At 59.3% G+C, this 55,318-nt stretch carries 61 protein-coding genes (1 of these 61 cut by a window edge); 19 read left to right on the top strand and 42 right to left on the bottom strand.

The window, feature by feature from the left end; translation table 11 throughout:
• Positions 1-304, bottom strand: partial view of a transcription initiation factor IIB gene (locus HHUB_RS14925; protein WP_059059089.1) — the 5' end (the start) only. The gene continues 623 nt to the left of window position 1, outside the view; the window shows 304 of its 927 coding nt (coding positions 1-304); it begins with the start codon at positions 302-304; its stop codon lies beyond the left edge, outside the window.
• Between the two features lie 501 nt (positions 305-805).
• Positions 806-1,549 carry an Lrp/AsnC family transcriptional regulator gene (locus tag HHUB_RS14920; RefSeq protein ID WP_059058908.1) on the bottom strand — a complete coding sequence of 248 codons (744 nt, stop codon included), beginning with the start codon at positions 1,547-1,549 and terminating at the stop codon, positions 806-808.
• Between the two features lie 261 nt (positions 1,550-1,810).
• Between HHUB_RS14920 and HHUB_RS14915 the strand changes: the two genes are divergently transcribed.
• The 9 genes from HHUB_RS14915 to HHUB_RS16285 all read left to right on the top strand — a co-directional run bounded on the left by HHUB_RS14915 (position 1,811) and on the right by HHUB_RS16285 (position 10,925).
• Positions 1,811-2,161: a hypothetical protein gene (locus HHUB_RS14915; protein ID WP_059058905.1), complete on the top strand. Its 351-nt coding sequence runs from the start codon at positions 1,811-1,813 to the stop codon at positions 2,159-2,161.
• Position 2,162: 1 nt separating this feature from the next.
• Entirely contained in the window at positions 2,163-2,606 is a 444-nt protein-coding gene (locus tag HHUB_RS14910) for a universal stress protein (protein ID WP_059058904.1), read from the top strand.
• A 53-nt stretch (positions 2,607-2,659) separates the two neighbouring features.
• Positions 2,660-3,346 carry a potassium channel family protein gene (locus tag HHUB_RS14905; protein WP_059058902.1) on the top strand — a complete coding sequence of 229 codons (687 nt, stop codon included), beginning with the start codon at positions 2,660-2,662 and terminating at the stop codon, positions 3,344-3,346.
• 136 nt (positions 3,347-3,482) lie between these two features.
• Positions 3,483-5,012 (top strand): TrkH family potassium uptake protein, encoded by a 1,530-nt coding sequence (locus HHUB_RS14900; RefSeq protein ID WP_059059088.1) that lies wholly within the window; start codon positions 3,483-3,485, stop codon positions 5,010-5,012.
• A 113-nt stretch (positions 5,013-5,125) separates the two neighbouring features.
• The gene (locus tag HHUB_RS14895) at positions 5,126-5,791 is read left to right on the top strand and encodes a potassium channel family protein (RefSeq protein ID WP_059058899.1); all 666 of its coding nucleotides are present in this window, start codon (positions 5,126-5,128) and stop codon (positions 5,789-5,791) included.
• Positions 5,788-6,936, top strand: coding sequence for a universal stress protein (locus HHUB_RS14890; RefSeq protein WP_059058897.1), 1,149 nt, complete (start codon positions 5,788-5,790; stop codon positions 6,934-6,936). Before HHUB_RS14895 ends, HHUB_RS14890 begins: the two co-directional genes overlap by 4 nt.
• Before the next feature lie 36 nt (positions 6,937-6,972).
• The gene (locus tag HHUB_RS14885) at positions 6,973-8,523 is read left to right on the top strand and encodes a TrkH family potassium uptake protein (protein ID WP_059058895.1); all 1,551 of its coding nucleotides are present in this window, start codon (positions 6,973-6,975) and stop codon (positions 8,521-8,523) included.
• A gap of 691 nt (positions 8,524-9,214) precedes the next feature.
• Positions 9,215-9,790 (top strand): hypothetical protein, encoded by a 576-nt coding sequence (locus HHUB_RS16890; protein ID WP_157534030.1) that lies wholly within the window; start codon positions 9,215-9,217, stop codon positions 9,788-9,790.
• On the top strand, positions 9,783-10,925 hold the full coding sequence (locus HHUB_RS16285; RefSeq protein WP_082687297.1) for a DUF4238 domain-containing protein: 1,143 nt from the start codon (positions 9,783-9,785) through the stop codon (positions 10,923-10,925). Before HHUB_RS16890 ends, HHUB_RS16285 begins: the two co-directional genes overlap by 8 nt.
• A 239-nt stretch (positions 10,926-11,164) precedes the next feature.
• Here HHUB_RS16285 and HHUB_RS14875 read toward each other — a convergent pair whose 3' ends face one another.
• The 9 genes from HHUB_RS14875 to HHUB_RS14845 all read right to left on the bottom strand — a co-directional run bounded on the left by HHUB_RS14875 (position 11,165) and on the right by HHUB_RS14845 (position 17,775).
• Positions 11,165-11,794, bottom strand: coding sequence for a hypothetical protein (locus tag HHUB_RS14875; protein ID WP_059058891.1), 630 nt, complete (start codon positions 11,792-11,794; stop codon positions 11,165-11,167).
• A 194-nt stretch (positions 11,795-11,988) separates the two neighbouring features.
• Positions 11,989-12,855 (bottom strand): hypothetical protein, encoded by an 867-nt coding sequence (locus tag HHUB_RS14870; RefSeq protein WP_059058889.1) that lies wholly within the window; start codon positions 12,853-12,855, stop codon positions 11,989-11,991.
• A gap of 471 nt (positions 12,856-13,326) precedes the next feature.
• Entirely contained in the window at positions 13,327-13,803 is a 477-nt protein-coding gene (locus HHUB_RS14865) for a hypothetical protein (protein ID WP_059058887.1), read from the bottom strand.
• A 156-nt stretch (positions 13,804-13,959) separates the two neighbouring features.
• Positions 13,960-15,201 (bottom strand): IS200/IS605 family transposase, encoded by a 1,242-nt coding sequence (locus tag HHUB_RS14860; protein WP_059058885.1) that lies wholly within the window; start codon positions 15,199-15,201, stop codon positions 13,960-13,962.
• Positions 15,198-15,374 carry a hypothetical protein gene (locus tag HHUB_RS17165; RefSeq protein ID WP_169793428.1) on the bottom strand — a complete coding sequence of 59 codons (177 nt, stop codon included), beginning with the start codon at positions 15,372-15,374 and terminating at the stop codon, positions 15,198-15,200. Before HHUB_RS17165 ends, HHUB_RS14860 begins: the two co-directional genes overlap by 4 nt.
• A gap of 140 nt (positions 15,375-15,514) precedes the next feature.
• Positions 15,515-15,904: a hypothetical protein gene (locus HHUB_RS14855; protein WP_059058883.1), complete on the bottom strand. Its 390-nt coding sequence runs from the start codon at positions 15,902-15,904 to the stop codon at positions 15,515-15,517.
• Positions 15,905-15,910: 6 nt separating this feature from the next.
• Positions 15,911-16,909: a hypothetical protein gene (locus HHUB_RS16885; protein WP_157534029.1), complete on the bottom strand. Its 999-nt coding sequence runs from the start codon at positions 16,907-16,909 to the stop codon at positions 15,911-15,913.
• A gap of 5 nt (positions 16,910-16,914) precedes the next feature.
• Positions 16,915-17,145, bottom strand: coding sequence for a hypothetical protein (locus HHUB_RS16880; protein ID WP_157534028.1), 231 nt, complete (start codon positions 17,143-17,145; stop codon positions 16,915-16,917).
• Between the two features lie 369 nt (positions 17,146-17,514).
• Positions 17,515-17,775 carry a HalOD1 output domain-containing protein gene (locus HHUB_RS14845; protein ID WP_059058880.1) on the bottom strand — a complete coding sequence of 87 codons (261 nt, stop codon included), beginning with the start codon at positions 17,773-17,775 and terminating at the stop codon, positions 17,515-17,517.
• A 121-nt stretch (positions 17,776-17,896) separates the two neighbouring features.
• Here HHUB_RS14845 and HHUB_RS14840 point away from each other — a divergent pair, with 121 nt between their 5' ends.
• Positions 17,897-18,157 carry a MarR family transcriptional regulator gene (locus HHUB_RS14840; RefSeq protein ID WP_059058878.1) on the top strand — a complete coding sequence of 87 codons (261 nt, stop codon included), beginning with the start codon at positions 17,897-17,899 and terminating at the stop codon, positions 18,155-18,157.
• A gap of 2 nt (positions 18,158-18,159) precedes the next feature.
• Here the strand turns inward: HHUB_RS14840 and HHUB_RS14835 are convergent, their stop codons facing one another.
• The 7 genes from HHUB_RS14835 to HHUB_RS16275 form a co-directional block, all read right to left on the bottom strand.
• Positions 18,160-18,669 (bottom strand): hypothetical protein, encoded by a 510-nt coding sequence (locus HHUB_RS14835; protein WP_059058876.1) that lies wholly within the window; start codon positions 18,667-18,669, stop codon positions 18,160-18,162.
• On the bottom strand, positions 18,666-19,262 hold the full coding sequence (locus HHUB_RS14830) for a DUF7437 domain-containing protein (RefSeq protein WP_059058874.1): 597 nt from the start codon (positions 19,260-19,262) through the stop codon (positions 18,666-18,668). The genes HHUB_RS14835 and HHUB_RS14830 overlap by 4 nt, the downstream gene beginning before the upstream one ends.
• A 49-nt stretch (positions 19,263-19,311) precedes the next feature.
• Entirely contained in the window at positions 19,312-19,647 is a 336-nt protein-coding gene (locus HHUB_RS14825; protein ID WP_059058872.1) for a DUF7558 family protein, read from the bottom strand.
• The gene (locus HHUB_RS14820) at positions 19,647-19,937 is read right to left on the bottom strand and encodes a hypothetical protein (protein WP_059058870.1); all 291 of its coding nucleotides are present in this window, start codon (positions 19,935-19,937) and stop codon (positions 19,647-19,649) included. The genes HHUB_RS14825 and HHUB_RS14820 overlap by 1 nt, the downstream gene beginning before the upstream one ends.
• A 73-nt stretch (positions 19,938-20,010) precedes the next feature.
• Positions 20,011-20,556, bottom strand: a complete 546-nt coding sequence (locus HHUB_RS14815; RefSeq protein WP_059058869.1) for a hypothetical protein — start codon at positions 20,554-20,556, stop codon at positions 20,011-20,013.
• A gap of 182 nt (positions 20,557-20,738) precedes the next feature.
• Positions 20,739-21,179 (bottom strand): hypothetical protein, encoded by a 441-nt coding sequence (locus tag HHUB_RS14810; protein ID WP_059058867.1) that lies wholly within the window; start codon positions 21,177-21,179, stop codon positions 20,739-20,741.
• Between the two features lie 899 nt (positions 21,180-22,078).
• The gene (locus HHUB_RS16275; RefSeq protein ID WP_082687296.1) at positions 22,079-22,438 is read right to left on the bottom strand and encodes a winged helix-turn-helix transcriptional regulator; all 360 of its coding nucleotides are present in this window, start codon (positions 22,436-22,438) and stop codon (positions 22,079-22,081) included.
• A 211-nt stretch (positions 22,439-22,649) separates the two neighbouring features.
• On the opposite strand from HHUB_RS16275, the gene HHUB_RS16270 reads away from it, so the two are divergent.
• Positions 22,650-23,423, top strand: coding sequence for an NAD(P)-binding domain-containing protein (locus tag HHUB_RS16270; protein WP_082687295.1), 774 nt, complete (start codon positions 22,650-22,652; stop codon positions 23,421-23,423).
• Between the two features lie 193 nt (positions 23,424-23,616).
• Here the strand turns inward: HHUB_RS16270 and HHUB_RS14800 are convergent, their stop codons facing one another.
• The 7 genes from HHUB_RS14800 to HHUB_RS16265 are packed head-to-tail and all read right to left on the bottom strand — an operon-like array spanning position 23,617 to position 35,139.
• Complete coding sequence (locus tag HHUB_RS14800) at positions 23,617-25,140, bottom strand: primase-associated protein (protein ID WP_059058864.1); 1,524 nt, start codon at positions 25,138-25,140, stop codon at positions 23,617-23,619.
• Positions 25,137-26,021, bottom strand: coding sequence for a bifunctional DNA primase/polymerase (locus HHUB_RS14795; protein WP_059058862.1), 885 nt, complete (start codon positions 26,019-26,021; stop codon positions 25,137-25,139). The genes HHUB_RS14800 and HHUB_RS14795 overlap by 4 nt, the downstream gene beginning before the upstream one ends.
• Positions 26,018-29,842, bottom strand: coding sequence for an ATP-binding protein (locus HHUB_RS14790; RefSeq protein WP_059058860.1), 3,825 nt, complete (start codon positions 29,840-29,842; stop codon positions 26,018-26,020). The genes HHUB_RS14795 and HHUB_RS14790 overlap by 4 nt, the downstream gene beginning before the upstream one ends.
• Positions 29,835-32,069 carry a VirB4 family type IV secretion system protein gene (locus tag HHUB_RS14785; protein ID WP_179204631.1) on the bottom strand — a complete coding sequence of 745 codons (2,235 nt, stop codon included), beginning with the start codon at positions 32,067-32,069 and terminating at the stop codon, positions 29,835-29,837. Before HHUB_RS14785 ends, HHUB_RS14790 begins: the two co-directional genes overlap by 8 nt.
• Positions 32,053-33,174, bottom strand: a complete 1,122-nt coding sequence (locus HHUB_RS14780; RefSeq protein ID WP_059058857.1) for a hypothetical protein — start codon at positions 33,172-33,174, stop codon at positions 32,053-32,055. The genes HHUB_RS14785 and HHUB_RS14780 overlap by 17 nt, the downstream gene beginning before the upstream one ends.
• A 2-nt stretch (positions 33,175-33,176) precedes the next feature.
• Positions 33,177-34,292 (bottom strand): hypothetical protein, encoded by a 1,116-nt coding sequence (locus HHUB_RS14775; RefSeq protein ID WP_058365041.1) that lies wholly within the window; start codon positions 34,290-34,292, stop codon positions 33,177-33,179.
• A complete protein-coding gene (locus HHUB_RS16265) occupies positions 34,276-35,139 on the bottom strand; it encodes a hypothetical protein (protein ID WP_256947127.1) in 864 nt (287 codons plus the stop codon). Before HHUB_RS16265 ends, HHUB_RS14775 begins: the two co-directional genes overlap by 17 nt.
• Positions 35,140-35,395: 256 nt before the next feature.
• Between HHUB_RS16265 and HHUB_RS14770 the strand changes: the two genes are divergently transcribed.
• Complete coding sequence (locus HHUB_RS14770) at positions 35,396-36,688, top strand: RNA-guided endonuclease TnpB family protein (RefSeq protein ID WP_059058855.1); 1,293 nt, start codon at positions 35,396-35,398, stop codon at positions 36,686-36,688.
• A gap of 5 nt (positions 36,689-36,693) precedes the next feature.
• Here HHUB_RS14770 and HHUB_RS14765 read toward each other — a convergent pair whose 3' ends face one another.
• From HHUB_RS14765 to HHUB_RS14740, 6 genes are all read right to left on the bottom strand, one after another.
• Entirely contained in the window at positions 36,694-38,427 is a 1,734-nt protein-coding gene (locus HHUB_RS14765) for a hypothetical protein (RefSeq protein WP_179204632.1), read from the bottom strand.
• 28 nt (positions 38,428-38,455) lie between these two features.
• Positions 38,456-38,875 carry a hypothetical protein gene (locus HHUB_RS14760; RefSeq protein WP_008364408.1) on the bottom strand — a complete coding sequence of 140 codons (420 nt, stop codon included), beginning with the start codon at positions 38,873-38,875 and terminating at the stop codon, positions 38,456-38,458.
• A gap of 6 nt (positions 38,876-38,881) precedes the next feature.
• Positions 38,882-39,160, bottom strand: a complete 279-nt coding sequence (locus HHUB_RS14755; RefSeq protein WP_008364407.1) for a hypothetical protein — start codon at positions 39,158-39,160, stop codon at positions 38,882-38,884.
• A 209-nt stretch (positions 39,161-39,369) separates the two neighbouring features.
• Positions 39,370-39,552 carry an exodeoxyribonuclease VII small subunit gene (xseB, locus tag HHUB_RS14750; protein ID WP_059058852.1) on the bottom strand — a complete coding sequence of 61 codons (183 nt, stop codon included), beginning with the start codon at positions 39,550-39,552 and terminating at the stop codon, positions 39,370-39,372.
• Positions 39,553-39,554: 2 nt separating this feature from the next.
• Complete coding sequence (gene xseA, locus HHUB_RS14745; protein WP_059058850.1) at positions 39,555-40,607, bottom strand: exodeoxyribonuclease VII large subunit; 1,053 nt, start codon at positions 40,605-40,607, stop codon at positions 39,555-39,557.
• Between the two features lie 74 nt (positions 40,608-40,681).
• Positions 40,682-40,849, bottom strand: a complete 168-nt coding sequence (locus tag HHUB_RS14740) for a DNA-binding protein (RefSeq protein ID WP_004048632.1) — start codon at positions 40,847-40,849, stop codon at positions 40,682-40,684.
• A gap of 134 nt (positions 40,850-40,983) precedes the next feature.
• Here HHUB_RS14740 and HHUB_RS14735 point away from each other — a divergent pair, with 134 nt between their 5' ends.
• Both HHUB_RS14735 and HHUB_RS14730 read left to right on the top strand, forming a co-directional pair.
• On the top strand, positions 40,984-41,280 hold the full coding sequence (locus HHUB_RS14735) for a PadR family transcriptional regulator (protein WP_006183479.1): 297 nt from the start codon (positions 40,984-40,986) through the stop codon (positions 41,278-41,280).
• A 53-nt stretch (positions 41,281-41,333) separates the two neighbouring features.
• A complete protein-coding gene (locus tag HHUB_RS14730) occupies positions 41,334-42,221 on the top strand; it encodes a hypothetical protein (RefSeq protein WP_058365179.1) in 888 nt (295 codons plus the stop codon).
• Between the two features lie 321 nt (positions 42,222-42,542).
• Here HHUB_RS14730 and HHUB_RS14725 read toward each other — a convergent pair whose 3' ends face one another.
• From HHUB_RS14725 to HHUB_RS14705, 6 genes are all read right to left on the bottom strand, one after another.
• Positions 42,543-44,558 carry a heavy metal translocating P-type ATPase gene (locus tag HHUB_RS14725; RefSeq protein ID WP_238324118.1) on the bottom strand — a complete coding sequence of 672 codons (2,016 nt, stop codon included), beginning with the start codon at positions 44,556-44,558 and terminating at the stop codon, positions 42,543-42,545.
• A 140-nt stretch (positions 44,559-44,698) separates the two neighbouring features.
• The gene (locus HHUB_RS17440; protein WP_231554340.1) at positions 44,699-44,899 is read right to left on the bottom strand and encodes a hypothetical protein; all 201 of its coding nucleotides are present in this window, start codon (positions 44,897-44,899) and stop codon (positions 44,699-44,701) included.
• Between the two features lie 70 nt (positions 44,900-44,969).
• Positions 44,970-45,167: a heavy-metal-associated domain-containing protein gene (locus HHUB_RS14720; protein WP_049987864.1), complete on the bottom strand. Its 198-nt coding sequence runs from the start codon at positions 45,165-45,167 to the stop codon at positions 44,970-44,972.
• Positions 45,168-45,313: 146 nt separating this feature from the next.
• A complete protein-coding gene (locus tag HHUB_RS14715) occupies positions 45,314-45,709 on the bottom strand; it encodes a hypothetical protein (RefSeq protein ID WP_058365393.1) in 396 nt (131 codons plus the stop codon).
• Between the two features lie 136 nt (positions 45,710-45,845).
• Entirely contained in the window at positions 45,846-46,121 is a 276-nt protein-coding gene (locus tag HHUB_RS14710; protein WP_049987862.1) for a DUF7521 family protein, read from the bottom strand.
• A gap of 3 nt (positions 46,122-46,124) precedes the next feature.
• Positions 46,125-46,475: an ArsR/SmtB family transcription factor gene (locus tag HHUB_RS14705; RefSeq protein ID WP_058365958.1), complete on the bottom strand. Its 351-nt coding sequence runs from the start codon at positions 46,473-46,475 to the stop codon at positions 46,125-46,127.
• 114 nt (positions 46,476-46,589) lie between these two features.
• Here HHUB_RS14705 and HHUB_RS14700 point away from each other — a divergent pair, with 114 nt between their 5' ends.
• Entirely contained in the window at positions 46,590-47,150 is a 561-nt protein-coding gene (locus HHUB_RS14700) for a DoxX family protein (protein WP_058365957.1), read from the top strand.
• A gap of 28 nt (positions 47,151-47,178) precedes the next feature.
• Positions 47,179-47,574 (top strand): SHOCT domain-containing protein, encoded by a 396-nt coding sequence (locus tag HHUB_RS14695; protein ID WP_049986821.1) that lies wholly within the window; start codon positions 47,179-47,181, stop codon positions 47,572-47,574.
• Positions 47,575-47,588: 14 nt separating this feature from the next.
• Here the strand turns inward: HHUB_RS14695 and HHUB_RS14690 are convergent, their stop codons facing one another.
• Both HHUB_RS14690 and HHUB_RS14685 read right to left on the bottom strand, forming a co-directional pair.
• On the bottom strand, positions 47,589-48,038 hold the full coding sequence (locus HHUB_RS14690) for a universal stress protein (protein WP_008364394.1): 450 nt from the start codon (positions 48,036-48,038) through the stop codon (positions 47,589-47,591).
• 155 nt (positions 48,039-48,193) lie between these two features.
• Complete coding sequence (locus HHUB_RS14685) at positions 48,194-49,579, bottom strand: permease (RefSeq protein WP_059058845.1); 1,386 nt, start codon at positions 49,577-49,579, stop codon at positions 48,194-48,196.
• Between the two features lie 181 nt (positions 49,580-49,760).
• On the opposite strand from HHUB_RS14685, the gene HHUB_RS14680 reads away from it, so the two are divergent.
• The 3 genes from HHUB_RS14680 (at position 49,761) to HHUB_RS16260 (ending at position 51,145) form a co-directional block, all read left to right on the top strand.
• Positions 49,761-50,132 (top strand): SHOCT domain-containing protein, encoded by a 372-nt coding sequence (locus HHUB_RS14680; protein WP_059058844.1) that lies wholly within the window; start codon positions 49,761-49,763, stop codon positions 50,130-50,132.
• A gap of 23 nt (positions 50,133-50,155) precedes the next feature.
• Complete coding sequence (locus HHUB_RS14675; RefSeq protein WP_059059086.1) at positions 50,156-50,797, top strand: hypothetical protein; 642 nt, start codon at positions 50,156-50,158, stop codon at positions 50,795-50,797.
• Positions 50,798-50,923: 126 nt separating this feature from the next.
• Positions 50,924-51,145 (top strand): hypothetical protein, encoded by a 222-nt coding sequence (locus tag HHUB_RS16260; RefSeq protein ID WP_082687294.1) that lies wholly within the window; start codon positions 50,924-50,926, stop codon positions 51,143-51,145.
• Between the two features lie 28 nt (positions 51,146-51,173).
• On the opposite strand, the gene HHUB_RS14670 is transcribed toward HHUB_RS16260, so the two are convergent.
• The 3 genes from HHUB_RS14670 to HHUB_RS14660 form a co-directional block, all read right to left on the bottom strand.
• On the bottom strand, positions 51,174-53,354 hold the full coding sequence (locus tag HHUB_RS14670) for a heavy metal translocating P-type ATPase (RefSeq protein ID WP_059058843.1): 2,181 nt from the start codon (positions 53,352-53,354) through the stop codon (positions 51,174-51,176).
• Between the two features lie 93 nt (positions 53,355-53,447).
• A complete protein-coding gene (locus HHUB_RS14665) occupies positions 53,448-53,876 on the bottom strand; it encodes a universal stress protein (protein WP_059058841.1) in 429 nt (142 codons plus the stop codon).
• 67 nt (positions 53,877-53,943) lie between these two features.
• Positions 53,944-55,170 (bottom strand): tyrosine-type recombinase/integrase, encoded by a 1,227-nt coding sequence (locus tag HHUB_RS14660; protein ID WP_059059084.1) that lies wholly within the window; start codon positions 55,168-55,170, stop codon positions 53,944-53,946.
• Positions 55,171-55,318 lie beyond the last annotated feature (148 nt).

The raw sequence follows: 55,318 nt of genomic DNA, 5'->3' as shown, positions 1-55,318 counted from the left end.
GCTTCTGCCCAGAGATCTCGTTCCCCTTCGCGTCGGTGCCGCGACCGATCTCCGTCGACAGGCCGCGATCGTGGCGGGCCGCAGTGAGTGGAGCGCCCGTTCGCTCGCGCTCCTCGTCGTCGTACGCCCGCCACTCCGGCCCGTGATCGATGCGCTGTTCGTCGATGACCAGGCCACAGTCCTCGCAGACCGTTTCGACCGCGTTCGTGGTGACTCGACCGTCGCACTCGGGACACTGGTTCGCACTCGATTCCGTTCGGACGTCCTCGTCGAATCCGCTCTCGTAGATGTCTCTAGTTGCCATCGTTCTCACCGTGTTTCGGGAACCCGCCAGTACAGCGAGTCCCTCACCCATCGAGGGGTCAATAAACGCTATCGAGTACGACCTCGATTCAGATGGATTGTGGCTCAGAATGAGGTGCTTGGGTCACCGTAGTGTCCCCGACTACAACAGAGTGGTAAAGAAAAGCACGTGGGCGTTCCAAACCGTATAGCTACTAGTAGAATCTCTATGGGCGTGTTGCGCTGATAAAGCGTTTAATACGGCATATTACTGGGTATTAGAACTATAGCTAACCCACCAGAAAATCTGTTCGTACTATCTACCGAGATAGACAGCCGCAGAGAATACTCGAAATCACTCCGACTGGATTCGATCCCACGTTTCGACACACTCTTCGCAGAGGTAGCCAGTGTATCCGTCCACTTCGTAGTGTTCGACCGTCGTATTTCTGCTACAGCGCCCGCATTTCATGCGTTCCACCCTGATACTGCTTGCATAGGCTGTGTTATAATCAGGACCCCGTTATTGGGTGCCGAATACTTCTAGCGCCTCTTTCTCCAGCCCGGATTTCGAGAATAGTGAAATGACATCGCCAGTTTCAATTTTGGTTTCGCCTTTCGGTGTTAGGATGTCGCCGTCGCGTTCGATGCCAACCACCAACATCTCATCAGCCAGCAGGCCCTCGTTGACTGCCTCCTCGATGGTGAGCCCCGTAACTTCCGCGCCTTCTGAGACCGTGAACTCGACGACCTCAGCGCCGCCAGCAAGACTCATGAAATCCGTGAGCGACGGCCCGACGGGGACATCATCTGGGCCAAATGGGTTGTACGGCTGATGGTACTCGCCTTCGACGACGCTCTCGTCTTCAATCTCTAACCCGATATCGGAGAGTTCGCCCGCGATACGGCTGATGTCGTCCGTATTCGACCCGACCGCGGTGACTGCAATATTCGTCTTTCCTGTCATCAGCTCTCGGACGGACACGATGCCAGAAATCTCTAGTGCGGCTTGAGCAAGTCGGTCGCGGTCGGGAATCGGGGCCGTACAGCTGAACTGGTAGGTGACGCGTCCCTCGATAGATTTGTAGTTGATGTCCGCCAGATATCCGCGCAGCACGCCCTCCGCTTCGAGTTGATGGATTCGGTTCCGGATCGTTGCCGCGGTCACCTCCATTTCCTCGGCAATCTCCGCGGCTGTCGTGTTCCGGGCGTCACGCGCTAGATGATAGAGGATCCGCTTGTCAATCTCATCGACCCGATATTCCATACTTGTACTAGGGTTAGAACGCATAACTAATCCCCGATTTGTGAGTGCACAATCCACTATTGTATCTCCGCACACTTGTCACCATACCTTATGCATATTTTGCAAATTAAAAAATTCACCCTAGATATTTCGCTTGCAAAAATATAATGCCAACTCTTATTGCGTGGCGGCAATCTATCTGGGGAATAGCCGACACCGAATCCGCAACAAATCGGTCTGACACCCAACTACGGGTTCCGAACTGAAGTGACCGGCTAACCCATGACACCATCACATATCGACCCTCCAGACAGCATCCCGACGGACGTCGCAACAACGCTCGAAGGCTGCAGTGATGCGGAACTCCGGGAGATTATTCACTACGCGCAACAGCTCCTCCGAGCGCATCCGCCGCTAACTGACGCCATCGAGTCACGCCCGGGGGAGGACCTTGTTCGCATCGAGGACCACGGCGCGTACACCATCGCCGTCGTGGAACGACCCGGTGAAACGGGCAAAGGTCGTGGCCCGTTCGCCTACCGAGTCAGCTGGGAGCCGGATGTCAACGGCGGGGAGGGCAAGTACAAGTGGCACTACCTTGGAAAGGTCTACAGCGACCCAGGAGGTGGCTGAGATGTCGAACTCGTTGTTCCGTCGCGTCGTTGCACCAGTCGCTACACCCGACGATGCGGCGACGACGGCCGACGCGCTCGTCCCGCACGTGACGGGCACGGATTCGACGGTCGTTGCCGTCCACGTCATCGAGAAAGCCGGCGGCGCGCCCGACAAAGCGTCCGTTGCGCAACGCGAGCAGTACGCGTCGGATGTCTTCGATGTCTTCGCCGACGGCTTCGAAGATACAGGATTGACGCTGGAAACGGACCTCCGGTACGGAACCGACGTCGCAGCGACGATTATCGACGCCGCCCACGACAACGACGCCAGCGCCATCGTCTTCACACCGCGCGGCGGGAGTCGCTGGCGCAAACTCCTGACGGGCGATGTCACCCACAAGCTCGTCACGGAGAGCAACGTCCCGATTCTAAGCCTTTCCGACCGCGAGGTGAACGAGGCGTGAGCGAACTGGAACCCCAGGTGGACGAGCGGACGAACATCTGGTAACCTACACCCATGTACATCATCATCGTTGGAGCGGGCGACATCGGGTCACCCCTTATTGACATCGCTACTCGGTCCGGAAACGAGGTCGTCGTTATCGAGCGGGATACACAGAAAGCCGACGAAATCGCCAGTCAGTACGACTGCTTGGTACTGAATGCGGACGCGACCTCGATGGAAACGCTGGAAGATGCCGGCGCTGAGCGCGCTGACGCCATCATTTCGACGACCGACCAGGACGCCACGAACGTCATGGTGTGCCTGCTCGCTACAGAGTTGGAGATACCAGCCATCACGTCGGTCGTTCACGATGCAGAGCACATGAACCTCTTCCGGCAAATCGGCGTGAATACGATTGAGAACCCGCAGCATCTCATCGCTGGCTACCTCTACCGAGCGGTCGCCAGACCAGCAATTGTCGATTACATGCGCATCGGCGAAGAAGCCGAAGTCTTCGAAATCACCGTCACCGGGGACGCGCCAATCGCTGGGAAAACACTCACCGAAGCGGGCGAGGAAGGACTGCTCTCAGACGATGTCCTAATCGTCGCCATCGAACGTGAGGGCGAAGACAAACCACTGACGCCCCGAGGAAGCACGCGAGTCAAGGCGAACGACCTGTTGACGGTCTATTCTGCGACCGGAGCAGATCCAGAGCTCACCGATATCTTCGGGCATTACGAAGACCGGGAAGTCTGACCCATGAATAGCAAAACAACCTACATAATGGTGAAGTAACATGTCCGACTCATCCATCGGTCGTCCCGGCTTCGTAACCGCCTCGAAAACGGTAATCAGAGACATCGGTGCCTTACAGGTCCTCATCGGTGGACTGATGCTGGTGCCGCTGCTGGTCTCGTTGCTCTATCGGGAGTGGTATAATGCAGTGGCGTTCCTCAGTGCTGCAGGAATTACTGTGCTTGCCGGTGCGGCCGCGTACAAGCTCTGTGAAGATGCGCCGGAACCGAAACGCTACCACGCGATGATCGTCGCGGCCCTTGGGTGGCTCGTCACGGCGGCGTTCGGTGCGCTGCCGTTCGTCATCGCGGCGTACCTTACGCCACCGGCCGTGCTCGAATCGTTCGTTCCAGCAGGGGCGAGCTATCAATCGAGTCTCCTCCACTTTCAGAACCCGCTGCACGCCCTCTTCGAGAGCATGAGCGGGTATACGACCACGGGCCTGACGATGAGTGTCCACGAACCCTCCGTGGGCCATGGATTCCTCTGGTACCGCTCACAGATGCAGTGGATCGGCGGTGCGGGGATGATCGTCCTTTCGTTGGCGATCCTTCGACAGCCTCACGGCACGGCGGGGATATCCCTGTACCAGTCCGAAGCACGCAGCGAGAAGCTCCGCCCGAGTATTGTGGGTACTGCGCGTGCGATCTGGAAGATCTACGTCGGTATCACCGCCCTCGTTGCCGTCTATCTCGCAGCGGCGACCTTCCTCGTCAATCCCGGCTACGGTATCGAAAACACGATCTTCGATGCGGTCAATCACGCGATGACTGGGCAGTCCACCGGCGGATTCAGTACCCTCGATGATTCCATCGCCGGCTACGGCTCCTACGCGATGGAGGTCATCCACATCCCGGCGATGATAACGGGCGCAATCTCGATTCCGGTCTACTACGGCGCGGTTTCCGAGCGCGACCTCCGTGAGTTCGCGCGAGACCCACAGGTCAGAGTGATGTTTGGCCTGTTCGTCGTCGGCGTCCTCGGCCTAGCGGCATTCCTCGCTCGCTGGGTCGGCGTTCCCTACGACGGTGACCCGCTCGCGTATATGGGGCGTGTTGCGACGAGCCAGGCGTTCCGTGACGGCCTCTTCCAGTACATTAGCGCGCAGACGACCACAGGCTGGCAGACATCTGCGATTGGTGACTGGAACAACGGTGCGGTCATGGTTATCGTCCTCGGAGCGATGCTACTCGGTGGGTCTGCGGGGGCGACCGTCGGCGGGATCAAGATTCTGCGCGGTTACATTATTGCGCGTGGGATTAGCTGGGAGGTCTCTCGGGTATTCCTACCCAGTCACGCCATCGACGACCTTCGGATTGGACAGCAGACGTTCAAGGCTGCCGAGGCCAACGACGAGATTCGCGCCGCGACGACCTTCGCGTTCACGTATCTCATCGTCCTCGCGCTGTCGCTGTTCGTACTGCTGGCAGTCCTCCCATCGAACTTCACACTCGCAGATGCGGTCTTCGAAGTAGCGACTGCACAGGGTACTGTCGGGCTCTCTTCAGGGATTACCGGTCCGGGGATGCCCGTCATCGCAGAACTACTGTTCATCGTACAGATGTGGATGGGGCGGCTCGAAATCATCCCCGTCCTCGTCCTGATTAACAGTATCTTCCGGAGCTAGCCCGTATGACTCACCATAGACGACCCAGCACTCCGGTACTCGATGTCCCAGGGCCGCCAGCAGACGACCTCTCCTGAGCGTATTGAATCCGACCATCACCACGATTCCAACTAATGTACGTAATCATCATCGGCGCAGGCCGTACCGGAAGTACCGTCATCGACCTCGCAACCCAGGACGACCACGAGGTCGTCGTAATCGAACGCGACACCGAACTAGCTGAGGAGGTGAGTGCGACTTACGACTGCATGGTCATCAACGCGGATGGGGCGTCGAAAGATATCCTGCTTGAAGCTGGAATCGAGGAGGCTGACGCGCTCATTTCGACGACTGAGAGCGATTCAGTGAACCTCATGATTACCATGTTCGGCAAGCAGTATGGGGTCGAGACGCTCGTGAGCTCAATCAACGATCCCGCCCACATGGAACTGTTCGAAGATCTGGGGGTGACAATCGTTGAGAGTCCGCATCGGCTTAACGGCCAATATCTCTACCGAGCTGTCCAACACCCCGCAATTCGTGACTTCATGCCGATTGCTGGTGACGCCGAAATCTTCGAAGCGACAGTCGATGAGGACGCTCCAATCGGTGGCCTCAGCTTGATCGACGCTGATAGGGAAGATCTGCTGCCCGAAGAGACGATAATCGTGGCCATCGTCCGCGACGACGACCTCATCATTCCGGAGGGCGAGACTGAAATCCGGGCCGGTGACGTTGTCACGATTTTTGCTAGAGACGGAGCGACTAACCAGATTACAGACGCCTTCACGACCTCATGACGCCGTCCGACGACACCGATCTATCAGACGTTCGGGTTGCCGTCTCACGCCCGTCTTCCAGCTCGGGAACGGATCCGTATCTCAGGGACGGACCGCGTATTCAAACACCAGACCCGATCGTAGTCGTGCCGGTTACCGACGAGTTGCTTGATACGCATACAGGACTCAACGTCAGGCGGTTCCTCCAGACGGCGGTTGCGATTGCGGCGGACAACGATGGTCGAGTACTGTTGCTCGGAATCGAGACGGTTCCGAACGAAGCAGCACTCGAAACCGTTCGCCGGTCCGTGAATACGGAGCAACCAATCGACGATGAGACGACGACCGCTGTCAAAACCGTCAGGGAACGGCAAACGCAGTTAGCGGAGGTTGCGAACGTGGCACGGGGACTTTCCCCGGGTGTTCGAATCAGTGCAGCTGTTCGGATTGTCCTAGATGTCACCGAAGGCATCATGGATGTTCTCGGCGAGGAGGATGAAACAGCCGTCTTGTTATTACGCGGAACCGGCCTCGACGAGGGCTGGTTACTGCAGCGAAGTACGATTGAGAGGATTCTAGCTGACGCTGAGTGTGACGTCTTCGTCGAAAATCTGGGGGTACGAGGCGGCGAAAATGCGTTGTATGTCCCGGACGTTGCGGAGCATACTGTTGCTTCGCTTGCCGAATCGGACGTGGGGACGATCGATTCGATATTGGTGCCTGTTGGTGCGGGTCCACACGCGGCTCTTGCTACAGAAGCAGCGCGCGCAATAGCACGTTATACCGATGCATCGGTTACTGTGCTTCACGTCATCTCGCCGGATGCATCTGTGGAGGTACGGGCTGAGAGTGAGGATCTGCTGGAGTTCGCTGACTACGTTCTCGGTTCGCGTGTGCGCACCGAAACGGTGCTCAGAGAAGCATCCAATACTACCGATACGATCGTCCAAGAAGCGAAAAAGCACGATTTCGTGGCCATTGGGGCTCCAGAGAAGAAATCCCGACTGGAGCAGTTAGTGTTCCAATCGGCACGGGAAACAATTTCAGATCTCAGTGAAGCGACGATTCTCATGGCACATGACTCTGATCAGACGATGCGTTCGCTCTACTACCGGTGGAAACGCGGCATCGAAGCTATTGACAACGAGAATGAGCCTAACAACTGATGCTCTCCAACTTGGAACGTCGAATAATCAGCCACGATGAGAGTTGAGACGGACACGGTCGCACGCGACGTTGGCCGCATCGTGCAGGCAGTCTCACTGATGATGGTCGCCTCTATCCTCGTGGCAGCTGTCAACCGAGAGTTCTACACCATTCCCGCGTTCCTCGCCTCTGCCGTTATCACGGGTGGAATTGGAACCGGGTTGGCCCGACGCTACCGAGATGCAGCGCCGCCGGAGAAACGCGATGCGATGGTCACTGCGGCGAGCTCGTGGGCGCTCGTCGGTATTCTTGGCGGACTTCCGTTCCTCTTCATCGCGTGGACGATTCAGGTTGACCCGTTCCCTGTTTGGGCGAATACGCCGCCGATGGATTCGACGACGGCAATCTTTCTCCATCCGCTCGACGCCGTCTTCGAGAGCATGAGCGGCTTCACTGGGACGGGCCTGACGATGGCTGCCGTCGAAGAGAAACTGCCACGGTCGCTGCACTGGTGGCGGTCGCTCATCGAGTGGATTGGTGGCGTCGGTGTCATCGTCTTGACTGTCGCCATTCTCCGGCGAAATGGTGGCGGCGGATCGTATACACTGTACGAGAGCGAAGCGCGCTCGGAGAAGATCCATCCGAGTATCGTCACGACGGTCCAAGAGATTTGGAAGATTTTCGTCGGTCTCACCGTCGGTTCGATTCTCCTCTTCCTGCTCGCTGGAATGCCGCTTTGGGACGCTATCAACCACGGAATGACTGGTATTGCGACGGGCGGGTTCTCGGTGCATGCGGAGTCTATCGGGTACTACGACAGCCCGCTCATCGAGTACGCGACGGTCCCGATTATGGTCGCGGGCAGCATCGCGTTCCCGATTCACTACCTGTTGTTCAAGGGCGAGCTACGGAACTTCTACGCGGACCTCCAGACGCGGTGGGTGTTCCTCTGGTTTGCTGGTGGCTCACTCGCGCTAACTGGCATTCTGTACGCCAACGGCCAGTACGCGACGCTGGAGGAGACGTTCCGTGTGAGCCTGTTCCAGTTCGTGTCGGCGACGTCGAACACCGGCTTCGGGAGCGCAGCAGTCGGTGGCGGGACTGAACAGGTGTGGAGTGCTGGCGCGACGCTACTGACGTGTCTGGGGATGCTGACCGGCGGCGCGGCGGGGTCCACGACGAGCGGGCTCAAACTGATTCGCGTCGCCACGCTCATCAAGGGTACTGTCTGGCAGATTCAGGAAGTGTTCCGGCCGGACACGGCGATTCGATACCTCCGCATCGGTGAGCGCAAGCTCGGCGAGCAGCACGCCGAACGCGAATATACTGAGGCAACGGTCGTATTCGTTCTCTGGATTACGTTCTTGGCAATCGGCGTCGCTGTCCTCCTCCGCGTACTGTCTCCAGCCTACCCGTTGGAGTACGTCATCTTTGACGTGATGAGCGCGCAGAGCAACGTTGGGTTGGACTCCGGCATCACTGGGCCGGGAATGCCCGACACCGCGAAAGCGATGCTGATAATCAACATGTGGGTCGGCCGCTTGGAAATAATCCCTGTCGCAGTCCTTCTCGGGACGATATTCCGGCGGTTCAACCTCTACCAATAGGGGGTGGATACGCTCTGCCTGCTCCCTTCTATTCCAACACAAAGTTAGTCGTCTGTACTTACCGAACCGACGCATGACATCAAGGCGGATTTTAATCCGGTGATTCGGAGTGAAACAGCCGCTCAGTAAGGGCGCTGTACTTAGCGATTGATCTATCTCGGTGCAGCGAAGAACTGCTAGTAGAATCTCGATATAGGTCGGCCGCCTCCTCGGAGGGAGGTTCGAGGAGGGGGCGTTCCAAATACAGTAACTACTAGTATATCTGTAGCAGGCGAGGTATGCCGGAATTTCGCGGTTTCAGGACTATATTCCGGTATTTTGTGAGTCAAATATGGTTCTGTGTTTGCATTCTATGCACCGAAGTGCCGAGTAGAATAGCCGATGAGTAGAGCTGGCTTGGCGGATGGGGGTAGTGGAGAATTTCTGATAATATCGTGGTGTTAATTGTGGCGCGAAAGCCATTACAACAGCCTGTTCAATAAATCGGTGGAGACCTGACTTCTGGAGGGAAATTCATCACTCCCCGCTACTCACTTGTTGTGTTTCTCAGAAGTATTGCAACCATGCTCGGTTTGTAAATTTGGCGTATTTTCGTTTCTCACCGAGAAAACAACCTCGAAGAGTTCAGTGCCGCTGGCATAGGAACGTGGTGAACAGTTATCACGGGCGACGGGCAAAATCAGAATAAGAGATGCCAGTTTCCCTGCTTCAAGCCGCAGGAGTACTTCTCAGTGTAGCTGTGCTCGGCGTCACTACATGGAACTTGTATCTCAGTCACTACAAGGAGAAACGTTCTGGTGTCGAAGTCTTACCGCAGGAGAACGATCCGACAGCCGGCTTCGGCGGCGGCAGCCACTCCATCGACGACAGTGCTCGATGGACTGGTCACTTCCACATCAAAATCGCGAACACCGGAGAGAAAGGAGCATACGTCGCAATATTCGACCATAATCTCAAAGGATTCCGGAAGGACGGAGAACTGGTTGACTCCGCCGGTACCGAATTAGAGGTAGAAAACTACCGAACCAACTGGACAGGAAAGGAGCTTGAACCGCACTCCTCCGCACGGTACCGGGGAAGTGCAGCAATTGAACCGGAGAAAAACATCGGACCGTTCGTTAGGAACGATTACGCAGTAATCGAACACGTCCTGACGGTGGAAGATAACCAGGGTTCGTACACGGTCACGTACGAGAACGAACTGGAGTTATCTGGCCCTGACCAAGCCGTCGAGAACTGGCGGAAACACAATCAGAGGAATGCCTGAGTACAAGAACCAGCACTACGTCCCAAAACACTACCTTCAGGGTTGGGCCAAAGACGAAAAAATCAGCGTTTACCACATCGAGGACGGACAAATCCCTGTCAAAACCTCTATTAGCAACGTTTGTTCTGAGGACTATCTGTACGGCAACGCGACTCACGTCGAACAAGAGCTACAAAAAATCGAGGGACTACATCAAGAACCGTTAGAGGCACTTCGAAGCGGCAATTACCTAACTGAGATGAATCGCCGTGAAAGACTGCTTCTTCTCTCCTTCATAGGCACTCAAAGAACACGGCACAAACGGGTACGAGCAGATATTGATGCCGGTGACGGAATCCTTCGGGAGGGATTCAGAATCGACATGGAAGACGGAGTATACGATGATCGAATCGAATGGAAAGACCACATCGACAGCGTAGACGATAAGCAAGATTCGCTCGTTGATGCCGCTGCTCTTGGAATACATCTAAACATGATTCTTCAAGGTATATTCGGATTCCTCGTTTTTGGTGATCTGGATGGAGTAATGCTTCGAAACCCAGGTGGTGGAGAATTTCTATTCTCTGACACTCCAATTGTCTTGGATAACCCAGCGTTCAAGTCAAGCGGTGGTGCAGGACTGGTGGAGGGAGGACTGCAGATTTACTGCCCGATTGACCCCAAGCGAGTGCTTTTCCTGTACGATCCAAGAGTTTACTCTGTCGATTCGAACTATCGAGGGCAGGTCTTGTTGAAGTCCCGGGAAGCAGTAGATGAAGTGAACCTGATGCAGTTCCACAACGCCGAAAACATCGTGTTACATGACTCCTGCAGCGAAGATTACCTAGACAGTTTAGCTGAGAGAATGGACGAGTACAGGTCAAGGGAAGGTCATGTAGCAGAGATTGAGGTTGATGGAGAGATCGAAGAAGTTCCAAGCATTCCGTCCCATCAAGTCCCCGCGAAATCGCCGAATATTCCCGGATGTACTCGGCGAAATACCCGGTATGTAGAAGAACGTAAACGAACGCAGAAAAAGAAGATGGAGCAAGTAGTGGGCAGCATCTATAGAGATGCGTTTGGTGCTGCGGATGTAGCCGTCCTCTTGGCTATACGAAAGATGAACGAGTATGTTGGTTCTTCTGAGAAGGTGTAGTACTGACCTATGATAGTTTGTGTCTGGGTTTCATCACAGGCCATCACTGGTGTCCTTCGCGTCAGCTGACTGTTGCCGGCCACGAATCGCTATACGTAGGCTAGTTCTGGCGTGGTTGGTTGACCGGTCTGTGTACGAGTTTTGTTATGCAGTGTAACGAACGCGTCTTGGCCGAGACTTCACAAAAAACGGTCTACTGACTCTCACTCTTCCTCTCGTGCGGCCACCGCGCGATATAGCTACTCGGGAGTGTATTTCATCCCCCAGAGATCCTCGAAATACTCGAGTGTGTATTTCCCTCGACTGCCACCTTTGTACGAGTTGAACCGGTCGACGTAGTACATCACCTCAAGAAAACCTTCTTTCTCGTGATGGACGCCCTGCTCCATCCGGGGCAGAATCTCGTCAAGGAGGAGATCGACCTGCTCGCGCTTGACGATGAACTGATCGCGGAGCGGGGTGAGGAGCGTCCGTGTATTGCTGATACCCTGCACGCCCCAAATGTACTGATCGCTCCGGTTCTCATTAGCTTCGAGACTGGACACATGACAGTTCACGCCGCGAGTATCACAGTACGCACAGAGCGCCTCCATCAGGTGGTCACGATATGTTTCGGTGACCTCGATCTGCGGCTGAAGTCGATGGTCGACTCGATACTCACTATTCTGGTCTACTTTCACGCCAATCCATCCTTCTGCGTCGAGAGTTCCAGTCAACTGTTCGTGGGTGATCCGGAGCATTGGTGCAAGTTCAAAGCCGGTGCTGTACCGCTCACGGTCGGCAATTGCGATGCGGATACAGCCTTCACCGTCGAAGAAGCCAGTAAACCACGCATCGAAATCGTGGGTCTCGGGTGAACTATTTGACATCGCGCTGCGCCCATCGGCGGCGCAGATAAACTCTCCTTGTTACATATTGGCTTTCCAGAGGAGGTCAACTTACCTCCCCATTCTACACCTCGGTCGTGGCTGCGCGCGCAGCGAAGCGAGCACGGAGCGGTGGGTGGGGCGGCGGGGTCCGGGTCGGTCCGGCTCATAAGAAAAAAGAAGGCTGCGTCAGCTGGCTATGCTTCCCACCAGCGGCCACGCTCTGGGAAATGGATATCCGACCACCCAGTCAGCGCGATTGAGCACCGACCTTCGTACCAGTTCTTGGCCGCCGCTCTGAACCTGACTGTCTGCCCTTCGCGGACAACCGTCTGCCCGGATTTCTCCCAGCAGGTGAACTTGATTTTCCCGCTGTCATCCGCTATTAGCCCGACTTGCTGAATCGCGCTACTGCTCGGTTCCCAAAGGGTCTGCACAGTTCCTTGAACTGTCACCTCACCGACCGGGACGTCCGGCACGTCCGCGATGGGCACGATCGCCCCCGGCGCCGCCTTCAACTCCTCGAGGGTCTCCAGCACCGCCTTCGTGACGTCCCGCCCGCGCTGCACCTTCTCAGCCAGCTGCTTCGCGACGACCGCTCTCGACCAGCCGCCCTGCACTTCGTCGCTGATCCGCATCGCCTGCTCATTGACCTCCGCGAGTTCCTCTTGCGTCAGCTTCTCTCGGGGATCCGTACGCTCCGCCGGCGCCGGCTCGTCACGACCACACTGCTCGCTGACGACCTCACGCGTGCGCTGCTCGCGACCGTCCTGCGTTCCCAGCTCGGCCTGGGCACTGATGCGCTCCAGTTCGGCTTCCCGCGCCCGAATGCGCTCTTCCTGTTCGAGGGTGACACCGTGAATCCGCTCGTTGCTCGTGTCCGCGATCCCGTCCGGGTGGTTTGCATCCACCTTCGCCTGCGTCTCCTGCTCGACCGCCGCCTCGAACTCCGGCGTCTCGTCGACGACTGGGAAGCCGTCTTCATCGACCGCCTGACCGCCCGCTTTCTCGAATGCCTGTTCATCGACCGAAACGACCTTTCCGCTAGCGTTGTTACTGGACATTGGTATCTCTCCAAGGTACCACTGAAGGCGCTCACGCGCCGACACCGCGATGCTACCACATCGCGGTTTTCCGACGACAACGACCGACAGAACCATCTGCGCGCTCTCGCTCGCGCCTTCGCGAGCGCCCTACCGGGGCGCGAGCGAGAGCGCGCCTGCATGAGGTGGCCCCAACCAGCACCGCGCGCCGACCCGCCCGGAGCGAGCGACCAGCGGAGAAAGCGTGGGGGGTGAGCAGCCACGCCGCGCAACCCCTCGCGCTTTCCCGCTGGCGTCGAGGGCACATTCATTTTAGCCCGGCAGTCCGCCCGCTACTGCAGGCAGACCGCCCGGAATGGTCGGTCGCGAGCGACGCGGAGGGCGGAATGCGGCGAGCGGTGCGAGCCGTATCATACACACCGGCCAGCCGATAGAGGGTCTTGTCAGCTCAATAAACGGCCCCTGACTCGAAATTGCTCTTCCGCCTTGTGGCTACCAGAACGGCCACCAATCGTTCCGCGCCGCCGAGTACTCCGTTTCGGACGGGATACTCTCAGATACTTTCGCCGTCAACTCCCACATTTCGTCTTCGAGGTCCGTCAGCTCCGACCAGTCCGTTGTTTCGTCAGCCTCTATTTCGGAGGCCATCCAGCGGTAGTTCATCCCGATATCTCTGAGAGCGGACCAGATCGACTCGTCCACCCCAAGATATCGACCCTCAGCTGCATGTTGCTGGAGCTCGTCAGCTCGTGCTCTGAGAACCTCCACCGTGTCGTTCCCGGTCGAGTTCTCACTGAGAACCTCATTCGAGTATTCCTTCCTGGCTAAATCCGCTTGCACACCCGCATCCACGTACAACCGCTCGATCTCACGCCCCCGTTCCTTGTCGATTCTACTGTTGACCGTATACATCGAAATTAGGAACGAGCCGATCAAACTGACCGCGACCACGAGAATGTCTACCCACATAACCCCCCATTCCACCGACAACAGTTAGAGCATTACTGAAAGCGCTAGCAGCTGGAAAAGCGAGCGACCAGCGGATCGACATCCACTCCGCGTACACGGAGCGCCCGCTCGCTGGTGTCCCGGCGACACCACGGCGGAACCTTGCGGGTCTGTGCGCTATTCGTTGGGTTCCACCGCGTCCCCCTCAACGGGGTACCACTGGTGGTCGTCCCACTGGAACCGCACGGGCCGTGCCGTCGGCCTGACCGCGGTGTTCGTCGCCTGTTCGACCAGCGTCCGCGACGCGACGAGGTCGGCGTGCCCCTCGAAGCCACACGGACACCGCAGCGTCTCGCGATGTCGGCGCGTCCGCTCGCGTTCGCCACACTCCGGACACGTCTGGGAGGTCCACGCCTCGGAGAGTGAAGCCACCTCGATGCCGTACTCCTCACAGACGTTCGCGAGCTGGTCGAGACACTGTCGATGCGCCCAGAAGGTACGCGCTTTGAGGTTCGCCTCGACGGACCAGTACTCGCCGAGAACGCCGGTGAGATCGCCGTGGTAGATGGTTTCGACGCCGTCGTCGTGGAGTCGCTCGACCAGATCACGAAGGAGCGCGTTTACGGCGTGGTCGCGCCGGCGGGACCGCTTCCGATAGAGCCGCTGAATTCGATTGCTGGTCTCCTGTCCATCCGGCAGCTTCGCTTTAGCGTCGGCGATGCGCTCGGTGGTTTCGCGGAACTGCCGGAACGGCTCCTGGCCGCTGTACCAGTACTGGTTACCTGCCGACGTCGTACACGCCACGAGGACATTCGCGCCGATATCGAGCGCGGCGACGTCCGTCCCCGTCGGCGTCGCCTGCTCAGTCTCGGGCACCGTCACCGGTTGGTGGGCCCGATACGTCTCGTCGACGTCGTCGTAGGTGAGGTGGAGACGGCCCTGCTCGCCCTGCCAGTGTGGCTCCCCCCGGACAGCAACCCGGAGCCGTTCAAACCGATCGAAGCCGTACTCGTCTTTGAGCTGGCTGCCGATGGGAACTTCGAGCCGGGAGCGCTCGCCCCAAGAGGTCGTGTAGGTGTCGTTGCGGATGTAGGTCCGCAGGTCGCGCCCGTCGTCTCGGTTTCCCCAGTAGCCCGGCGGGCTGACCTCCTGGTCGGCCTCCTCGACCGTCTCGAAGAACGACCGCCAAGCGGCGTCGTTGACGCGGGTGATCTGCTGTGTCGTTGCTGACCCCAAGATGTCGACGTACTCGTCGTAGTAGTTCTCACAATCCCAGACGCTCTCGCCGGCGAAGAACTGCTGTCGGCGCGCATACGTCAACTGGTTCCAGAGGCTCGCTGACGCATCGAGGAGGCGTCGAAGGACGGTGTCGGCCCGCTCCGATTGCGGGACGACCTCGAAGGTGTTGGTTCGCCTCATTGCTCTGACTCGCCCCACATTCGCGGCACGTAACCGAGGTGTTCGATGTCGTCCGCGTAGTCCCGAAGAAGCCCGATCAGGACGATTTCCGCAACACCGTTCTCGGCCTGTTCGACTAGCCACTCCTCCAGTTCAGCTTCGGCCTGCTTGATCTCGTCCAATTCAACCGACATCGGTCATCGCGCCTCCGGCTTCGGATTCACCTGTCGCTGTTGGTGGTATAGCATCTGGAATCACCTGTGTTGTGCAGGCATGACCGACTGCGCCTGCACCCTTTGCAGGCGCTCAAAAACACCTCTCTTGGGCCGTGATGTCAAATCACTCCAGAATAATCATCTAGCCTATCTTTGAGGATTTTATCACAAACGACTAGACTAATGAATGTCGTGGAGATGAAAACAAGAATCTCTGGGAAAACGAGATTGTGTTCAAATTCTAAGAAGAGCCTGCGGATGCTCTCGGCATAGAGAATAAGCCAGATTACGAAAATGGCTCTTACTCCATTTGTATAGTCATCATACGTTGGGTCCTGATCAATAAGCAAATAGAGAAATGCCGAGAGGAATGTTACAATAAGTCCTCCCACGAACACTTTCGTTTCGTATTCGAGAATGAGTAGATAGGTGACGTTGGCCACCGGCAGAAAGGCAAAGACCGGTGTATCGTCATTAATAATCTGAAGTGCATCTCGAAGATACGACATTATGTGTTAGAGCGTTTCCGGATCGAATTTGAATACAAGATCACGTTCTTCTTCTTCAAGGCTGTAATCCAGGTTCTCGTGATTATCCCTAAAATATCGGCAGGTCTCTCTAACAGTGGGATGTGTACTGGGCCCAGTACCTCGAATTTGCATGTACTCGAAGTCCCAAGTATACTCATCGATGTGTCGAGACTTCTGGAGGGCATCGTCGTAGACTTGTTCGTACGGTTCCAGTTCGTCATCTGTGTAATAGGCCCCTTGTTGGTCGCTTTTTACAAATACGACGAAAGGGGCCGCTCGGACAGTCTGGATGAAGGCATCACGATAATCGTCTTCTGTGTCCGAACCGTTGAGAACACGCTCTCGGTATTTTTCTTGGAACAGGCCGTTAAAGTCGAAGAATCCTGCTGAGCAGAATGAAGCAGCGTTTAAAGCTTCATCACCATATTTAGTCATCTCTGCCTTCCGCTCGCGGACGTCTAAGAGTGAGAGATTGTCGTAGGTCTCGGCATAGCGTAATAGCGCAGCGTCTTTGATCATTTCCACGAAGCGGGTAGGAACCTTTCGTTCGTAGAACTCCTCGAGTGAGTCCATATATTCTTCACCCCCTCCGTGATATGCCGCGATAAGTGGATGTGACTCCGGCGGCGATAGTCCACCCGTCTGTTCTTTACCATCTCGGATGGCAGCCTTGGCGTCGGATTGACGCGCCGCACCTGCGTTTTTGGGATCAATGAACAGGACTTCTCGCTCGTTTACTGTATCGATTTCAAAAATCCGACCGTCGTCTAGTGCTGCGATAGCGACGACATCATACTGCGATTGATCCGGAAGATCTTCCGGCCTTTCTGGCGATTGATCCGCGTCAAGTGTTTCTCCAGTTGAGTACTTGTACGGAGAGTCGTCATCGGCTATTGGGGATTGGTCCTCATCTCCATTCTCTGTGTCATTACTGTTATCGCTACCTGAGAAGAGATTCTCCAGAAAATTGTCCCAGCTGCACATTCAGATTAGTCCGATTCGTGGAGATATTCTCGAATTTGAGAGATATCGTCGCGAACGAAGTCGGTAGATCCGTGCCCGATATATCCAATATCCTCTGCTTTGATCGGTTCTCCGTCAGTGGCTAAAACTCGCTCTCCCTCGGAATCGACGACGAACCCTTCGTCATCAACACCTCTATTGAGTGCATCAAGGACGTATTCGCGCCTTTCTTCCTCAAAGACGATTTCTTGTGGCATTTTGACCCCTTTTTCGGCTTGTGAACGCAGTGGGAACGAGATGGGAATCTGCTCCCTGATTCTCCTTGCTAAGCAATTCAGCCTTCCCGGGTTAAAGTTATAACGATTGTATTTTGACACATCTCTGGTCGCGAGCGACGCGGAGGGCGGCAGCGGCGAGCGGGGCGGGCCGTCACGTACGCCCCTGTTCAGCCGGCTACGTCGCTCGGTGGGCTTTCCACTGTCCTGGTGGACTCAGAAAGGGCGAGGCCGTCTCGGCCGTCCCCCGACCCCGCAAGCACCGCAGGCACGAGGCGCGCAGCGGCGGTCGCGGGACGTCGAGCGGCCGAGGGCTTTCAGGAAGGAACTAGGTACTCAGAACGGGGACCGCTACTCTTCAGGGGTTCCAGAATGAGCCTCGACGAGGACGTCCACACCCTCTGGTGACACATCGAGCCGGATTCCTTCGACGGTGAACTGGACAGTGATATCCCCATCAGACGAAGCCACCAATTGTTCGAGCGCCCCGACATCGATGTACTCCTGAAGCTGATAGGAATCATCCTCGAGTCCACACGCCTCCAGTGTCTCGACGATCTCGAGGAGGAGATCATTTGGCCCGCCCGAACGGCCGGTTGATGGAGAATGCATCTGAACGCTTGTGACTAAGGATACCAGTCGTATAAAATGCGTGAAGTCAACCACAGAAGCTTATCGCTTTGCTAATTGACTTATCGCGTTCGGGATAGCGTCGGCGCAACCACAAGCGATTATGCGCTTTGACGCCGACTGGATGTCTCGCGCCGATGACCGTATTCTAGAGCATCTCGCTGAAGCCGGTCCCGATACCCCGAAGGAGATGGCGGACAGCGATCGGGTTCGCTTCTCCCGTCAACACATCAATGCCCGCTGCAAGACGCTGGTCGAATACGGCCTCCTCGTCCACCTCGGCAACGGCGTCTACGATATCACGCGAACGGGAGAGCAGTATCTCGCCGGCGACGTTGACGCCCGTGACCTCGACCCCGAGTAGCGTCAGCTGTCGCCGGCGACCAGGTCCTCGATGAACCGGAACCCGTTCACGTACGTCACCGAGTCCCCGTAGCCCTCACTCGCGAGCACGGTTTCAGCGCCTTCGCCGGCCGCGATATCCGTCGTGTAGATGTACACCTCGGTCGCCTTCCCCGCGTTGAGATGCTGGGCAGCGAGGGCGGCGAGGGCGGCGTCCGCACGCTCGACCTCGTCGGCGGGTCGGTCATCGGCGTTCGCGATGTACCGCTGGACCCCGTCCATCACCCGCGAGACGACAGGCTCGGAGAACTCCAGCGGCGCCGCAACCGTCGCCCAGCCCTCGTCGATCGCGGCGTCGACAGGTGGCGCTTCAACGTCGGGGTCCTCGATGGTCAACTCCTCGTACACCCGTTCGGGCAGGACGAAGGTGATGTCGTTCCGGCGAGCGAATCGGCGAACAGCCTGGTAGCGGCTGTTCGAGGGCTGTCCCATCGCGACGAACAGGCCGGTGTCGGCGATGTGGAGCCGGCTCACGCGTCGTCAGCGCCGTCGTCGTCGATATCCAACTCGTCGAGTCCTGCCCCTGCCTCCTCGATGTCGTAGTGCTCGTGGGCGACGGGGCGTAGCGCCTGCAGGATCATCTCCGCAGCTAGCGGCGAGATGTCCAGATCCTCGGCCATCAGCCGGTGGGTCACCTCGCCGCGTTCGCGGGCGACCGAGTAGGTGAGCGCCGTTGCGAGGCCGGCGACGCCGTGGCGGTCGATGTAGGTATCGATGTCGGCGTCCGTCTCGCGGCGGCCGACGGCGTCGATGAGCGACGGCGTGATCGTGTACTCGCGGTCGCCCGCAGCCGTCGTCACGGTCAGGTCGATCTCTCGGGCTGCGTACCGGCGCGGCTGCTCGTCGTCGGTGACGTCGACGACGCCGGCGTCGACGAGCCGGTTGACGTAGCTGTAAGCGGTTCCCTGTGCGAGCTCGAGGTCGTCCATTACGTCCTGGACGGTCGCTTCCCTCTCCCGGGCGAGGTACGCGTACAGCTGGGCGAGCTGTGGCTCCTCGAGGAGATCGGCGACCGAGAGGAAGTCCTGGACGATGTCGCCGTCGGCGCGGTTTGAGGTGCGTGACACGATTCGTTCTTGATTACAGTTTACAGCGAAACAGTAAAAAGTGTTTGGGTCACTCAGCCGGCGTCGCGACGAGATGCTCCTCGAGTTCGCGCGTCCAGTACGTCGCGAGCCCGCCCGGACTACAGCGGGCGCACAGCTGTACCGGGCCTTCTAGATGCCCGAGTTCGACCCGGAACCGCGTGAGCGCTGCGAGCGTGTCGACGACCAGTCCACAACCGTCACAGGCAACGTGATCGCGCTCGTCGGGATCCGGCTCCGTCTGAATGGCGCAGTCCACACAGATCGGGTGGGTGACCCGCTCGTCCTGCCCCCAGGTGTGGGCCTCGCCAGTCTCGGTACCGGGCGGCGCGTCGCAAAACGCACAGCCGACAAGGGTCTGCTGCATCACTCGCCCTCCGTGTCGGCGTCACGGCCGACCGTCCAGCCGCGATGGAAGACGGCCAGCTGCGTCGATGAGTCGAACGTGGTGCCGCTTGGCTCGTGAACCAGAACTTGGTCCTCGGGAACCGGAGTGACGACGTCCGCGTCGACGAGGTCGTTGATCAGGTTCTGGGCCGTCCTGTCGTCGACGTCCGCCGTGTCGCCGCCGGCGACGTCGCGGTCTTGGGCGAGCAGTTCTTTCTCGAACTGTTCGGAGTCGCGACTCGTGTCGTCGTGCGGATCGGGACCAGGCATGGTGAGTCACGCAGCGCACACTGTCGCGCGCTGCACGCCTCCCGGCGCCGACAAACAGTCAGGGCGGACAGCGTCAGTCCGGTCGCGGGTCGTGATAGCCGATGACGGCGACGTCGTCGATGAACAGGACGCCCTTCATGAAGTCGAGCTTGGTCAGGCTGTGCTGGTAGAGGTTATGCCGACCAAGGTAGTTCACCGGCACCACCAGACAGCCGAACTCGATTTTCGGACGGCCGTCCTTCTGGGTGCGGTACCCCTTCTGGAACTTGAGGAGATCGTCGCTGACGTTCTTCCGTTCGCTCTTCTCGACCTCGATGGCGATGCGGGCGTCGGCGTCGTAGAGATCGACGCTGTAGTTGAACCCCTGATGCGACCAGAGCTTGCAGTTCGGGTTGTAGCCGCCGGCGGCGTCCCCTTCGTACTCGTACTGCGAGAGCTCGTCGGCGATCGCGGCATCGAAGCCGCCGACCTCCGTGTGTTTCGTCGAGCCGTCGAAGATGCTTGATGGGACGGCCTCGACGGCTTCCCGAATCGACGCCAACGAATCATCCGGAAATACCTCGGACGAGGTTTGGGTACGGCGCTCGCTCAGTTTTGTGACCTCCTCGACGACGACCATACTCGCTCTCGACGAACAGTGGCCCGATAAAACCCGTCGCGACGGCCGTTCGGGCCCACCGGTCGCCAGGATACACTCACTCGAGGAGTCGGGCGGTGGGTGGGGGCAAGGGAGTGGATCTAACCCCTGCGTTAACCAACATCGTGTCGATATCGGCCGAAGATGTTGGTTAAGCCTAACCGCTACGGCGTTCGGAGCTCTCGAACTGGCTTCACGACGAAGGTGTCTGGCTCGCTGGTTGCTCCTTCACCTGATCGCTCCGCCGACGTCGAGGGCAACTGCGTGAGCTGAGTGATGAGCTCGTCGCGAACGGTTCGTCGAGGGACGGTGGTCTCGTGCCAGCCCAGTCGGTCGTCGAAGTGCCGTTTCTGGAACTGCTCGCCGACTTCGTCGGCGGCGACGTACTGCGTCCGCGTCGACCGCCCGACCTGCCGGGAGATGAAGACGGCGCCCACGGCCTCGTGCGTGAGTTCGACGAGGGCACACTCCACAAGGGCGACGACCGACGCGTGATCCCGTTCGGTCGGAACCGCCATCTCGAGGTCCGCCCACGGCGCCTCATCGTCGGGGGTAGTTCCTGCGTGATCCGCTGCTCGTGTCTTCCTGCGTTGTTCCGAAGCCATCGTCTATCGGGGGCACGTGATGCGCCCCGCCACCCCTCGCGGGGACGACAGACACCACCGAAACGCCCCCCGTCAACCTATGCGTTAATTCTGACACTTCCGTAGTTCCGCTACCCCTGTGACGGCCCCTCGGCCTGAGAGAGCCGGCGGCCTTCGCACACTGCATATCGCCTCTTTCTTTGGACGAAAACCGCGATATGCAAGGCGGAATAACGGACTCAAATTACAGAAGAACCTCGTCGGGCCGATTTGAGGGCATAGAAAGTACCTCGACGAGTCCCGGGATAATACTTCAACCTCAAAAATTGCTCGACGGCGGGGTAACGAAGGTGATTTCGGACGTATCTGGATACCCGGGAACCGCTACTTTACCTGTTGTATATCTCTCGAGGTTCTTCGGCTCGCCACCTCGAATCGTGAAATACTCCCTATTCCCTTCTATTCCGGCCGTGTTAGCCGCTGAAAATTGCTCGACGGGTGTTCAGAAGAACCTGATTCTAGTCCGCAGTATAATTTTCGACATTCTGAGGGGAGTGGCTCTGCTGAAACCCTCCCAACTCACACAACCGGTTTGCTGAATATAGGGGGTAAATGCAGAAAGCTGCCGATGTTTGTTTCACGCCTTCGATGAAGAATTGACCGTTAATTAGGTGTGCGAGCTTATCGATGTGATTCTATTTCGATGTGCGGGTTTCCATTCGCGTCTGAGATGATAGAACCGTCGAGGTGTCCGTGTCGAACTGGAGGGTCATGCCGAGGTTATGGTTTTGGAACAGTCCATTGAGTGGGTCTGTGCAATTGCGTTCACAACTTCTAATAGGATTTCAACAGAGCCGTCTCACTTAATTACGTAGAGTTCCGAACAGGCTTCAGCTCACGGCTCTATAAACTACTGAATCTCAGGAACACTCAAGTTGATCTGATCCGTGCCGTTCCATCCATGTCTCTAATCCTCGAAAAACAGGCGTGAGATCGTTCACCATCTCTGTTTCTTCGTATTCTACTCGTGGCGGAATTTCGTCGTACTGAGTACGTTCAAGAAACCCAACTTCGACAAGTTCATCGAGTCGTCGAGAGAGTGTATTCGGCGAAAGTTCGAGCGAATCTTGGAGTTCGCCGAAACGGATCGACTGCTTGTCTGTGGTGACAATCTCGTTGAGGATTTCTAAGGTATGTGCCTTCCCCAGAAGTGAGAAGAGCGTACTCTCATCAACCCCTTCACCCCGTTTTGACTCTTGACTTGCTTTGCTCTCGCTCATAGCACCACTACGAAATTCGTAGTAATAGACGTTCCGGAGCGAAGTATCCTCAGTTGAGGATACTATAAGAGGAGCGATCCACGTATTTCAGGTTTCAATTGAGACGAGTATGGATTGATAAGTTGATCCCCCTCACTTCCACTCTCGGTAGTAGCAACCAGACTACTAACTTGGTAGCTTTTCACGTACCCACTCATAGGGGGGACTATCGATGAAAATCGGAATGATTGGCGCAGGAGATATCGGAAGTACAGCTGCCCAACATTTTGCTGATGCAGGCCATGAGGTTATGATCAGTAATTCTCGGGGACCAGAAACACTCACGGACCTCGTTGACGAGCTCGGAAACAACGCTCATGCGGGGACCGTCTCTGAAGCAGCCGATTTCGGCGAGGTCGTCATGGAGGCAATTCCGTTCAATGCATACGAATCCCTCCCTGCGGACACCCTCAGTGATAAGATCGTTATCAGTGCATCAAATTACTACCCGATGCGGGATGGATTTATCGACATCGGAGAGACACATACGGACCTCATTGCAGATCATCTCGAAGATTCTAGAGTCGTTAAGGCATTCAATGCTACATATTGGAAGACCCTCCGGGACGGTCAACGGTCAGATGCCGATCCAGATGATCGTCTTGCGATATTTATCGCTGGGGATGATGATGAGGCGAAAAGTGTAGTTTCGAATCTTATCGAAGATATTGGATTCACTCCTGTGGATACAGGTCCACTAACTGAGGGGGGTCGTTTCATACAACCGGGGTCGCCGATCTATACCGCCTCATTGAGTGCGAGCGAGGCACGGACACGGTTAGCGGCACTCAAAACGACCGTGGCTGCATATGAACTTGGCTATTACGACACTTCGCGGGAAGTCACGATCCAAGAATTAGTCGATGAACTGGATATGAATGAAGAAACGATTTCAGAACATCTTCAGCAGGGGACGGAGCAATTCATTAGTCAATATCTTGATTGAGAACACCAGTTGCAGCTACCAACAGCCAGTGAATATCCAGATATAACGGATATAAAATATATGGGTGGTTGATCAGGTAACGCCTTCACCTGTACTTAGCGATTCAACGCGATGGTCGATCCGCTCTCTTATCAGCAGGGTCGCCAAACCAATCACTATCTAATACTTCCACAGATTCGGGGGAGTCTATGCTTCAGAATTGCTCAGCAGGACCGGCGGATTCCTCCTCGACCTGCTCGTACATCTCATCCGGGAACGGGAGGCTGCCCCAGATAGAGTAGGGACATTGGTCCTGGCCGATACAGTAGCGCTGTAGATCGTCGTTATCGCAGTTCATCGGCAACGGGGTGTCGCCGTCGATCGTGTTCGAGAACTCGTAACGGACCTGGTACTCGGTTTCCTGCTCGTCGTACCACGGCCACCGAGAGAAGACGTCCTTGAGATCCGTGACGATTTCGTCGAGGCTGCTGTCTTGGTACTGCGGCAGCCACATCACCATCCGCGCGAAGTTGTAGAGGTCCTTCCGCACCGGCTTCTTCTCGTGGAGCCGTTCCTCCATATTCGCCATACAGGGGAGTTCGAAGAGGTCTTCGATCTCTCGCACCTCGATCTGTTCGGCGCCGGTTCCAGCTCGCCCGATTCGGTACGTATTGACGCGTCCGTCGCGGTCGATCGTGACTGCCGAGTGAGACTCGTGGTCAGCCAGCGTCTTCGCGAGACTGCTCGGACTCGAGATCCAGTCCGTTACAGAGGATTCCCAGTCGTCCTCGGCATCGTACGCCGTAACAGCTCGATAGAGCTCTTTCGCCGTGTGGAACTCACCCTTTTGCGCCACGTCGTCGGGCGCGTCACTCAGGGCCCGCCGGAGGACGCGAATCGTCCGTTCCCCACGGTCCCAGTTCCGCCAGATTCGCTCGTGATGGCCGGTCTCAAGGAAGCGATCGATCCGCTCCGTAATCGCAGACTCGTTCGTGGTCAGCCACGTCAGCTGGTCGTCGGAAAGCCCGTCTTCTTGCACCCGCAGGAGCTTCTTGAACGCCCGCTCTGCGTAGTTCCGATACTTGCTGTCGAAATCACCGACCGGGACGTACAGCTTGTTGTCTTTCACTCGCGTCAGTATCTCCCCGCCATCGTCACTCCTCGTCGACGCCTCGTCCTCCCGAACAAGGCATTTGCGTGACGCCGCAGCCATCGGGATTTCGAGATAGAGGCCATCCCCGAACTCCGGCATCTCCGTGATGCCTGTACAGACCCGACCCGGATGCGGGCCATCCTCACCTGGCTCCTTGCTGTACAGTACGTCGGCGATGTCCTGCTGGAGCGACCCATCGCCGTGGGCGCGGATGAGGGAGGCGAGATTATTGACGTACAGCTCCCGGATATCGTAGAGCACCTGAATGTTCCGGGGCGACGCGTGCTCAAACTTCGGGTGCTCTTTCACACAGGTCGCACTCAATGTCGCGAGCACGGCAAGCGTCCCCGGCTCGTCGACGAACGGCTCCTCGGCGGCATCGGCACGAACCTGCTCTTTGAACGCCGCCGTCCCGAACCGCTCGACGTCGTTCACGAGGTCCTCGGGTTGGTCCTCGCCGTCGACGACGTATCGATTGTAGCCACGCGTAAACAGCTGGTTGATGCGGGTCTCACCGTACTCCAGCGGGAGTGACGCAACTCGATACGCCATGTCCTCGTCGTCGGTGGGCGTACTCGGACTCATTCGTCGATCACCTCGGGTGTCGCCGACCGAACGTCGAACGCTGGGCTCTCGATTGGTTGAACGATGCTACAGACGTCGGCGTGCAGCGAGTAGGGCAAGCGGGCGACCCGCCGGCGGTCAGCGGTCACGATGGGGTCGATCGGGATGTCGTACGTCTCGAGGAGAAGGTCGTTCAACACCTCGCGACTCTGCTCGTCGTATCGGTGCGCCGGATCGGTATCCAGTAGGTAGACGTGGACACCCTGCCCGCTGTAGACGACCATCGTTTCCTCGGCGTCGAAATCGTCCTCGAAGATATCCCTCAGCTCGAACCCGTACTCGATGGCGCGGTCGACATCTTCGAAGGCGTACGGATACCCCTCGGGAGCGGCGTCGAGGATGCCCGCAGCGTCGAGGAGCGCATCGTCGTCCCGATCGTCGACATCCGCTGAGACCATCTCGTCCGCTCGGGCCCGGGCGATCTCTTTCGCGTCGATGTCGACGAGGAGGACCCAGGGTCGTTCCCAGTGATCCAGCGCGTAGTAGACGGCGTCGGGACGTGGGTCCGGTTGTTCCAGCACCTCCGGATCAGCAAGCGCGAACTTGCTCCGCCCCAGCGGGTCGTTGCGAGCGGGGTGTCGAATGAAGTCGACGACGTCCTCGAAGTCGTTGAACTCGGATGTCGTTCGGTCCCCCGACGGATCTGTCTGCCACGTATCCCGCCGGATGAAGTCCCTGGCCGGCACCTCGTCTTTGCGAACCGGGTGGGACTCGCGGAAGGCGATGGCGTACTGTTTCGGACCGGTCGCCGTGATGAATTCCGGCAGGTCGTCCAGATAGCGGGGGAACTCCTCGGCGTAGTAGGCGTAAATCTCCTCGCGGGTCGCCTGTCGCCAGGTCATTGGTTGAGTTCTTGGTCGAGATTTTTGAAGCCTCGAACGGTGGTCAGGCCCCCAGCATCGAACTCGTCGACGGCGTCTCTGATGGTCGCGAACGACCGTGCCGCCCGCCCGCTGACCCGCTCGCCGATCCGATCGGCGTCGGCAAGGCTATCCAGGACGTCGAGCGCCGTCTCGCGATTGTTGAAGGCCCAGATTGCGTCGGCGTCCACCGCGCTGAGTTTGTCGTAATCCTCGACCGGGGCGTGCCGGTTGTTACTCGCGAGCTCTGCTTCGCCGGCCCAGACAAGCTCGCCGTCCTCGTCGAAGCCGGCCACGTCCAGTACCGTGCCGTCTTCGGTTTCGTAGTACGGCTCCACGCGACCGACGTCGTCACGCTGCTGGAGCCACAGCTCGAGGAGCCGGACGCCAACCTTGTGTGGCGTTTTCTCGCCGAGATCCCCCGCTCCTGGCCCCGCCTTCAATTCTTTCCCGAGGAGGTCTCGACCGTCCGGGAGGACGGTGTAGTACTTGCGCCCCGCCGCGGAGTCCGCTTCCAGGAGGTCCTGCTCCGTGAGCCGCTCCACATGGAGGTCGTCGTATTCGTCCCGGAGCTGGCTCATCCTGTCCAGTAGCGTGTACTCGTCGTCCTCTCTGTTCATCACGTCGAGGACCCGATTCAGGAACCGAACGTCGTCACGGCTGAGTTCGCGTTGTCGGAGTTCGTCATCGGGGACGGGCACGCTGCTTTCCTGGACGGGCGTTGCCCCGTTCCCCGGCTGCGTTGCTTGGTCACCAGCTGGTTCCTCGTCCGTCTCGGTGGCCTGCCCGAACAGGGGGCTCATCTCTGACTCGTCCGCATCTGGGTCGCTGTCCGTCTCGGACTGGGTGGTCGACGTCGATGTGTCCTCGGTCGTCGATTCGCTGATGAACGCGGATTGCGTCGGGTCGGTCGCTGCATCGCCGTCGGCACCCGAGCCCGTCGTCTCGGTCCCCGTACTCCCCCAGCCAGTCTCTTCCGGAGCAGTGCGCGACTCAGTCGGCTCTGTTAGCCCGTGCTGGGCCTGTGTCCGCTCGACCATCCGTGGTCGGGACACGGACTCGAAATGGTCTTCCTGGGGCTCTGTGAGCGGCTGGTCGCTTTCTGGATGCCCCGGCGCAATCGGGAGCGGCTTCAGCGAAAACGGCGGTGGACCAGTCTCCCCGAAGGATGGGCTCGGGAGCTGCGCAATCCACTCGCCGCTCGGAAGCGTGTTGATCCGGTTGCGGAGTTCGGTCGGGCTGAGGTCCTCGTGGGCAAGCGATTCCGCAAGATCGCGCTCGATCGAGATGTTGCCGATGAGCTTCGTCTTGATGTTGTTCAGCACCTCGTCGTAGGCCCGCTCGTTCCGGTTCCGCACCTGTTCGGGGAACTGCATCACGAGCCCCATACTTAGGCCGAACGACCGGCCCTGCGGCAGTAGCTGCTCGGAGACGAGCTTCGTCGACGCCACCGGCGCCGCCTCCTCGATGATGAGGTTCGTGAGCTTCTCGTAGTCGGTCTGACCGTCGCGACGGCGAACCTGCACGGCGTCCCAGAGGTTGCTCAACAGCAGGAGTGTGATCGCTCGCTGTGCCTCCGGCCGGAGGTCGCCCAGGTCGAAGATGATGGTGGCGTCTTCATCGAGGAACTCGCGGAAGTCGAAGCGGTTGTCGACGTATTCGCCGGCGTCGTTCTGTTCGGGGACGTGGCTGAAGATCCGCCGGAGATGCGCGTCCTCTTTGAGCTTGTCGAGACGGTTCCCGACCGCGTCCATCGACACCTGGAACTGGTGGTTGTCCTTCGCGAAGTGGCGCGTCAGCGATTCCTCGATGTTCTGGTTGTCCGCCGAGACCGGGGGAATCGTCTGGTCGCGCTGCATCCGGAGCGCGGCGGCGAAGAGGTCGTCCAGCCCGAACACGTCGCTCCCATACTCCTCGTCGAACAGCGCCTTGATCAGGTAGCTGAGGATCTCGTTCGCGACGAACGCCTGCCCGTACTGCTCGCGGCCCATAATCATCCGGAGGATGTCGTGGAAATGGTCGACCTTGTCCTGAATCGCGTCCTCACGGTTGCGACCAGCCTCGAGCGCGGGCCGGATGTCGAAGAAGGAGAACGCGGGGATTGTCTCCGGGACGCGGAAGTGGTAGACGTCGTCGAGGCCACCGAACCGCTCGTAGTGACAGCGCAGGTAGTTCTCACACATTCCGTCCCCTTTCGGGTCGACAAGGACGACGGGGCCACCAGTCGTCTCACGGAGCGAGAGCGCATCGTTGATGATGGCCTTCGACTTCCCGCCACCAGTCGACGCGAACCGCCCGTAATGCGTCGGCAACAGGTCCGGCGGGATCCGGATGGGGTCCGGCCGTGGCTCACCGTTTTCGTCGAGCGCGTAGCCGATGGCCATCCCGTCCTGGAACTGCTGGATCAGATCCGGGTTCGGCCACGGGAGCGGATTCCGACTCTGCTGTTCGGCCCTCGTTCCCCGCGTCCCTTCGACGGTCAACTGTTCGGAGGAGGGGACGAGGACGAAGTTCGCGAGCTCCGTCCCGCTGAGGACCAGCTCGGGGCGTGTCTTCCCCCGGCCCGTCGTCAACTCGCGATTGAGGAGGCGCTGGAGAGCGGCCCGTGGCTTCTTCTCCTTCGTTTTCTCACGGAAGCCGCTGTCTCGGAGGCGTTGCCCCTCGACCTCGTAGAACGGTCCATCAAGTGGGTCGAACACGGGGAGGAGCGAGTCCATCCGGGCATCGAGGTCGTCGCGGGTGTCGTCGGTGGGGACGCCGACGGCCCGGATGTTGACCGTGAACGACCGTTTGGCGTTCTTCGCGTCGATGTACTCGATGCGCTTCTCGACGGCCTCGCTGAGCTGCCGGTCGTCCTGGTCGCTCCGTTGCTCCTCGACCTCGAGCAACGACCCGACGACTTCCTGGAAGAACGTATCCCGGCCGTCGACGAGGTCCTCTTTCCGTACCTCCGAGTCGGACTGCCAGCTAGCACGCCGTTGGAAGACGACTTGGAACGCGGTCGGCGCTGTCGCCTCCATCAAGTGGTCGATCAGCGACGCCAGCGCCGCGCCGGGCTCGTCGACGGACGAGAGATCTCCGTTCGTTTCCTCTGCCGTGAACGGCGTCAGCGAGGTCATCCAGTCCTGCTTCCGCGACGCGGCGCCACACCACCGGACACCGAGCGGCGAGATAGCGTCTTGTGCCGGGCGAGCCAGAATCGTTCCCGTCGGTGTCATCGTCGGCTTCTCGATGGCCCGTCGCTCTTCCTCGTCGTCTGGAAGTGCATCGGGCGGCGCTAGTTCCAGGGCTGTGTCCCCAACAGTCACGTGATGATCGGGGACGCTCGTGGCTGCTGTACCGCCGTCGACAACGGGGTCCGCTTCGGCTGGCTCGGAGTCCGCTGATTCCTCGTCGACGATGTCGTACTGTTCTGCCGGGCCAAACTCGTACTGCAGCCGCCCGGCCTCGTAGTGGTCGACGAATTCCTGCGGTGTGAACTCGACTGGCTGAATGAGCCGAGAGGCGACGTCGACGTCGACGCGCTCGATGTCGAACGTGCTTGGATAGATGGAGCGGAGACGCTTCTCAAGCGTATCGAGGTGCGCATCGGCCCCGTAGAAGAACTCTACCGGGTCGTCCGGGCCATCACTGATCGCGAGGAACTCGAATCGGGGTGGTGTCTCACTGTGGAGTGGGTTCAGCTTCGCCCCGAGGCCCGACGAGCCGGGCGTGGTCAGTTTGTGGAGGCTGTCGAGGACTCGGGGGATGCTCTCCGGGTCAAGCCGCTCGGATGTCGGCGTGACGCGCAGGTACTCAGCCATCGTTGGTGTCCTCCGTTGACCCGCCGTCTGGCTCAGCTTCGACGGCGTCTGATTCCTCGTTCAGTTCGCTCGTTTCGTTCGTTCCGTTCGTTGCTCGGTGTTCGAGCTCTTCCTGGAACTCCTGCATCTCGGTCTCGACGGCGTCGTCGCCGGCGCCGGGCAGCGAGGACCGGATCTGTGAGGTCGGGTCGAAGTCGATGACCTGCTTCTCCTTGGGCATCGCTTTGACCTGGATACCGCGCCACTCGCCGTCGACGCCCACGAGGGCCTCGGAGAAGCCGGCGTCCTCGTTGCCCGGCACGGCGTCCTGGACGAACCGCATCTGCGCGTAGTTCAGCCCGAACTCGTCGGCCCACTCCTCGTCCATCCCGTCGAGGCGGTGGAACTGCTTGACTGCACACTGATCCAGGATCGCCTCGGATTCGGCGTGCTCGAAGAACTCGTCGACCGTCTGCGTGACCAGCCGGATCGAGAGGTCGTGGTGGCGGTGGTGACGGAACACCGTTTCAAGAAACGCCAGGCTCGCGGCGTCCTGCATGATGTACCGCGCCTCGTCGATGTAGAACACGACCTCCTTCTCCGAGACTTTTGCCCGCTCGTAGACGAGCGAGATGAGCAACTGCATCGTCAGCGCCGTGCTGCTGTCGACGCTGCCCTCCTGCTGGGCGAGATCGAGGTAGATAACCTTCTCGTCCCGAATGTCGAAGTCGGACTCTTGGCCGAGGTTGGCGTGCCGACCGTCGTCCTCGAAGGGGCGGAGCTGGTCGAGTAGCCACGTCGCGTCTTCCTTGATCTTCCCCGCCTCCTCGTCGGACCGGACGACGAACTCCTCGGGGTCGTCAACCATGTCCTCGAAGACGTCCATCATATCCTGAATCGTCGGGCTCGGGTTGCCGTGCGTCGAGATGTCGTCGGTAATTCCGTTTCGCTTGTACGCCCGCTTGAGCCCGAGTTCGAGTGTCGTCCGGCGGTCGCCCAGCGAGATGCCGCGGAGGGCGAAGAAGTTCGTCAGGAAGCTCATCGCGTCGTCGAGCTTCTCGTTGAACGGGCTGGCGTCCTCGCCCATCGCCCGCTGGACGTGCTCGGGCGTCTCCCGAATCTCCAAGGGGTTCAGCCCGAGTGTCCCGCCGACAGTGATGCGTTTGGCATCGAGCGCTTCGGCGACGCCGGCCCAGTTATTCAGCGGCTCGAGGATGATGCCGATACGGTCCTTACTCTGCTCGATCGACCGGATGAAGTTCTGCTTCGAACTGAACGACTTCCCCGAACCCGTGTCGCCGACGGTGAACATCGCGTACCCGTTGTCCCGCGCGAACGGGTCGATGACCACGGGACTCTGGTTGTCCTTGTGAATCCCGAACTCGACGCCACCCTCCTCGAGAATCGTCGCGTTGTGCGGCGAGGACAGCAGCGCGCCGACGGCGCCGCCGAGCGCAATCGACGTCCGGCCGAACTCGTTGTCGCCGATGGGCGCGGCGGACTGGAGGGCGAGATCCTGCCGACAGATCGCTGTCTTCGGCGTGAGGTTCGCCGGATCGTCGCGGAGTGCGCTCTTGACCTTCTGGACGGCGTCGCGGAGGTTCTCCTTCTCGTCGGCTCGTACTGTGATGAACATCCCCTGGTCGAAGACGTTCGCGCCGTTCTCGACGGCCTTGTACGTCGCTGCGGCCTCGTTGGCGCGTTCCTGTAGGTAGGCACTCCGCACGCTCTGTTCGAGGTCAGCGTCCACCTGAAGGTCGTCAGCGATATCCTGCAGTTCGTTCCGCGCCCGTTCCTGGTTCTTCGGCGTAATGTGGGCCGTCAGGTCGAACTGCACGTCGGTCATCTCGAAGAGCTCGGAGAGGTAGCCGTCGTTGGGGTAGTCCGGGTAGTCAGCGATGTACAGCGTCGTCGTCCACTGCTCGCCGACCCGTGCCGCGCGCGTTTCCCACTCGATCGCCGCCGGCGCCGTCACCGTCTTGTGTGACTCGGCGATGTCGTCGAGAAGTTGGCGTTCGGCCGCGCCCTGTTCGATGGTCTCCTCGTCGAGCAAATCCGAGAACTCGACCTCTTCCTCATCGTCGTCGGTGTACCAGTCCCAGAGGAGTTTCCCGCCGATACCGACCAGTACCGCGAGCAGGATGTAGAGGGCCGCCCCTTCAGCTGAGGTCGGATTCGTGAGCCACTCTGTGAGCTGGCCGACGGCTCCGCTGCCCGTCTGGAGGACGAGGTTACGCATCGTGGGCATCCTCCCGGCGCGAATGGCCGATGATCGGTTGTTCTCGAACGACGCTCTCTGCGTCGTCGTACTCGTGTTCGCGGCCGTTCCAGAAGTCCATATTCAACACGAAAAGCTCGACCGTGCTGAGCCGCCGAGCGGACCAGCCTGAGGCCTGCTGGATGAACTCCGACCGCACGTCGTTGACCCGGCTATCCAGCTTTTCGAACATCTGTGCGCGGCGCTCGACGTCGGTGAGGTCCTCTCGGCGGGTCACGAACGGGTTGAAGAGGAACCCGATGACGGGGAACTGCGTCAGCTTCTCGGCCGGCGTCCCCTCGTCTCGGAAGCGGTCATAGACCTCCAGCGGGGTGACTTGGACGCCGATGTAGTACCGCACCTGCTGGATTCCACGGTCGCGCATCTCCTTCGGCCGCGTCTCTCGATACTCCTCGAGGAGTTCCCGGAAGATCGGATTTTCTTTGACGTCCTCGTCGTTCAGGCGGTCTTCGATGTTTTCCGTGATCTGTTCGACCGGGAACGAGCGGGTCGTCGCGTGGAGTTTGAGTTTCGAGTCCAGTTCCTTGTTGGCGAATTCCTCGCCGGCGTCCTGGAGCTGCGCCCAATCGTCGGACATCGCGAAGTCCATGTTCCCAGGGTCGATCTCGATGAACGCCTCCATCGTGCCGTCGGCGCGCTGGATCGCGCCTGCCCCCGGCCACGCCCGCTCGATATTCGTGAGGTCCTGCGTCCGCTCGTCGGGCTTGAACGGTGTGTAGTTCGCGAGCCCGCCCTCGTTCCGCTCTGTCTCGTTGGTGCTACTGTCGGCGTCCTCCGGGGCACTGAACGTGATCTGGGGGCGCTTGACGTAGCGATAGACGTCTTTCGTCCACGTCCACGCGTTGAGGTGGTCGGGCGAGACGTAGACGATCGCGACGCCGAACCCGAACCCACCTGCGACGAACGGGAGGGCGAGTGATTCGATGCCGGTGAGGCCAGCGATGAACAGGCCGACGATCGGGAAGGCGATCAGGACGCCGACGTCGCCTTCCTCGATGTTGAGGTAGGGGATGCGACTCTCCTCACCGAACTGGTCCATGATGCGCCGAGCGGCTGCGTCTTTGTCGATGGACATGTTTAGTGGATACCTCTATCAAAGTCCATTCCGCGTTCCTCACCCGATGTTTCCGACGTAGTGCCACCTGGGTCGTTCTCGGTGCGTCGGTACGAGGGCGTACTATCTCCACCCTCGCCATGACCACCGCGGGCCGCAGCTTTCTGTGCGACGGCATGGCCGGCTGCGGCTTTCGGTCCCCACCGAGCGGCGGTGGTCGCGACGCCCGCGCCCCCGGCATACGCACCGGCAGCTACGCCACCGATAAGGGCCGCTCCCTTGGTGGCACCGCCGAGAACTTTCGCCGTCAGCGGGGTTGCGTATTTGAACGTCTTCCAAGTGAGATAGACCGCGATAAGCGGTAGTGAGGACGCAACTAGGTACTTCAGAAACGCACTATTTGGCGTGAGCGCTCCCTGCGAATAGAGCAGATCGTATCCTTTGAACACGACTGCTGCTGGAAGGGGTAGAACCGCCAAAGGAACAAACCGCTTAGAGAATCCCATCGCGATGTCCGAAAGGACTGGAACGTTACCATAGGCGAGAGCGAAAGCTATCGGCATCCCGTAGACATACACGTAAAGTAACACCTCCCGAATGTAGTAGAGAGCCTCAAGTGCCCACATCGAGAGACCGCCAACCATTGCGAACACGAACGCAAGCCCGGGATTGGTTAGGGACTCTTTCAGGAAATTCAGCATCGCATCACCTAGGGTCTCTAGACTCGGCATCAACGCTATCGTGAACCCATCGACGATGTAGAGTCCAAGAATACTGACCCAGTACCAGCTGATGATGAGGAATACACCAACCCACGCAGTCTTCTTCGTCCGCCTTGCCTCGTACGCACTTCCGATATTGAATATCCGAATTGTGTGTCGCCCTTGAACACACATCACCAGTAGAAGCAGTGAGATAAGCATAATCTCACCACCGACCAACGCATCCCGGATTGCAGGCCAAGGTCCGTTTGTTGGCGCACCAAAGACAAACGCGCCTTCCGTTTCAGGCGTTGGAGTCCCGAACATCTCCTCAGTGAGGGTTTCATAACCAGTGTTCAGTCCCTCCATGAAGAGTGAGATAACCCAATCGACGACATCTTTGAACCCCTCTAAGACGACATCAATCAGGTCCACCATAGTTAGCCCTCACTAATCGTAATCTCACAATTATCGAACTCTTCTGAAGCGGAGTATTGGAAACGCGGTTAGTCCCTACCCGTGTTTCTAGAATGACTTCGAAGCTCCCGGTTTGTTCTTCACTCTCACACGAAGTTCCCTCACCTCGAACGAATGCGAACGGTGAACGGTAACTGTACAGTGTAAGCTGCTCTCCCGGTTCTATGACTACCTCGTCAACTTCTATATCTTCTTCTGGATCGTATATGCCACTGACATCGTCGTTTTCATCGTAGTTCGTCCCTTCATCATCCGAGGGATATGGAACATCACCGATAAAGAGGAGCTGCGTGATTGCATCCGGACCATTCCCTTGATTTTCGACAGAAACGAAGGCCTCTTTTGAGATTTTGTCACTCGAGCTATCCCACATCTCTTCAGGCTGGTTCTTCCCGATCCCCATCTCCACAATGCTAAGATCCGGTTGAACGGAAAGAGCAGACTCTTGTACAGTCTCCTCGCCCTCTAGCGCGAGAACACGATACTCTCCTGGAGTGTATGAGGTTCCAATCTCGAACGAAACTTGCTGTGCTCCTGTTGCTACGTCACGCTGACCAAACGGTTCCCCATTCGGCTGGATGAGGTTGACTTGGCTAACATCGGTCTCTTCCGAGAGTTCCACTTTGATCGCTGTCCCATCGACTACAACGCGCTGAAGTGGACCCTGATCGTTCGAAGAGGGAGTTCCGTCACTGGGGGATTCGGAGTTCCCATTTGAATTCATGCACCCAGCTATGCTGGCTAGGGCGGCAGTAGATATTGTCTGGAGGGCGGTCCGTCTGCTGAGCTGTGAGTGTTTTTGAGTCATTGTTTTAGGGAACAGATCTCTGCGGGACGGAGCGGCTACGAACACGGGACCGTGTATTTACTATCCGAGTGGCCCTTCTTTGTCGAGCGCTCTTGCTCCTTGTAACACCAATCCTCGCCACGTAAGCCCATGAGCGTCTTTGACTTCGCTCAGTTGCTCGTACTCCTCCTCGCTGACCTCGATATTCAGGTTCGGCATCTACTCTGGAACTTAGTAATTCATTATCCTTAACTATCATCCCTTCGTTAACATTAGTGTGGGTACCACGGTCACGAAAACGCTTCAGGCAACGCTCGTACCTCCAACGACACACAAAGAGCGACGCCTTCAGCGAACCGTGGCCACGTATCGCCGTGCCCTTTCGGACGCGTTCAATAGTGGTGCGGAGACGCGCTCGGCAGTCAACAACATCGTCACGGACGACAACCTCACGTCCTACGCTAAGGACGCGCTCAAGTCCTACGTCCCGCAACTCTACAATACGTACAACGCCAAGGAATTGACTGACGATCACCCAGTCCGGTTCACGAACCGGGGTTGGGAATTGGATCACTCGCCCGATCGGACCCACGAGTTCTGCTGGCGCGTTCCACAAGCTGGGCGCGGGACCTCGTTTTGGATACCGCTTCGCATCAATCCCGATCAGCGGGAGTTGTGGGATCGCCTCTACGATGGTGACGTGTCTGTAGGCCAGTTCCGATTGCGCCAAACCCGAACGTCGTGGACATTGAACGTCACCGTCGAATACAGTGTACCGGAGCAAGAACCGCCTGAAGAGCCTACACCGATCGGCTTCGATGTGGGTGAGTCGGCGTTGCTCGTCGGCTGTGCCGTCGAGCGCGGTGCTCCACAAGACCCACTGTTCATTGACGGTGGACACGCGCGATATCTTCGGAAAGAGATGTTCACGACGCTCCGTCGTCTTCGAGAGCGAAACGCCGCCGATTGGCGGATTGACGAGCGTTCCAACTACCACCAGAACGCACTCACGGATATTGTCGAGAAGGCGAGCCGAGAGGCCGTCGAGTACGCCGGGCAGTTTGAGAAGCCAGTAATTGTCCTCGAAGATCTGTCGTATATCCGTGAGTCGCTGGACTGCGGAAAGTGGATGAACCGTCGTCTTCACACATGGGCGTTCGCCCGATTGCAGGACCGTATCGAGGACAAAGCCCTCGATGCTGGCATCCCTGTCGAGTACGTCAATCCGGCATACACGTCGCAGACGTGCCATGCGTGCTCCCACATCGGATCGCGCTCGGGTCAGGCGGAGTTTCGTTGTACCAACGACAGCTGTTGGGTGACGACGTATCAGGCAGATCTGAACGCGGCGGTTAACATCGCTAACCGTCTCGACCCGTGGGGAGAGAGCCTGCCGTTGAAACCGGCGGGCGATGACTCGCCACGGGACGGGAGTGCCTGTGACAGCACCACGGGACACCGAGAGACGAGTCGGAGACCCCGACAGATGACTCTCTCGGCGTACAGTTCCGAAACCTCCTCGCTCCGCGAGACTTCCTTTGTAGGGGACTCTACCGTTCATGGTGGATGAGGATGTCACGGGTTTTGTCCGAAGATATCTTCTGGGCCGAGCATCCGGAGGAGGCGCTTGCCAGCGTAGAACATCACGAAGAACGGCAGAAGCTGCCAGCCGACCTCGAACACCAGTGCAAACCAGCCGTCGATCGTCCCGAGTGGATGCCAGCGGGCCGTCGCGGTATCACTCACGTACGCCGGGTCGTGCCCGAGCCACGAGCCAGGGTGGTACCGAGCCGTGTAGATGCCCGGTTCGTCGATGGTCACGATCGCCACCCCCGAGGCGTTGGTCTCGATGCGCTGATCCGCGACCGTGATGTACCCGTTCCGGGTGGTGCCGCCGATTGGATACTGACGGCTATCGTCGAGCCCGATCGGCGCACCAGTTTGATTGTCCCGCAGTTCGACCCTGAGCGTCGCTTGGGACTGATTCTGTTGGATGACCTCGACAGTGAGATTACTGCGGCGGAGTTGTCGCTCGGAGCCGGCATCCGGCTCGACGATTGACGCATTCACGCCCCGGACGATGCCCGCAACGTGCAGCGCCTCTCGATCGACGTTCTCGGCTCGAACGGCGACGCCGTACGTCGTCGTGTACGACTGGTTGACGATGTCGATATCGATGTTCTCACCGATGGTGCCGACTGGCGACGGGCGGTCAGTCCCCCAGGTCTCGATGAGTTCCGGCCCGTCTCGAACCGGCTCGGCACGCGGCCCGATCCGCGAAGGGTAGGCGTGGACGTACACCGGAATCGCGTCCGACTGAACGGTCGCACTAGCAGTCCGATTCGACCGAACGAGCGTGTCCCAGTTGGTGTTCCGAGCGGTGTAGAACCGCCAGATGCCACGGACCCGTGCCTCACCGTCCTCCGTGAGCGTGTACCCCTGCCACGGCCGCGACTGGAAGATGGCCACGCCGGCATCGCCGTTCGGATACTCGGCGTAGTAGGGGTACGCCGAGAGGTCGTAAATCTCGACGGCGATCGAATCGGAGACGTTGCGTGATTCCGTCCGATAGGTAACGTCGACGTCCGTTCGGTCACCCAGGTCGGTTCTGACGGTTTTCTTCAGCCGGACGCTAATCTCCGCTTCCAGCGTGAGATTTGCACTCCAGTCGTCCTCGATCTGGTAGTCGAGGGCAGGCGTATGGGCCCCGTCACGCTCGGCGATGGTCTCGCCGTCCGTCTTCACCCGGACTGCTTCGATCTCGTGCTCCGTGAGCGACCACGAGATAGTCGTGTTGCCGGAGGAGCTCCCGTTGGGTACGCGAACGCGGTAATCAACGAACCCGCGCATCGTCCCATTCGGCGCGATGTAGAGTGGGGTTTCACCGGACTCGAGGTGGCCACGAGTAGAGGGCTGGACCGCGAAGATCGTTGCGTGAGCATCTTCGATGAAGACGCCGTCCTCGAGGTCCGCGTGCGGCGGATGCACGGACGTATCTGGGCCGCCGGCGTTGAGGTCCTCAAAGTCGTTCCGCGTCCACGTCGCCGCGGTCGTGGGCGGCCGTTTGAACGTAATGTCCGTCCCGTTCGCGACTTGATGGACAGCGGAGCGGTCCTCGCCGTAGCGCTGGCGGTACTCCTCTTGCGTGATGTAGCTGTCCGCATCACGTGACCACAGCGTTGCCGACTCGTTTTCCGTGAGCCCGTTCCCCTCCGTACCTGGTCGTGGCGGGTCAGCGGCGACGATACCCGTGACTAGGCTCGTCGCGAGCAAGCCGGCCATGAGCACGGAGAGCTCTCGATGGTTCATAGGGCTCGCAACGGGGACTGCGGAGTGGTTACCAGGGGACGAGGTCGACGCACTGCGCCAGCGGGAGGCCCATCATCGACCCGGCAACCGTATAGAGCGGGCCGAGCACGACGAGGACGACCGCGGACTTCATCGCCGACCGCTTGTGGCGCTTGAGGCCCTTCTTCTGCTCGGGATTGAGGGTAAACATCTCGATGAGGGAGTCAGCCTGCCAGACGATGGCGAGGCCGACGATCCCCAGCGCGGTGGTCAGCTGGAAGAACCCCTCAATCATACTCGGGAGGTTGTCTGCGCTACAGACGGCGTTACTCTGGGCGGCGACCGGCTGGACAGCGAACAGGCTCAGGAGGACGACGGTGAGCGCTGCCTGTCGAGGGATCTTCCCGGTCAGCGGTGACTGGTTTTCGACGCTACGCTCAGGGTCGGAGGGAGTCTGATCCTGTGACATAGCGGGTTAGTCGTCAGTGGCGTCTCCAGCCGTGGGCTGGTTCTGCTGCTCTTCGACGAGAGACTGGAGGTCGTCGAAGCGGTTGGTGTCCTCTGCGATCTCTTCGAGTGTGTAGCCTTGTTCGCGGGCCCGTTCGAGGAGGTCGCGGAGTTCATCGGGGTCAACACCGCGGACTTCCATTTCCTCGCGGAGGGCGCGGCGATAGAGGGCGGAGGCGTTGATGTGGTCGTTCCACATCAGGTACAGGTCATCGATGTCTTCGATGGTGACTGACCTCGTAATCATACATGCGGGTATGGGTATGCACCGGCTGAGTCCCGGTACATATTGGCGCGGTAGCTGGATGATGCCTAAATGCTTTCTGGCCACCAATAACTGCAAATTTGTTGAGTAAATTATAACCAAATTACTTGTTGCCCTCGTAGAAAAAGTATTAACCAACACATGCCGAGTGCGGTGGGGAGTCTGTTGGTTAAAGCTGAGAATCAGCTCGCTTACTCGAGCTCCACAACTTCGCCGCTCCCCTCGTCGAGGATCTCTCGCACCTCGGCCAGGAGTTCCTCCCCTTCCTCGTGGAGTGCAGTACCTTCATCGAGGTCGCACTCGTCCGCGTCGAGCTGCTCAATAATTTCCTCGACGCGACTCACCCGATCGTGGATTTCGGCGTCTTTTGCCACGGTTAGATCACCCCCAGCCAAAGCCCAGTGATGACCAGTAACAGCAACAGCAGTACAGCGATGGCGACCTTGTAGTAAATCGGTGGGAGGCCCTCGGGTGCGGTCGCTTCATCGACTGCTTCGGCGAGCTCCTGTTCGTGTTCGTGGTCCTGCTGGAAGGTCTCGTACGCGGCGTCAAGCTGTTGCTCCAGCGGCTCGATCTCACTCGCAAGGAACTCTTGGCGGGAGTTCACGATATACTCACCGGCGGCGGTCGGCGTGATCGTCGCGACGTCCGCCACCTGATCCGCGATGAGTCGGTCATCGGTGTGGCCAATCGCGGTGACAACCGGGGTATTCGCGGTGAAGATCGCCTCCGCGACCCGCTCGGTGTTGAAGGCTTGGAGGTTCGAATCGCTCCCACCGCCCCGACTGACGATGATGGCGTCGACGTCCTCCGAGCGGTCGAGATGGTGGATGCCGTTCGCGATGGACGTCGGCGCGTTCGACCCCTGGACGGTTGCGTCCTTCACCAGGATGTCGACGGTGGGGTCCTGTCCGTGGATCGCGTTTTGGATGTCGTACCGGGCGTCTCCTTGAAGGGACGTGACGACACCGACCCGCTCCGGGAACGCCGGCGGTTGCTGTTTCTGTTCGTCCTCGAACCAGCCACGCTCTTCGAGTTCGCTTCGCAGTCGCTCGACGGCAGCCGCCTGGTCGCCGTCGCCAACGACGATCACCTCCCACGGTTTGAGGTCGATTTTCCCACCTTCCCCCCAGTAATCGATATCGCCCTCGAGGATGACTTCGGTCCCGTCCTCGAGGTCGGCGTCCATCTCCCGGTAGCGGTTCGCCCAGATCATACAGGGGAGCTCGGCCTCGCCGTCGGTGAGCGTGAAGTAGAGCGCCGTGCTGTTCTGGTGGAGGTCGGTGACCTCCCCGATACAGCGGACGCCGTTGAGGGCAGGCGTGTCCTGGACGACCGACGCGATCCGGTCGTTCAGCTGGGACACGCTAAGGACCTCTCTCGCATCGGGTTCGACCGCCTGCCGTTCGGTATCCGGTGCGTCCGCCATCTCCGTTGCCTAACTTCTGAACAGTAACCTCAAAAAGCTACGTTCGAGTGCCGGATGGGCTGCGTTACGCAGGCCTACAGGTCGCGGGGCTGGACCGTCTTCCGGTCGTTGGCCTCGGCACGCTCTGCGGCGTCGTCGAGCAGTTCGGCGACCTCTTCGTTGAGGGCGTCGTAGAAATCTGCCGAGACGTTGTGGTCCGAAAGTGCGTCCTTCACGGCTGCTTTGACGATTAGGTCAGACATTCCATCGCGGACTTCTCTTGTCCACCATATAAAGGTTCGAAGTTCTCACGTAGTCTTCCTGACCAGTCCCGCCGAATTCGCCTCTGAGTACCAGAGAGAACATATGCCACCCCTCAAAAATAGGGAACAGGCAGATGCACGATCTAACTGGGTTCCAGCGGGATATCTTGTACGTAACCACCGGTCTCGAGGAACCACATGGGCTCGCAATCAAGGACGAACTCGACGACTATTACGAGCAGGAGATCAATCATGGCCGCCTCTATCCGAATCTCGACGATCTCGTCAACAAAGGACTGCTGGAGAAGGGCGAACTCGACAAGCGGACGAACGTGTACACAGTCACGCAACGCGGATTGCGGGAAATCGAGGCGCGACGTGAGTGGGAAAGTCAGTATTTAGAAGACGTGAACGCACCCACTCCGTCGTAGAATCATTATAAAAGCGGGACTGCTTTACCCACTTCCCACGAATCCACAGTAAGATGGCTCGGCTCGTCTTCTATCACCACCCACAGGCCGAGAATTTCTCACTCAAATATAGCTCGGCATCGGTGGCAGAGATCCTGTCTCAGCGAGAGCAATCCGACGAGTCGACAAAGCTCATCGGGTACCCCTTTGAAACACCGGTCTATGTGCTCTACGAAGGCGATTCAGAGATCGAATCAGCCCGAGAGGTCGACTTCGATCAGGAATGGCTGAGCGACCGTATTCGTGACCTCCCCCGTGCTGGGCAGGTTGTCGCATTCCGATTAGTAGAGTTGCTCGAAGCCGCGGTCGATGTTCGAGATGAGGATGAGTTCCGGCTCTACAAGGAGTTCGAACCGCAAAAGATCCAGCAGGCACTCGATCACGTCTCCTGGGGAGCACCACTTCCGACCGTCGCTGGAGAGGTGATGTCGAATTTGATTCTCCGACATTCCCTCCCGAATGCGAATCATCGAACTGGCATCGCGATGCTGCAGTTCTGTATTGAGGGTGTGGACCCGGATTTTGAGATGCCACGAACACACGTCGACGACGATTCCTGGCGAGAGTGGGTCGATCCCTATATCGTCGATTCCAAACGGCTCATTACTGTCCGCCGGAACAACCTCCGTTTCAAGCAACTCGAAGAGCTGGACGTCGACCTCGTCGAACGGAAAGATGGGATCCAAATCCGATTAGCCGAGTTCGAGCTGGATATGCACTGGCGAGAAGCCCTCTCAGAGTATGCTGGGCAGCACGAATCCCACTGTACGGACTTCGCGCAGGCAGTTCTCGAACGAGCAGGACGGGACGATCTACTTGACCGTCAAGGACCAACGAAACAAGAGTTCATCACGTATCTGGAGAACGGACTGGTCGAACGAGACTTCAGAGAAATGTTCTGATCAGTCGCGAAGCTCGGCGACCGACTGACCAACCTCACGGACGTGTTCACTTCGCTCGAGGTCGAGTTCCTCGGCGAGGTAGTCAACCGTTTCTTCGAGGCTCATATCGGAATGAAGTCCGTCTAACGGTATAAACCTAGTGCTGGTGCAACAATGTAGCCCATCAGAGGAAGCGTCTGTGTATACCAAACTACGTACCCCTCGAGAAAACTGTGGAATCGGTGACTGCATAGCGATACCCACCGAAATCACGCAGTGTCGCCATTTGCTGTCCATCAACCGAACTCAATTGAAAGAAGCTCCGAAGCGATCGGGAGCGTTTCAGTCTGCAGGTTGTGCGTCAGTCGCTGGTGTCCCGCTTGGAAGCTCGGGGATGGACAGGTCCACGCGGCGGAGCAGCTGGGCGTTGATCGCGACGATTACTGTACTCAACGACATCAGAAGCGCACCCACAGCCGGGGATAGCAGAATCCCAATCGGTGCCAACACGCCTGCTGCAAGCGGAATCGCGAAGATGTTGTAGCCGGCCGCCCAGACGATGTTCTCCTGCATCTTCCGGTAGCTCGCCTTACTGAGTTTCACCAGCCGAACGACGTCCATCGGGTTGTTCTGCACGAGGATGACGTCCGCCGACTGGACCGCAACGTCGGTACCGCTCCCGATTGCGATGCCGACGTCGGCCCGCGTCAGCGCCGGCGCATCGTTCACACCGTCGCCGACCATCCCCACGAGCTTGCCCTGGTCCTGGAGCTCCTGGACTTTCTTGTCCTTGTCTTCGGGGAGGACTTCCGCGAACACCGTGTCGATGCCCAGTTCGTCGGCGACAGCGTTGGCGACGTCCTGCGAATCGCCGGTCAGCATCGCCACCTCGATGCCTAGCTCGTGGAGGGCGTCGACGACGCGGAAACTCTCCTCGCGGATCACGTCGGCCATCGCGAACGCGGCGATCAACTCTCCGTCGCGAACGAGATACACCACCGTCTGGGCGTTCTGGCCGGCCTTGTCAGCGAAGTGCTGGAGATGGTTGGGGATCTCGCTATCGAGCTGTGAGAGCAGATTCGGACCGCCGACGTACACCTCGCTTCCATCGATGTTCGCCCGGACCCCTCGCCCTTTGATTGCCTCGAAGCCGGACGCATCAGGGGCACTGAGATCACGCTCGTCAGCTGCCTCGCGGATGGCTCGTGCGATCATGTGTTCGGAGTCGCTCTCGACAGCTGCCGCCAGTGCGAGCGCGTCGTCCTTGTCGACGCCGTCGACGGTCGCCATATCGACGACGCCGTGCTCGCCTTCGGTGAGCGTCCCCGTCTTGTCGAAGATGATCGCGTCCAGCTTCCGTGCGTCCTCCATCGCGATGCGGTCGCGGACGAGCATCCCGTTGCGCGCCGCCAGGGAGGTGTTGATTGCGACGACGAGGGGGATGGCGAGTCCAAGGGCGTGTGGGCAGGCGATGACGAGCACCGTGACGACGCGCTCGATGACGGTCGCATCGAACGACACCGCTACCGTCCACGCGATTGCGGTCACGACTGCCGCCCCGAGCGCGACGTAGAACAGCCAGCCCGCCGCGCGGTCGGCCAGCACCTGCGTCTTGGACTTGCTCTGCTGAGCTTCCTCGACGAGCCGCATGATGCCAGCAAGCGTCGTCTCCTCGCCCGTCGCACCGACACGGACACGGAGACTGCCGTCACCGTTGATCGTCCCACCGATGACCTCGTCGCCGGGTTCCTTCGAGACGGGCTTGGACTCACCCGTGATCATCGACTCGTTGACGTCTGAATCTCCCTCCTCGACGACGCCGTCGGCGGGCACGCTCGCGCCCGGCCGGACGAGCACGAGGTCTCCCTCGGAGAGCTCACTAACAGGGACCTCTTCGGTCTCGCCGTCCTCGGTGAGTCGTTCTGCTGTGTCCGGCATCAGCTTCGCCAGTTCGTCGACGGCGCTCGAGGCTCGGCGTACCGACCGCATCTCGATCCAGTGGCCGAGGAGCATGATGTCGATCAGTGTGACGAGCTCCCAGAAGAACGCCGACTGCGTCGGGAACACCACGCTCGCGAGGCTGTAGACGAACGCGACGGTGATCGCCATCGAGATGAGCGTCATCATCCCCGGTGCCCGGTCTTTCAGCTCCGGCACCGCCATCTGGAGGAACGGCACCCCACCGTACGCGAAGACGATGACGGCGAACACCGGGTTGATCCACTCGCTCCCCGGGAACGTTGGGACGGAGAACCCGAGCCACTCCTGGAGCATTTCGCTGTACAGGAGGACGGGAATCGACAGGAGCGTCGAGACGAAGAAGCGCCGGCGGAACATCTGCTCGTGGCCTTCGTGCATCCCGCCATGCCCCTCACCGTGGCCCTCGTGGGAACCGTGGTCGTGCCCTTCGCCCTCGTGTCCGGCGTGCTCGTGCTGCTCGTGGGATGCCATTTCATTCGCCGCAGCAGGGTGAGCCTCGTCCTCCAGTAGCTCCTGTTCTACCCCTTCTTCGTCAGATTCACCGACCGCTTCATCGTGGTCGCCGTGTTCGTGCTGGTGACTGCTGGTGTCCTGCTGATCCTCTCCTCCCTGGGAATTCTCAGTTGTATCTTTGTGGTCATCCATAGATCATGTTCTCTGTAGAGGTGGATTCGCTGGCTTCCTGAATCTTCGCCCCTGAAACCGTACAGCAGGACCATCGTAGGCAAACTCCAAAGACAACTGTAGACCGTCGTCTCGAAGCGGTCCGTGCTATCCGCTAATTCCTACTCAGGCGTGAGCGGTGTACCCTGCGCCTTCGACGGCCTCCACAAGGGCCGTGACCTCTGCCTCACCCTCGACACTTGCCTGTTCGCTTTCCCTGTCGACGGTCACGGAAGTCACGCCAGAGACCTCTTCAAGGGCCTCTTCGACCGTCTGCTCACAGTGACCGCACGACATTCCTTCCACGGTGATGGTTGTCGTCATACAGAGGTACATACGTCTCCCTCTCTTTAGCGGATTCCCTCTTCGATCATACTGGTCTCTTGGGGGTCAAACTTTAGAATCCAAGTAACACCTGCGGGCGCAACGAACCAAATCACAGATTCACCAGCTGTCGATGGCGGGAAGATTCAGGTCTCGTTGTGGCGCTCCCTGTACGTCTTCGCTGCTAAAAAGACATATAGTGCGCCGATAGCCCGAATACCCGAGCGGAATCGCTCATTCCATTCTATCGACTCCGGACGCTCGTACAGGAACGCGGTGGCAAATCTCCGATACAGATCGGGAAACAGGAGGACGATCGCGCCGAACAGGCCGGTAAGATTCATCAGCCACGCGTATGCTCGCCCGTTACGGAGGGAAATCGCAGCTATCAGAACGCCCTCCGACCGGATAGCTGGACGGACCCACTCTCTCACAGTTCCCTCACTTGGGTTCGCAATCGCGAGTTTCTCGAAGAGCCCGACGATCTTGTCCGGGAACAGTGCTGAGATAGCGCCGAGGACACCCACGAGTGTTCGAATCATACGATATTGTACGACTGGTGCGGACATAATTCCCGCTGCGACCCTACACTAGCGAGAATAAGGGAATCCGAACAATAGCGACTTCGAATAAGGAACGACGCCCAGAGGACGCTTCTCGAATGAATGTCCCGAATACTCAGGGGTTCGGGGCATAGAGGGCGTAGAGAATTGACAGCATCCCGGCTGCGGTGACAACTGCTGCGACGAATCCTGCTTCGAAGATCGACACCTGGAGGAGTTCGAAGAGGACGCCTTCGAGAAGGCCGCCCAACCCGACCAGCGCGAAGCCGGCGGCGACGTACAGGAGCAACTGCGTGTGATGCCGCTGGTACCCACGATAGGCTTGGTACGCGATTACCAGCGCCAGCGCGGTCGTGAACAGCTTGCCGATGACGAATAACGTGTGTTCCATGAGTCAGTCTCCCCGCATCTCCTCGAAGATGGTCGTAATCCGGTCGGCGGGGTCCGGCCGGACATCGATCTGGACATCGAAGCCCTTGGCCTGCAGGAGAACTTCGACGCGTTCGAGGCGCGCCTCGTACTCACTGTAGTGCCGTCCGTCGGGGTCAACGTGCGTGTACTCCTCGAGGAGGCCCTGCTCGACGAGGCGCGTGACACGGCGTGAGACGGTCGGCCGTGACATGTCGCATTCCTCGCTGAGTTCTTTCGCGGACAGTCGGTCGGTCTTCGTCGCCACGAGGATGTCCCGGGCATACTCGTCGTCAAGCGTGGCGAAGATGTCCGACGGGTCGGCCTCCTCAGTCACACGTCCGTACTCGCGACAGGAGCGTAATATAGCCCCCCGGTTTTCTGACTCAGAACGCCGGCTCGCTATTATATCGTCTTACTCCGCCTACTGATAGTTGAAGGTGCAATAATTATGTCCACACTCGACTCCGGCATGAACCAGCTCGAGAGCAGAGTCGGCGGCCTGACCGTCGGCGGGAAAGTCCACAGCCTCAGCGCGTGGTTCGTACTCGCGCTCCGCCTCATGATGGGCTACGCGTTCGCGTACTCCGGGTTCACGAAGATCACCGGCGAGTTCGCCGCCGGCGGCTACCTGTCGAACGTCGCGGCGACGAACGGCAACCCGCTCGCGGGCATGTTCGCGTGGATGGGTAGCACGCCGTGGTTCGTCGAGTTCGCGAACGTCGCCGTGCCGTGGGGCGAGCTGTTCATCGGCCTCGGCCTGCTCGTTGGCGCGTTCGTCCGCCTCGCGGCGTTCTTCGGCGCGCTCATGATGCTCATGTTCTACTTCGGGAACTGGGACATGGGTCACGGGTTCATCAACGGGGACTTCGCGTACATGCTCGTGTTCCTCGCGGTCGCCGCGTTCGCCGCGGGCCGCATCCTGGGCCTCGACCAGTACATCGAGAACTACGACGTCGGCGGCGAGACGCTCGTCGAGCGCTATCCCGCCCTCGAATACATCCTCGGCTAACCACGCCGAGACCTTTGGGAGTACAACAATGCAAAATCCAATTCAAGCACGCGGGATTCGTTCTCTGGGACTCATCGTCGTCGGAGCGCTGGCTCTGGCCGTCGTCGCCGGAATGGCGCTAACACACGCGACTGTCCCAGATGCAATGATGTGGGGCTGGCACGACGGGATGTGGAACGACGGCCACATGGCCGGATGGGGTAGCTGGGGCTGGGGGATGATGCTGTTCGGTCTCCTGTGGATGGCACTCCTCGTCGCCGTCCCCCTCGGTTTCATCTACTGGCTGGGAACGCGGTCGCAATCGAACGGCCCCGCTGAGGATAGCGCACTCGCCGTCCTCCAAGAGCGGTACGCCCGTGGCGAGATCGACGACGAGGAGTTTGACCGCCGTCGCGCCCGTCTCACACCAGATGATGGACGGTAACGGACGGTCGTTCCCTACTCGCTGACTTCGGTTTTCACGACGGTTGCCGGACGCGTCGTCAGCCGAAGGACGCGGTCGGTGACACTTCCGAGCAACGCACGATATTCGTCCGGCCGGCGTTTGGTACCGAGCACGAGGAGATCGGCGTCACAGTCGTCTGCGTGGTCCACGATGGTCTCAGCGGGGCGGCCATGTTGCATTGCCGTCTCGACATCGACATCGGTTTCTGCGGCTCGACGTCGGAGTTCGGAAAGCGTCTCCTCGCCGTGTTCTTCGAGACCGTGTTCGGGACCTTCGGCTTCGTCGACGTACTCGTCCCCGCTGTACGCAGTTACGACATCCTCGTCAACGACGTAGAGCACATGGAGGACTGCGTTGTGAGCGGCTGCGAGCTCGAGTGCATGCGTTTCAGCATCTTCAGACGCAACAGTTCCATCGGTCGACAGGAGAATTCGGTCGTACATTCAGTCAGAATTCAAAGGCGGGTATCATAAATTCGGCTTCCAATTCTCTCTGCTCAAGAGTCACGGTAGCGTGTTCAGTATGGCCGCGTCAGCGGATGTGTCCAAGCACGACTGACGTACTCAATCGAGACTGTGAACCATCAACGAGCTGTCCGTCAGTGGTCGTGCCCCTCCATCACCATCGGATGCCCGGTGGCGTATTCGTCCGGGTTTTCCCCGAAGGTCTCCTTGCAGGTCTGCGAGCAGAAGTAGTACGTCTCGCCGTCGTGCGTCGCCGATGGCTCGCTGTCGTCAGTCCGCATCCCACAGACGGGATCGCGGTACTGGCCGGGCGCACCGAGACCGCGACGATAAACATACAGCAGGAACCCGGAGAGCGCGAACGCGATGAGGTTGAGATAGAACGTGTAGTTGAGTTTGAAGTACGTCTGCTCCGTCGCCGTCTCGCCGCCCGCCAGATCCGGAACGATTCCCAGCGCGTCGAACAGCAGCTCCATGAGGAAGCCGGTGAACGCCATCGTCACGAAAAAGACGCCGAGGATGTACAGCATGATCTTCCAGCCGTAGTACTTCCGGTAGACGTTCAGCACGGGGATCGTGATGAGGTCGGCGTAGACGAACGCGATGATCCCGGCGAAGCTGACGCCACCGCCCCACAGCGCGACGGCGAACGGGACGTTGCCCATACTGCCAACGAAACTGAGGACGGCTATGGTGACACCCATAATTGCGTTCTCGGCGGTCACGAGCAGGCCGTCGCCCTGAATGAACAGCGTGTTCCACACCCACTGGGGGACGAAGACGATGACGAACCCCGAGATGAGGAAGCCAGCGACGATGTCCTTCCAGATCATCGACCACTCCTTGCGGTACTGATTCCCGATTTTGTACCAGCCACCCCACGACAGCAACTCGTCACGCCACCCGCCGCGACTCGACGTCTCCTGGCGGTAGGTCTCCATACAGCCCTCCGAGCAGAATTTGAGCGTCTCCCCACCGTCGGTCGTGAGCGTGTACTCGTCTTTGCCTTCCATCCCGCAGGTGGGGTCTTCGGTGACGCCCGCCTCACGGTCGCGCTCGTTGAGCGTCTCCCGGACCTCGTCGAAGAGATTCTCGGGGAGCGTGAGGTGGACGATCACCGCCATCACGGCGATGAGGATGAGGCCGCCCAGCAGTTCCGCCAGGAGGAACTCCCAGCCGAGCAGAATCAGAATCATCAGCCCGAGTTCGACGATGAGATTCGTCGACGCGAACATGAACGCGAGGAAGTTCACCGCGTGCGCTCCCTTCTTGAACAGGCCCTTCCCGATAGCGACAGCGCCGAAACTGCAGCCGCTGCTCGCCGCGCCGAACGCGGTCGCCTTGGTGAGCCCACTCAGATCACCGTCGCCCAGCACCTGTGCCATCCGCTCCTTGGAGACGTAGACCTGGACGAGACTCGTGATCGTGAGACCCATAATGATCGCCCACGCCGCCGTCCAGAGGAACCCGACACCGATTCGGAGGGCTTCGAAGATGCCCTCGACCATCGTCACCTGCATAGATGTATCATCGTGCGGATCATCTTTTGCAGTTTTCCTTCAGATAGTTCGGGTTAGAGCCGCGGTAAGTATGAATTCAAAAGATTAGCGGTGGGTAGAACACGCAGGTCGAAGGCACAACCGCATTGAATAGTTAGGACGTAGTATTACTTGAGACCCAAACTCACGGAGGGATTACAATATGCCGACAAATTCAGACGACACGCGACTTGTTACGCTCCTCCTCGTTATCATCGGTGCCGTATTCATCGTCCCACTGTTCTTCATGGGCTTCGGGATGATGGGGTTCGGCCCAATGATGGGCGGGATGTGGGGCGGTCACATGTGGGGTGACGGGACGATGCCTGGCTGGATGTTCATCGTCGGCATCGTGATGCAGTTACTGTTCCTCGCTGCCCTCCTCGGCGGTGGCTACCTCATCTACCGTGCGATTACGGGAAGTGAGAGTAGCTCAGACCAAGCCCTCGAGGAGCTCCGGGTCGCCTACGCCCGCGGAGAGCTGACCGACGAGGAATACGAACAGCGACGCGAAGCACTCGAACGAGATACCTGATTTCCACCCGCGAAACTTGAATGATGACCGGATTCTCCGACCGCCGTCAAGAGCCAAGGCATCTGCAGCTTCCACCGTGGCTTGACCGATACATGACGCTGGGACTGTACGGACTCCTCGTCGGGACGGGACTCTGTCTGGTCGCGTTCCTCACGAATCCGGTTCCCGACCCCTCGTTCCCGTGGGCGACGCTGCCCAAGGCAGTACGGCTGCCGGTTGTACAGCCCCGCATCGAGCACTGGCCAGTGACCTACACTATCGGCATCTGGCTGTGGGTTTTCTGCTTCCCCGCACTCTTCCTCGCCGGATACCGGCGATACGGCGACAGGAGCCGTGGAGCAGCGGTGTGGCTCGTCGGGTTGCCGACCCTGGCGATGCTGGGCTGGACCACGTACTGCCGGTTCTTCTGGCCGAAACTCCATCCTCCGACTTGGAACGCCCCAGCCTACACGTTCGTTTGCTGGCTGTACTGTTCGACCTACGACGTGCTCTGGAGCAACACGGCATACACAATTGCGCTATTCGGCATCGTCACGACGCTCCTCGTCATGCGACACCAGGATACAGACCGATATGCCCTTCTCGGGTTCGGGTTCCTCGCACTTCCGCTCGGATTACCGGCCCTGTACGAAGGATATCGACGGGTGACGCGAACCAGGAGCTGAGGAACTGTGACGGGCGGCTTTACAGCTCTGCGGGGGACATCTGTGGGTGATAATGCGGGCTGGTAATTGGCATCACTCAGTACAGCCCGAGGAAACGTTATCCGTGAGAGCCTCCTCGACACGAGTATGTCGACGACCGTCTCAGCACCCGAAACAGACGAGACGTGTGCGTACTGTGAATCCCAAATCTTCGACCACGACCCCATCTGCGTCCGCGACTGCGATGATGACTGTGGCTCGCCCAAGTACTTCTGTAACTACGCCTGTCTCTCCGCATATATCGACGAAAACAATCTTACTACCGGCAATGCGTGTGAGTGGACTCCCGACGACACCAGCTGTTGCTGATCGGTCCGTTCGAAGCCTTCAGCGACCGTTATTCACGGAATCCGAGTAACCGAAGCCCGTTCAGTGAAACGAGGACGGTGGACCCCTCGTGGCCGACCACGGCCAGCGGCAGGGGGATGCCTCGCAACAGAATCGTCCCAACCATCAGGGCGATCGCACCGAAGGCGATTGTGAGATTGACCGTCAACGTCCGGCGCGTCCTGCGACCGAGTCCGAGCACGTAGGGGATCTTCCCGATGTCGTCGCCCATCAAGACGACGTCAGCCGTTTCGAGGGCAACGTCGGTCCCGGCGCCACCCATCGCGATCCCGAGCGTCGCCGTCGCCAACGCGGGTGCGTCGTTCACCCCGTCACCCACCATCGCCACGTTCTCGTATCGCTCAACCAGGTCTTCGATAGTTGCCACCTTCTCTTCCGGCAGCAGTTCCGCCTGTACCTCGTCGATACCGACTTCGTCGGCGATCTGCTGGGCGACACGTTCGTTGTCGCCGGTCAGCATAACGATGTGCTCCACACCGAGCGACCGGAGATCCTCGATCATCTCTGCAGCCCCCGGCCGGACCGTGTCGGTGAACGCAAGCCATCCCAGTACCGTGGCGTTGCCAGCGTGCTCGCGGGCGACAAGGACACTGGTCTTCCCCTCCGCCTCCAGGGTCCGAAGCCTGTCGAGACCGGGTTCGAGTCCCTCGATCGCAGCGTCTTCGAGAACCGTCTCGACGTAACTCCGATTCCCGATGTGGATGGTTCCGTCGTCGACGTCGGCGCGCACGCCTTTCCCGGCCTCCGACTGAAACCGTCGCGCGTCGGGGACGTCGAGGGCGCGGGCTTCGGCTTCCGAGACGGTCGCACGAGCCAAGTGATGCTCCGAGCGGGCCTGGACGGAGGCTACGAGCGAGAGCAGCTCGTCGGGCGTCAGTGACTCGTCCGCGAGGCCATCCCGGACGAACACGTCCGTCAGCTGTGTCTCGCCCCGCGTGAGGGTGCCCGTTTTGTCGAATGCGACCGCGTCGATGTTCGCCGCCGCCTCGACGTGTTCGCCGCCCTTGAACAAGACGCCCTGCCGGCCGCCGGAGGCGATCGCCGACAGCACCGCCGCCGGCGTGGAAATGATGACCGCACACGGCGACGCAGCGACCATGAGCGTCATCGCGCGGTAGAACGTGCTGGTGAACTCGCTTCCGAGCGCGAGCGGGATGGCGATCGCCGCGATTGTGAGTCCGAACACGCCGAGGACGTACGGCTGCTCGAGGCGGTCGATGAGCCGCTGTGTAGGCGCCTTCTCGCTCTGAGCACGCTCGACCATATGGATGAGACGGCTGATCGCCGACTCGTGGGCCTGCCGCGTGACCTCGATTTCGAGGCTGCCGCTCTCGTTGATCGTCCCCCCGAACACCTCGTCACCGGGTTCCTTCGGCACGGGGACGGACTCACCGGTGAGCGACGCCTGATCGACCGTCCCCTCGCCGGACGTGACGACGCCGTCGAGCGGGATGCGGTCACCCGGGCGGACGACGAACACGTCGCCCACGGCGACTTCGTCGATTGGGACGGTGACCTCCTCCCCGTCGCGTAGCACCTGCGCTTCATCCGGTCGCATCTCGACGAGGGACTTGATCGCTCGGCGTGAGCGGCCGATCGCGTAGTGCTGGAGCGTATTCGAGAGCGAAAACAGGAACAGCAGCATCGCGCCCTCGAACGGGGCGCCAATCGAGAGGGCACCGAGTGCCGCGACGATCATCAACAGGTCGATGTCGACCGCACGGTGGCGCAGCGTCTCGACCGCCCCTTTGAGTCCGTACCAGCCACCGAAGACGTATGCGACGCCGTACCCAGCCCACATGAGAAGTTGAGGTCCTTCGAGCCACCCCGTCACTAGGCCGACGGCCATCCCGAGGAGGGTCAAGCCGACGAACACGACCTCCTGCCTGAGTTCCGAGCGGGTACTCACCTCATCCGTTGCTGTCTCAGATTCGTCCTGAATCGACACGTGGCGGTCGCGGACAGCGTCTCGAATCGTTTCTTCTGAGATGAGGCTCCCGTCGTAGGTGATCCGGGCGTCTCCTGTTCGAAACGAGACGTCAACATCGTGGACGCCGGAGAGACGCCTAAGATGTCGTTCAAGTGCCCGTGCTCCCGCGTCGCCCCGACCACCCCGTCGTTCAATGTGGATCGTACACGTCGAGAGAGATGGAGATTCAGTAACAGCCACGTTCTCGGTACCTATGAGTTGGTTTGATTTCACGTTTGAGGTGGGCCGACGAGCATTCATCCGATCCTAATCCCGGCACACGAGTCGAGGGTTTCATCCAATGATGGTTACCGGGATCTGTGCTCGGCGAGTGACTGTCTCGGCAACACTTCCGAGGAACGTCCGGTCTAGGCCTGACCGACCGTGGCTCCCCATAACGATCTGGTCGATGCCGTTGTCCGCAGCGTAGTCGAGAATCTCACGCGCTGGTTTCCCGACTTCAGTGACAGTATCGAGCACAATATCGTGGTCCGCCGCGAGATCCGTCGCAGTCGTGTGAATCTCGGTCGCCCGCTCCTGGGCGGTATCGTACCAGTCCTCTGCGACTGGCAAGCCGCCGGCCTCTACATCGATTACCGAATCGATCGGGTTGATGACGTAAATAGTGGTAATCGTGGCGTTCGGAAAGGTCTCGAGTGCGTATATGAGTGCACGCTCGGCAAGCGGGGAGCCGTCCAAGGCGACGAGAACGTTGTCAGGCATACGATAGAGTTCGAGAGGTGTTGAGAAGAGTGTAGTGCCGAAAACTCGGCACTAGGAGTACCGTTAATTACCCATCAATCTCTGAGAGCGCCTCTGTTGCAACGTCACCGAGTTCTCCGGCCTCGATGTGCGAATATCGCTCCCGAACCATCTCCTCTGAGTTATCGAGATACCGGGCCGCCACCGTGTACCCGAACGCGCGGACAAGCACCTCCCCCATACCACGACGACCACCGTGCGGGGCAAGATAATCGTGTTTCGGATGGTCGATATCGATCTCTGCGGTCTCCGAGAGCCGTTGAAGAATTGACCGTGCGCCGTCCGTCGTGATCGACGGCGGCCGAATGTCCTCATCGAGCGCCAGCAGGAGGTCGCGGGCGTATTCGTTACGGCACTCAGTAATTGCTTCTGAACGTTCCCCTCGTTCGCCTAGCTCTTCCCGAACGAGCTCTGCGAGCGTCCGTTGGTCGAACGTCGGAAACACCGGCCAGCGCTCCGTCGGTGGGTCCATCAGCTGACGGAAGCTCCGCAGCGGCGAGATCACCGGGTCGGGGAGACTCGCGGCGTCCCACTGCTGTTTCTTCCGGTAGACGTCCATACTGCCGTCGTCGAGGGAGAGGTCCTCCCAGCGGACGCCGCGCCGGCGCGGGTCGTTCGGATCGCGGAGGAGTTCGCCGACGCGGACGGCGGTGTACGCGAGGACGAACACCAGAGCCCGGTCACGAGCCGCCTTCAGCGCCGCGTAGCGTGCTCGTTGCTTGTCGAGGGAGTCAGTATCCTCTGGGAGTGTCGTGTACGCCTCGACGACGTCGCGAGCCTGTTCGTCGACGTGGCGGGTGAGGGCGTGGCGCTGTTCGGACGTCCAGGCCTGCTGGTCGCCGGGCTTGCGGCCGTCGTCCTCCGGCAGCGGCGCCATCGCACTCGCCCGTTGCGCGTAATGGGCTTCGAGATATCCCTCGTTGACGCACCAGCCACACCACGCAGAGATATAGCGGTAATAGGTTTGGACGGTGTTCTGTTTGAGGCCACGGTCACCAGCGAGATACCGGGCGTACTCGCGGAAGACGCGTTCGTCGAGATCGTCGAAGGTGGGATCGCGGTCGACGTCGTTGGGGACGATCCCGGCCCAGTCGTCGTCACCGCGGTCGCCGGCGACCCACTCGGCGAACCGCTCGAGCTCACGCGCAGCGTTTCGTCGATAGTTCCCGCCGTCGCCACCGCGGCCTTTCCCCTTGTCCTGGAGGTAACGCTCAAAGCTATCGTCGAGCGGCGTCGAAAGTGCTCGGTCAGACATCCACCGGCCCTCCACCGTCCTGCGAGTCCGGTCTCGGTGCCTCTACCCTGGGGGAAGCGCCGTCGTGAGGCGGTTGCAGCATTCGTGCTTCACCGACGGCGGCGGGGTACTTGAAAGTGGTCGTGATTATTCATGTAATCACGTCCAG

Origin of the sequence: Halobacterium hubeiense (assembly GCF_001488575.1) — an archaeon.
Taxonomy (GTDB): Archaea; Halobacteriota; Halobacteria; order Halobacteriales; family Halobacteriaceae; genus Halobacterium; species Halobacterium hubeiense.
This window is presented reverse-complemented; position numbering and strand designations above follow the sequence as displayed.

Coding starts and splice junctions, on each gene's coding strand:
- HHUB_RS16880 (WP_157534028.1), bottom strand. CDS start 17,145: ATGCCACAAGAAATCGTCTTTGAGGAAGAAAGGCGCGAATACGTCCTT.
- HHUB_RS14660 (WP_059059084.1), bottom strand. CDS start 55,170: ATGTCTGACCGAGCACTTTCGACGCCGCTCGACGATAGCTTTGAGCGT.
- HHUB_RS14765 (WP_179204632.1), bottom strand. CDS start 38,427: ATGAACCATCGAGAGCTCTCCGTGCTCATGGCCGGCTTGCTCGCGACG.
- HHUB_RS16885 (WP_157534029.1), bottom strand. CDS start 16,909: ATGTGCAGCTGGGACAATTTTCTGGAGAATCTCTTCTCAGGTAGCGAT.
- HHUB_RS14685 (WP_059058845.1), bottom strand. CDS start 49,579: ATGCAGGTGACGATGGTCGAGGGCATCTTCGAAGCCCTCCGAATCGGT.
- HHUB_RS14780 (WP_059058857.1), bottom strand. CDS start 33,174: ATGTCCATCGACAAAGACGCAGCCGCTCGGCGCATCATGGACCAGTTC.
- HHUB_RS14920 (WP_059058908.1), bottom strand. CDS start 1,549: ATGGAATATCGGGTCGATGAGATTGACAAGCGGATCCTCTATCATCTA.
- HHUB_RS14730 (WP_058365179.1), top strand. CDS start 41,334: ATGGCTCGGCTCGTCTTCTATCACCACCCACAGGCCGAGAATTTCTCA.
- HHUB_RS14825 (WP_059058872.1), bottom strand. CDS start 19,647: ATGCAGCAGACCCTTGTCGGCTGTGCGTTTTGCGACGCGCCGCCCGGT.
- HHUB_RS14680 (WP_059058844.1), top strand. CDS start 49,761: ATGCCGACAAATTCAGACGACACGCGACTTGTTACGCTCCTCCTCGTT.
- HHUB_RS17440 (WP_231554340.1), bottom strand. CDS start 44,899: ATGGTCCTGCTGTACGGTTTCAGGGGCGAAGATTCAGGAAGCCAGCGA.
- HHUB_RS14885 (WP_059058895.1), top strand. CDS start 6,973: ATGAGAGTTGAGACGGACACGGTCGCACGCGACGTTGGCCGCATCGTG.
- HHUB_RS14755 (WP_008364407.1), bottom strand. CDS start 39,160: ATGATTACGAGGTCAGTCACCATCGAAGACATCGATGACCTGTACCTG.
- xseA (WP_059058850.1), bottom strand. CDS start 40,607: ATGGCGGACGCACCGGATACCGAACGGCAGGCGGTCGAACCCGATGCG.
- HHUB_RS14785 (WP_179204631.1), bottom strand. CDS start 32,069: ATGCCCACGATGCGTAACCTCGTCCTCCAGACGGGCAGCGGAGCCGTC.
- HHUB_RS16265 (WP_256947127.1), bottom strand. CDS start 35,139: ATGACTCAAAAACACTCACAGCTCAGCAGACGGACCGCCCTCCAGACA.
- HHUB_RS14800 (WP_059058864.1), bottom strand. CDS start 25,140: ATGAGTCCGAGTACGCCCACCGACGACGAGGACATGGCGTATCGAGTT.
- HHUB_RS14875 (WP_059058891.1), bottom strand. CDS start 11,794: ATGTCAAATAGTTCACCCGAGACCCACGATTTCGATGCGTGGTTTACT.
- HHUB_RS14735 (WP_006183479.1), top strand. CDS start 40,984: ATGCACGATCTAACTGGGTTCCAGCGGGATATCTTGTACGTAACCACC.
- HHUB_RS14855 (WP_059058883.1), bottom strand. CDS start 15,904: ATGTCGTATCTTCGAGATGCACTTCAGATTATTAATGACGATACACCG.
- HHUB_RS16890 (WP_157534030.1), top strand. CDS start 9,215: ATGCCAGTTTCCCTGCTTCAAGCCGCAGGAGTACTTCTCAGTGTAGCT.
- HHUB_RS14715 (WP_058365393.1), bottom strand. CDS start 45,709: ATGATTCGAACACTCGTGGGTGTCCTCGGCGCTATCTCAGCACTGTTC.
- HHUB_RS14690 (WP_008364394.1), bottom strand. CDS start 48,038: ATGTACGACCGAATTCTCCTGTCGACCGATGGAACTGTTGCGTCTGAA.
- HHUB_RS14720 (WP_049987864.1), bottom strand. CDS start 45,167: ATGACGACAACCATCACCGTGGAAGGAATGTCGTGCGGTCACTGTGAG.
- HHUB_RS14870 (WP_059058889.1), bottom strand. CDS start 12,855: ATGTCCAGTAACAACGCTAGCGGAAAGGTCGTTTCGGTCGATGAACAG.
- HHUB_RS14860 (WP_059058885.1), bottom strand. CDS start 15,201: ATGAGGCGAACCAACACCTTCGAGGTCGTCCCGCAATCGGAGCGGGCC.
- HHUB_RS14810 (WP_059058867.1), bottom strand. CDS start 21,179: ATGGCTTCGGAACAACGCAGGAAGACACGAGCAGCGGATCACGCAGGA.
- HHUB_RS14910 (WP_059058904.1), top strand. CDS start 2,163: ATGTCGAACTCGTTGTTCCGTCGCGTCGTTGCACCAGTCGCTACACCC.
- HHUB_RS14840 (WP_059058878.1), top strand. CDS start 17,897: ATGCGCTTTGACGCCGACTGGATGTCTCGCGCCGATGACCGTATTCTA.
- HHUB_RS14895 (WP_059058899.1), top strand. CDS start 5,126: ATGTACGTAATCATCATCGGCGCAGGCCGTACCGGAAGTACCGTCATC.
- HHUB_RS14740 (WP_004048632.1), bottom strand. CDS start 40,849: ATGTCTGACCTAATCGTCAAAGCAGCCGTGAAGGACGCACTTTCGGAC.
- HHUB_RS14865 (WP_059058887.1), bottom strand. CDS start 13,803: ATGTGGGTAGACATTCTCGTGGTCGCGGTCAGTTTGATCGGCTCGTTC.
- HHUB_RS17165 (WP_169793428.1), bottom strand. CDS start 15,374: ATGTCGGTTGAATTGGACGAGATCAAGCAGGCCGAAGCTGAACTGGAG.
- HHUB_RS14900 (WP_059059088.1), top strand. CDS start 3,483: ATGCTGGTGCCGCTGCTGGTCTCGTTGCTCTATCGGGAGTGGTATAAT.
- HHUB_RS14775 (WP_058365041.1), bottom strand. CDS start 34,292: ATGGTGGACCTGATTGATGTCGTCTTAGAGGGGTTCAAAGATGTCGTC.
- HHUB_RS14845 (WP_059058880.1), bottom strand. CDS start 17,775: ATGCATTCTCCATCAACCGGCCGTTCGGGCGGGCCAAATGATCTCCTC.
- HHUB_RS14760 (WP_008364408.1), bottom strand. CDS start 38,875: ATGTCACAGGATCAGACTCCCTCCGACCCTGAGCGTAGCGTCGAAAAC.
- HHUB_RS16260 (WP_082687294.1), top strand. CDS start 50,924: ATGTCGACGACCGTCTCAGCACCCGAAACAGACGAGACGTGTGCGTAC.
- HHUB_RS14695 (WP_049986821.1), top strand. CDS start 47,179: ATGCAAAATCCAATTCAAGCACGCGGGATTCGTTCTCTGGGACTCATC.
- HHUB_RS14905 (WP_059058902.1), top strand. CDS start 2,660: ATGTACATCATCATCGTTGGAGCGGGCGACATCGGGTCACCCCTTATT.
- HHUB_RS14710 (WP_049987862.1), bottom strand. CDS start 46,121: ATGGAACACACGTTATTCGTCATCGGCAAGCTGTTCACGACCGCGCTG.
- HHUB_RS16270 (WP_082687295.1), top strand. CDS start 22,650: ATGAAAATCGGAATGATTGGCGCAGGAGATATCGGAAGTACAGCTGCC.
- HHUB_RS14675 (WP_059059086.1), top strand. CDS start 50,156: ATGACCGGATTCTCCGACCGCCGTCAAGAGCCAAGGCATCTGCAGCTT.
- HHUB_RS14700 (WP_058365957.1), top strand. CDS start 46,590: ATGTCCACACTCGACTCCGGCATGAACCAGCTCGAGAGCAGAGTCGGC.
- HHUB_RS14665 (WP_059058841.1), bottom strand. CDS start 53,876: ATGCCTGACAACGTTCTCGTCGCCTTGGACGGCTCCCCGCTTGCCGAG.
- HHUB_RS16275 (WP_082687296.1), bottom strand. CDS start 22,438: ATGAGCGAGAGCAAAGCAAGTCAAGAGTCAAAACGGGGTGAAGGGGTT.
- HHUB_RS14725 (WP_238324118.1), bottom strand. CDS start 44,558: ATGCACGAAGGCCACGAGCAGATGTTCCGCCGGCGCTTCTTCGTCTCG.
- HHUB_RS14815 (WP_059058869.1), bottom strand. CDS start 20,556: ATGGTCGTCGTCGAGGAGGTCACAAAACTGAGCGAGCGCCGTACCCAA.
- HHUB_RS14790 (WP_059058860.1), bottom strand. CDS start 29,842: ATGGCTGAGTACCTGCGCGTCACGCCGACATCCGAGCGGCTTGACCCG.
- HHUB_RS16285 (WP_082687297.1), top strand. CDS start 9,783: ATGCCTGAGTACAAGAACCAGCACTACGTCCCAAAACACTACCTTCAG.
- HHUB_RS14915 (WP_059058905.1), top strand. CDS start 1,811: ATGACACCATCACATATCGACCCTCCAGACAGCATCCCGACGGACGTC.
- HHUB_RS14795 (WP_059058862.1), bottom strand. CDS start 26,021: ATGACCTGGCGACAGGCGACCCGCGAGGAGATTTACGCCTACTACGCC.
- HHUB_RS14890 (WP_059058897.1), top strand. CDS start 5,788: ATGACGCCGTCCGACGACACCGATCTATCAGACGTTCGGGTTGCCGTC.
- HHUB_RS14820 (WP_059058870.1), bottom strand. CDS start 19,937: ATGCCTGGTCCCGATCCGCACGACGACACGAGTCGCGACTCCGAACAG.